A 54,794-nucleotide genomic window follows, 5' to 3' on the forward strand; every position below is an offset into this window, starting at 1 on the left:
CCACCACTTTGATGGCCAGAAACAGGTATTCACTGGTATGCAGCACCACCGCCAGGCCCATGGCCGCCAGCGCGATCATGCCACTGAACGCCAGAATGCGCCCGGCACCGGCGACACAGGCGGTGCGCAGCCCGTAGCGGCTGGCGTTGTGCAGCGACAGCAGGTTGTTCGGCCCCGGGGCCATGTTCAGGGCGAAGCAGGCGGGGATGAAGAGCAGCAGGCTCGATAAGTCCATTCTTGTTTTCCTTTGGCAGCAGGCGCCTATTTCGGCGGGCCCGGGGCCATTCGGTCAAGTGACAGCCAGCGATAAAAACTGTACAGGTGCCTTGCAGCTGTTACCCTGCCGACAACCCCGAGGAGCGCATAATGCCCCGTACCCACGCCGCACTGTGGCGCGACCCGAACCTGCCACATGTGGAAAGCCGGCGCGCCTGCCATAGCCGCGCCTGCTACAAAGCCCACAGCCACCCGACATTCTCCATCGGCGCAGTGGATGCTGGCCTCAGCCTGTTCAGCGGCGCTGGCGGCGGGCAGGCGCGGTTGACACCTGGAACCCTGGTGCTGGTCCCGCCCCGGCGCGTACATGCCTGCAACCCCGCACCCGGCTATGCCTGGAGCTACCAGATGCTGCATGTGGATGCCCACTGGCTGTCGCAACTGCGCCTGGAGTCGGAACTGGGTGACGGCGGGGCTGGCGCCCCTGCGCGTATCTGCCGGGAGGCACTGCTGTACCAACAATTCTGCGAGCTGAACGGCCTGCTGTTCTCCACCGCCAGCAATGCAGAGAAAGACGCGGCGCTGGTCGCCTTTCTCGGGGACCTGGACTTTGCCGCGCAGCTGCCGCTGGCACCGGCACCGGCATTGGCGGCTACGGCCCTGAGCGGCTTGATCGCAAGGATCGAAGCCCAGGATCCGGCACAGTTGAGCCTGGCGGTACTGGCGCGGGAGGCCGGGCTTGGGCGCTATCAGTTGATTCGTGCGTTTCGTGCAGCCACCGGTTTCACCCCCCATGCTTACCTGCTCAACGCCAGGGTCAACCTTGGGCGGCAGCTGCTGGGCAAAGGGCAGGCACTGGCAGAGGTGGCCTACCGGTTGGGGTTTGCCGACCAGAGCCATTTCCAGCGGGTGTTCAAGGCTCATGTGGGGGTGACACCGGGGCAGTATCGCGGCGCTTGAAGGTGCACAGCCGCGAGGCTGACCCATGAGGCCCCTGCAATATTCTTCAATACGCCATGCCAGCCCGGCAGCAGACTGCGGCCTTTAACGCAGAGCAGCCCGGTCCATGCAAATATTCCTGATCGTCGCCCTCGTCCATTTCCTTGCACTGCTATCGCCAGGCCCAGACTTCTTCCTGGTCGCACGCACGTCGGTCAGCAGCGGCTGGCGTAGCGCCAGCGGCGTGTGCCTGGGTATCGCCCTGGCCAATGGTGCGTTCATCACCGTGGCCTTCACCGGCTTGTCGATGCTCCAGGAAGGCAGCCCATTGTTTGCCAGCCTGCAATTGGTCGGTGCCGTCTACCTGGTGTACATCGGTATGCTGTTCCTGCGCCATGCAGGGCATACCCGCCTGACTGCGGCCGTTGGCAAGCACACTGGGCCAGGGTGGTGGCAGGGGCTGGGCATGGGTTTGCTGTCTGCCCTTCTCAACCCCAAGAACGCACTGTTCTACGCGAGCCTGGCCAGTATGGTGGGCAGCGCCAGTGCCGGCTGGAAAGCCGCTTGCGCGCTGTGGATGTTCGGTGTGGTGCTGCTGTGGGACCTGCTGATCGCCGTGGCCATCGGCAACCAGCGGGTACTGCGGCGCTTCGCGCGCTGGCTGCCGTGGCTGGAACGCAGCTCCGGGATCATGCTGGTGCTCTTGGGCGCGGCTGTGCTGTTACACCTGGCCTGGGGCTGACCAGCTTCAGGCTGCGCATGTCCACCAAGGTGAAGTGGCCGCTGGCCCAGCCGCCGGTGTCCAGGTGCCAGACATTGCCCAGCAGCGTGGCCTGCGGCACCGGCGTGTGGCCCACCAGCAAGGCACGCAGCCCTTGCACCGGCTCGGTATCGCCAGCCCTGAGTCGCCGCCGCGACCACTGGCATACTTGCCTGACTTTGGGGTCATCCAGCAGCTCCAGCCACGTTCTCAATTGCAGCCAATCGGCAGTCGGGCTGTCGGCATGCAGCAGGCCGACCAGGCCTGCCGCACTTTCAACCTCGATCGCAATCGGCAGTTGCTCGAAACGTTCGACGAAGCGCAGTTGCTCGGCCCGCGGCAGGTCGATGAACCAACCGCCGCCAGCTTCGCGGTACATGGCCAGGTCCAGTTTCCCACCCCGCACGCGGGTAATGGCCAAGGCCTCATGATTGCCTTGCACGGCATGAAACCAAGGCTTGGCCAGCCACTCCAGGGCCGCCTCGTTGTCTGGCCCGCGGTCGACCAGGTCGCCCACGCTGAACAGGCGGTCCACGGCGGGGTCGAAACCCACCGCATCCAGGCATTGCTGCAGGCGCTGGAAATGGCCGTGAATATCGCCCACTGCCAGGTCGCGGCCCCGCAGGTTGGCGATCATGCGCCGTAACCGTCCCATCTCACTGTTCCTCTGCTGGCGCTGCCCAGGCAGGGATGAAAGGCTGACGGACCCGGCCTCCCCCCGCACGCATCGCACCCTTGATGAACAGCATGGCACAACCTGCTCCAAGCGCGCAGGTCGCGGGCCACTTTCGCCCCTTGTGCTCGCTGAACGCCCCTTCACTGGTACAGGCGTCGTGGCCGATAGTATGCTGGCGGCTTCAACCTCTACCAGGGAAGGGTTTACATGAAGCTGTGCGCCGTACAACTGGCATCGCTCAAAGGCGAGGTCTCAGCCAACCTGCAGCGCCATCTGGCCTGCATCGAACAGGCTGCAGCGCTTGGCGCCGAACTGGTGGTGTTTCCCGAGTTGTCGCTGACCGGCTATGAGCCCAGTGTGGCACGCCAGGCGGCCATGCCGGTCAGCGCCAGGCAGCTGGACCCGCTGCAGGCCGCCAGTGACCGCCTGGGCATCACCGTTGCCGTCGGCCTGCCGCTGCCAGCCCCTGACGGCATACGCATCGGCATGCCTGTGTTCAGCCCCAATGCACCGCGCCAGGTCTATGCCAAACGGCGCTTGCATGCCGATGAGTTGGCCTGGTTCAGCGCCGGTGACCAAGCCTTGTTGCTGACATTGGGTGAACACTGCATCGCCCCGGCGATCTGCTACGAGTCGATGTTCATGGGGCATGCCGCTGCGGCCCGTGAACATGGCGCCGACCTGTACATGGTCAGCGTGGCGAAAACCGCCAAAGGGATCAGCGAGGGTCACCCGCACTACATGCGGGTCGCCCGCGAGCTGGCCATGCCGGTGCTGCTGGCAAACTGCGTCGGGCCAGCCGACACCTTCATTGGCGCCGGCGGCTCGGCTGCGTGGGACAGCAAGGGCCACATGCTGGCCAGCCTGGACGACCGCAGCGAAGGCCTCATCGTCCTGGATACCCGCCAGGCCAATGCCATTGCGCTGCCACTGGACCCGGTATGACCTATTTCGTACTGGCCCTGCTCAGCTATGCCTGTGCCTACTACCTGACCGGCCTGATCATCCGGGGGCAAATGGCCGACGTGGCCGAGCATTTGCGTCACCGGCCCGACGCGCCGACACCCGGCGCCTACCTGCGTGAAGTGCAACAGGCTGCGCGGCGGGCCCACCGGCACTACACCTTGATGGCAGGTTCGGTACTGGCGGTGCTGGCCTGCCTGATCGCCAGCTGGTTCGGCTGAACAGCTAAAGGTCCAGCACCAGGCTCTGCCGCCCTTCCAGCGCCAGCAGGTATTGCTTGGCCGCCAGCCCGCCGGCAAACCCGGTCAAGTTGCCCGATGCACCGATGACCCGGTGGCAAGGCGCGATGATCGAGATGGGGTTGCGGCCATTGGCCGCGCCCACTGCACGCACCGCACCGGGGTTGCCGAGCTGCCGGGCAATCTCGGCGTAGCTGCGGGTTTCACCGAAGGGTATGGCCAGCAACGCGGCCCACACCTGGCGCTGGAACCCGGTACCGGCAAAATCCAGCGGCAGCTCGAACTGTCGGCGCTTGCCGCTGAAGTACTCACCCAGTTGGCGAGCGGTTTCCAGCAGCACCGGGCACTGATCGTCACGGTGCAGTGCGCCCAGGCGCACGCGGTTTTCGCGCTCGTTCTCCCACAGCACGGCTGCCAGACGATCGCCGCGCGCTACCAGGGTAAGCGTGCCCACAGGCGATTGCATCATGGTGAATGCGCTGGACATCAGCGGGCTCCAGCAGATTGCGATGTCGCCACTGTAAAGATCCACCGTCTGTGGCGCATCCGCTTTCTTGCTCGGGTAACTGCACAGCAGGCACTGATCCGCACCGGACGGGCGGACTGAGGCGTCCACTCTATCACTTTGTGATTAACCCTAATCGAACTGAGTCACGGGTTCTTCTGATGGGTCGAGAATTATGAATGCAGTCAATTCATGAGGTGAACCATGACCATCGTGGCAGAAACGCTCGCCCAGCTCGCCCAGGCACTCAAGGCTCAGGGGGCGCGGCGCATCGCGGACCTTACCTTCATCCGTGCGCCCTATCGCTGCGGCAAGCGCTGGATATGCAGTGTGGTACGCCGAGGGGCCGGGCGCAAACTGATCAAGCAGTCGTAAGCCCGGTTGAAACCTGGCGCGGTCTGAAAGGACCCAGCCGCGCTCGGCGCTGTCTCAGTCCAGGCAATCCTTGGCCGCCTGGCGCAACTTGTCCCCGGACAAGAAACTGCCTTTGTAGAACGTAGCACGGCTGCCTTCGCCTGAATCGATCACCTCCAGTACATCGTCACTGGCCACGGCACTGGATGCCGTCAGCCGATAGCCATGGGCAATCGATTTCTGCGTGGCTTGCGGGGCCACAGCCTGCCATTTCGGCAACACGCAGGCCGCATATTCCTGGGGCGTTTTCGAACTGAGCTTGCTGGCCGTCGGCTTGCCAGGCGTCGCACAACCGGCGAGGCCGGCGATTAACAATGAACTGATAAAAATACGAAAAGTATGCATTTGCAATTGACTCGTATGGATATGCTGCATTCTAACGAGACCGATACCGACTGACCAATCAACCAAAGTCTGGCCATGAGAGGCCTGTGGTTCAACGGCAGCGCGTTACAGCGACTATTTGCTTATAACGACGGAACGAATTGAATCCGCTCCGCTTCTGATGAGCAACAGGCAGCGCAGATTCGGGCTGGCCCTGTTCACTTACCTTGACTCAGTGCTCGCTTCGTTCAGGAGATTGCCATGCTCTGGTGGCTGGAACTACTCACCCAATATGCAACCGCCACTGGCTTGGCTGTCCTCTGCATCCTGGTGTTCTGGGCTTTTGGGCTGGCGTTTGGACGCGCCTATCTGAAGTTGCTTTCTGCCTTGTTAGCCACCATGCTGCTGATGATCGCCGCGTTCCCGCACGGCGTGGACTTCGCCCTCAGGACCCACCTCACCCCGGGCGACGCCAGCGCCCTGCTATTGTTCATTGCCGACGCATCGGGCGTAATCACCGCGGTGCTGCTGGCCTCGTTCTTCTTCGATCCGGAACTGTTGCTGGATGAGGCCTGATCACTCAGGCCTGCCTTTGCTGACCCCTGGCGCAACAGCATCAGACAATCAGGCCCCGCATTATGGAAACGCTTCGCACCATCAAGTCAGATCTGGTCAGAACAGCAGATCATCTGGACCAGCTTAGCCAGACCATGAGTGGCCATGTGCGCTTCATGCTGGCTCGCGGCAGTTCGCCAGGCGACATCGATGTCACCGCGCACGTGCGCGCTATTGATGGGGTTGCGGAGCAACTGCGCGCCGTTGCTGCGAGAATGGACGGCGGCGAGGGCGCAGGTGAAAGCTGGCCGCAGCGCCGGCCTAGCGAAACTTGAGCTTCACGACTTTACTGAGTGCCCAGCCGCTGAAAACGTAGAATGCGTCCAGATAAAAACGGCCTGCATAATTGGGCAACGGCGCGTTGTTGAGCAGCACATCAGGATCAGGCGTTGGCGGAAACAGCGCATAAATACCATTGGGCAGCACTGCCAGTGCCAGCAACAACAGGTAAGTCGATACTTGCAACAGGGTGGCCCGGCTGCCGAACCTGACCGACCATTTCAAACCGTAATAGGCTACCAGGCCGGCCACCGGCAATACCCAGAAATGCGTCGGGATTCCAATGAACATTTCGGCGACAACGCTTCTTGCTTCCACCCGCTGCTCTCCATTCAAACTGCTTTAATAGTGCGTAATGCTGTATCACCCGTTAAGGGGCTGCTGGGCAGCCCATCGCAGGTAAGCCAGCTCCCGCAGGTACCGCAGGCGCTGGTTCGTTGTTTCAAAGCGCGTGGGCAATCAAGCTTTCGAGCACAGCAGAGCGGCATCAAGCAGCCTTCCGTGGTCGTACCAGGCGTCACGCTGGTAGGCCGCGTATTGGCGCTTGGGCCCTGCCCCCTTCAACTCGACAAGGCCATCGGCCTTGTCAGGATCGGTGCTTTCAACGAACAGCCTGACCGAGTCGCTACTCTGGATCTCATAGGTTTTCACCTGGGCTGGAAGTTCGCTTCTGACGCAACCCAGGTACGTGGGTGGGCTTTTCGCGGTGGTCCCGTAAGTGTTGTCATGACTGTCGCGCACATCACCATCATGGGCACAGCCAGCCAACAACAGGGTACTCACCCCAACCATCAACACAGCGCCTGCCAGCGATTGGAATTTCATCATGCGACACGCTCCTGTTACCCCCACGAGAAACCGAGAACGTACTACCAGGTAAGCCGCCTTTTTAATTGTCCTTGCGCCATCATACTACCGAGTCTCACTCGGAAAAACTGACAGGTCAGAAGTGACTACGCCTCGGTGGCCGGGCGCTCCTTGTACAACTGAACCATGAAGGTAGTGCCGTACACGGCATTGGAGGTCATGGAGATGTGCCCGCCGTGGGCGTGGGCAACTTCCTTGACAATGAACAGACCAAGGCCGATGGACCGCAGCCCTTCCTGGCGGTCGCTGCCGCGCGTCATTGGCTCGTACAAGGTGGGTATCACTGCTTCGGCGATGGCGGGGCCGTGGTTGTGCACGCTGATCAGCACGCTGTCCGCGAAACAGTCAGTGGTCACCGTAATCGGCTGGCGCAAGTCACCGTAGGCAACGCTATTGGCGACCAGGTTGCCGATCATTTGCTGCAGCCTGTCCTGATCCACTTCGAACATGGCCTGCCCGCGGGAAAGATGACGAATGCTGGCGTGGCAGAAGGTGATCTTCAGCTCGCTGACACATTGATCCACCACCCGCAACAGGTCGACTCGCTGACGCTTGATGCTGATGCCCTGGCCTAGCCTGACCGAGGCGAAATCCAGCAGGTCGACGATCATGCGCTGCGCGCGCTCGGCCGATGTGTTGATGCTGCCCAACAGGCGCCGGGCCCGCTCGCCCTGGGCATCACGCCCCAGCAGTTCGGTGGCCATCCGGATAGCGGTCATGGGGTTTTTCAAATCATGGCTGGCAACCGCTACCATCTGCTCGGCCAGTAGCGCACGCCGCTGGGCCTCGGCGTAGGCCAGGGCCAGGTCGTCCTGTGCGCGCTGCAGGGCATGCTCGGCGCTGATTTTTTGCGCCAGCAGTTCCTCGGCCCGTTGCATGGCCTGAAACACCGTGTGCTCGTTACGATCACGCTCGCTGGTACTGAACAAGGCTAGCTGAAAGCGAATCCCTTCAGCGGTTTCACGGCGCACGGCATTGAGCAGCATGGCCACCACGTGACCATCGCGGTGACGCAGGCCGACCTTCACCTCGGAAATCGAGCCCTGCAAGTTCAGCAAAGGCCCCCAGTGGGTAAGCTGGAAGGTACGGCCCACGGTGGTCAGCAACTGATCGAAACTGCGCTGTTTCAACTGCGCTACGTCATACCCCAGCCAGTTGCCAAAGGTGGCGTTGCAGCGCAGCAGTGTGCCGTCCGCCTCCATGACGACCAGGCCGCAAGGCGCATGCTCGAAGTAAGACGCGTCGAACATCACGGTCGGATCATTCACGGCCCAGCCCCAGGCGGGCGAAAAACCCGTCCATGGCCGCGGCGCAGGCGCTGGAGGCGCTGAGCTGCGGGTAATGGCCCATGTTGTCCACCAGTACAAGCTGGCTGCTGGGCATCACCCTTTCCAGGTACTCGCCCACGGCCACCGGAACTACCGGGTCCACTCTGCTCTGCAGGATCAGCGTCGGCACATTCAAGCCTTTCACATCCTCGCGGTGGTCGGACAAGAAGATCACGCGGGCGAAATGCCGGGCGATCTCTGCGTTGGTGCGACGGAAGCTGCTGGCCAACTCTTCCTGCATCGCGGGCTCACCCGACGCACCCATCAGCACAGGCGCCATGGTGCTGGACCAGCCAAGGTAATTCTCATCGATCATCGACAGCAGCTCCAGCACTTCCTTCTGACTGAAGCCGCCGTTGTAACCGTTCGAGTCGATGTAACAAGGCGACCCCCCGATCAACACCAGCCCCGCGATTCTGCCTGGCTGCCGTAGCTCGGCCAGCACACCGATCATGGCACTGACCGAATGCCCCGCAATAATGACCGGGCCCTGGCCGAAATCATCGATGATTGCGTTCAGGTCATCGGCATAGCCCAACAGGGTCGAGTATTTCGCTCTGTCGTAGGCAGCGAGATCGGACTGCCCCGCACCGACCAGATCGTAGGTGATGACACGCATGTGTGGAATGAAATGCGGCGACAACGCCTTCCACATCGACTGGTCGCAGCCAAAACCGTGAGACAGAATCAGGGTAGCCGGGCCGTCACCCTCGATATGTACATTGTTACGCTGCTGTACAGTCATACATATCCCGATTTCGGTCGACATTGCGCTGATAAAACCAACCAGTCCATGCTGCCTGAGAGCATAGTGGACTGCATATCAAGCTGCCTGTAGTGCTTGCTGAATGACATTGAGCGCGAAGCCAACCCACTTTCGAAGCCTTAAACCGGCACCATACAGGATGCAGATGGATAGTTCCGAAAAAACCATCGATCACGGAGCTTTTGTATGCCCTAGCGCTCGGTCAGGTGAACGCCGATAGCAAAAGCCGCCACGACCAGCACCACCTCGACCACGACATAAGCAACCAGGAATTCATCGGAAAACATGACAGGGTCTCTGAGACGCCGCAGCGCACAATGCGCTGTGGGAATGGCTCAGAGCCATCAACGCCGGCAAAAGTTCAGCCACGGTGCGGCGCTGCCCAGCAGCGGGCTGGGGCGGCCGAATCCGTGCACCGTTTCCGGGAAAAGGCTCGGCTGCGACAGGCAGGTTTTCGAACCGCATTTGCCCGGTTTGCGCAATAATCTGTGCGCTGTAATCGCCTATTTCCGCGCATACCAATCGAATAGTCTGGCGCCATCACATTCAAGGAGCCTGATGATGGCCGCTATGAAATTGCACTTTCTGTTCGACCCGCTCTGTGGATGGTGCTATGCCAGCGCCGACACGCTGAGGCACCTGGCAGAGCGCTTCGCCGATGAGCTGGAGATGCACCCGACAGGGCTTTTCGCAGGGCCAGGTGCACGGCAGATAAACGCTGAGTTTGCCCACTTCGCCCGGGCCAATGACTTGCGAATCGCTTCACTCACCGGCCAGCCCTTCAGCGAGTTGTATTTCAAGCAGATTCTCGGTGACCCCTCTCTGCGGTTCGACTCACTGCCGGTCAGCCGTGCGCTTACCCTGGCCCGAGGGTACGGCAAGGCGCTGGAGCCAAAGCTGTACGCGGCCCTGCAAACAGCGCGCTACGTGGATGGCCTTGATACCTCGTCGCCCGAGGTAGTGGCGGCCTGCACTGCCGACTTCCTGGGCCAGGAGGGTTTCACGGCCGATGCGCAGGCACTGCTCACGGCGCTTACCCGGCAACAGCAACTGGCCAGCCAAACCTCGGCCCGCTTCACCGAAGCGCAGGCACTGATGCGCAAAGCGGGCGCAAATGGTGTGCCGCTGTTGCTGGTCGAGCTCGACCAGCGCATGCATGCCTTCAGCGGGCCAGACCTCTACAACCAGCCAGAACGCCTGATCGCTACGATCGAGCAGTTCACGCAGGCTGCAGTCTGAAGCCGCCAAGCACGGTGTTTGCCGCCAGGCTGCACTAGAAGTTGGCGCCCACGCTGACCGGCAAAGTGCGCATCAGGTGATCAGCGCGACAGTCCAGGAGTCTTCCAGTACCCGCACCACTTCATCCACCGACAGCCGCGCATTGATCGGCACCTTGACCATCGCCGCCTTGTACAGCGCCACTTCCGCTTCGACCAGTTCCACGCGGTTGGCGGCAAGAATCGCCACATGCTTGCCAACGCCCACGCCAAGCGTACCCAGCGCGGACGCCAGGCGGTTGCTGCGCCGTTCCAACTGCGCGTAGGTCAGGCGCGTCTGGCTGTCCGCCACGGCGATGTGGTCCGCCCAGTAACGGGCACTCCGGGTAATGATCAATCCAAGGTTCACGTTATTGTTCTCGTCGACAGAAAGACATCGACGATGCTAATCAGCTGTGCGCGCGCAGATGAAATACCAGATTCAGATGTGGGCCATGCCTTTATTGGCTGGCGTACCGCGAGTGGCCGCCGGCAGCTCGGTGATCGTCCGGGGGATTGCGGGCGCTCAGCTGTAATACTTCAAAGGAGGTGTCAGCGCTGATGAAGCGCTTTTGTCAGTAAAAAACAACGCCCCGCACAAGTCGGGGCGTGTAAGGCCGATCAGTGGGCTTTCACACAGTCTGACTAGCTCTGCTCCAGACGGGCTGATTTCTCCATAACGTCGTACGATCAAAGGTAAACCTGTATCGACGTGCAGAGCCGAGCACTGAATCACATCAGCGGTCAGAAATCGTCCGGTGGGCTCTTCTCGAACTTCCACTCTGTGTGTTTTCGAGCTTGGTTAAAACTCTTGCAGTTGAAAACGAATTCATTGCGATCAGAGTCTTTCGAAAGACTGGCGAGGATCTGATCATACGTGCTACCCGAACAATTCTTCTCGTTTGGGGCAGGTACTTTCTCATCCGCCTGTGCTGACAGGCTACACGCCATAACGATGGCTGCGGAAATTCCCACTATGTGTTTCATAACGTCCTCATTCATGACTCAGGGTAATCCGGTACCCTGACCTACCTAGGCACGAGTGACAGGAGGTCCTGAATCGCCCGCGCATTGCACAGTTTGCATGGGTTGCTGACCCCGGCAGCATCATAGCGGGTGGGGCGCCGACACTCCACCCCACTTCTCTGAGTGTCTTGGCAGGGGCAGCTTCAGGTCGGGAGCAGCCGATCACCATTGCCTTTCTCGGCCCAATGCGCACGCTTATGCCCGATGGCGGCATTACCGTTGGCTAGGTTGCCCATCATCACGATCAATGGCCTGAGATACGGGAGGCTGTTCGCAGCCCGCTACTCAGCCGCCTGCATCAGCTCCAGCGTAATGTTATCTGGCCCGGTCACATACACCACCAGCGTACCCTTGCGTGGGCCTGCGGGAATCGGTTGAGGCGTACCCCTGGCCTGCCAGCCCGCTTGCTCGATGCGACCGAGTACGGCGTGCATGTCTTGCACGCTCAATGCCAGATGCGCTGAGCCAATCGCAGATGCCGTAGGCGGAGTGACACCGTGGCGGGCACCCTGCGAATATTCCAGCAACTCCACTCGGCTGCCATCCGGCCCTTTCACTATCGCCGTTCGCACCTTCGGGTCGGCGGTGCCGGTTACATCGAGAATGAATGGTCCTCCCATTTCCGACTGGCGTTCGAGCGTGAAACCAAGCCCGATTGTCCAGAAGCGAATGGCTTCTTCCAGTGAGCTGACGGCGAAGCCAATATGATCGACGGCATAGACACTGTGATTGGAATTCATCAAGTCATCCTTCAAGGGGGACGGTCACGTCTGACCGGCATCAACCATGGCGGCCGATCCTCGCAGGTTTGGGGATCAGGTACCGCCCCCGTATAACTGCCGCCATACCTATGCGACAATACGCTCAATGTCTGGTCTCAACCCCACATTTATCGCCCAACAGCTCGGGCATGGCGTGCAGATGCTCTTATCGACTTATGCGCGCTGGATTGACTCGTCCAACCACTGGTCAGAACTGGAAAAGCGCCAGACTGGCCCCAAATTGGTCCGCAGCTGCGAAGAAGCCACGTAAGTTATTGATAGGTAAGCTCCTTGATCTCCACCGCCAACATCACCATGCAGTTCGGCTCCAAGCCGCTGTTCGAAAACGTTTCTGTCAAATTCAACAACGGCAACCGCTACGGCCTGATCGGCGCCAACGGCTGCGGCAAGTCGACTTTCATGAAGATCCTCGGCGGTGACCTGGAGCCTTCGGGTGGCCAGGTCATGCTCGAACCCAACACCCGCCTGGGCAAGCTGCGCCAGGACCAGTTCGCCTACGAGGAATTCACCGTCATCGACACGGTGATCATGGGCCACGGCCAGCTGTGGAAGGTCAAGGCTGAGCGCGACCGTATCTACTCGCTGCCGGAAATGTCCGAGGAAGACGGCATGGCCGTCGCCGAACTGGAAACCGAATTCGCCGAAATGGACGGCTACACCGCCGAGTCGCGCGCCGGCGAACTGCTGCTGGGCCTGGGTATTCCGCTTGAGCAGCACTTCGGCCCGATGAGCGAAGTGGCCCCTGGCTGGAAGCTGCGTGTGCTGCTGGCCCAGGCGCTGTTCTCGGACCCGGACGTGCTGCTGCTCGACGAACCGACCAACCACCTGGACATCAACACCATCCGCTGGCTCGAAACGATCCTCACGGCGCGTAACAGCACCATGATCATCATTTCCCACGACCGCCACTTCCTCAACAGCGTGTGCACCCACATGGCTGACCTGGACTACGGCGAGCTGCGCCTGTTCCCGGGCAACTACGACGAGTACATGACGGCCGCCACCCAGTCGCGCGAGCAATTGTTGGCGGACAACGCCAAGAAGAAAGCCCAGATCGCCGAACTGCAGACCTTCGTCAGCCGCTTCTCGGCCAACGCTTCGAAAGCCAAGCAGGCCACTTCGCGCGCCAAGCAGATCGACAAGATCCAGCTGGCCGAGGTGAAACCGTCCAGCCGCGTCAGCCCGTTCATTCGCTTCGAACAAACCAAGAAGCTGCACCGCCAGGCCGTGGTCGTCGAGAAAATGGCCAAAGCTTTCGATGACAAGGTGCTGTTCAAGAACTTCGACCTTACCGTGGAAGCGGGTGAGCGCGTGGCGATCATCGGCCCCAACGGTATCGGCAAGACCACCCTGCTGCGCACCTTGGTCGGCGAAATGACCCCGGATGCCGGTTCGGTGAAGTGGACCGACAGCGCCGAAGTCGGCTACTACGCGCAAGACCACGCCCACGACTTCGAAGACGACATGACCCTGTTCGACTGGATGGGCCAGTGGACATCCGGCGAGCAGGTGATCCGCGGCACCCTGGGGCGCATGCTGTTCTCCAACGACGAGATCCTCAAGTCGGTGAAGGTGATTTCCGGTGGTGAACAAGGCCGCATGCTGTTCGGCAAGCTGATCCTGCAAAAACCCAACGTGCTGGTGATGGACGAACCGACCAACCACCTGGACATGGAGTCGATCGAAGCACTCAACCTGGCGCTGGAAAACTACCCAGGCACCCTGCTGTTCGTCAGCCACGACCGCGAATTCGTTTCGTCGCTGGCTACCCGCATCATCGAGCTCTCGGCCGATGGTGTGGTGGACTTCAGCGGTACCTACGACGACTACCTGCGTAGCCAGGGTGTGTTGGTCTGATTGAGCCTTGAGGCCTGGCCGCCTTGGGCGGCTGGGCCTTGCGCCACAGCGCGAGGCCTCTCGACGAAAAATTCGTTAGCCTGCTTTCATTTCCTTCGCGCAACGGCCATGATGGGTTCACGCCCAACCGCCCGCCCGCGAACGAGCCCATGACCGCGCAACAACCTGCTCCCCCCAGCGATAGCTTGCACATAACCCTGCAAATCCTGTCGATCGTTTTCTACACCTTCATTGCCTTCCTCTGCATCGGCCTGCCGATTGCTGTACTGCCCAGCCATGTGCACGATCAGCTGGGCTTCGGCGCCGTGATCGCGGGCGTGACCATCGCCTTGCAATACCTGGCCACCCTGCTCAGCCGGCCATTAGCCGGCAGGGTGGCCGATACCCTGGGCGGCAAGCGGGCAATACGCTATGGCCTGCTGGGTATCGCCGGCTGCGGTGTGCTGACCCTGCTGTCCGCCTGGGCGCTGAACCTGCCAACCCTCAGCCTGGGCCTACTGCTTGCCGGGCGCCTGCTGCTGGGCATAGCCCAAGGGTTGATCGGCGTGGCGACCCTGAGCTGGGGAATCAGCCAGGTCGGCCCTGAACACACCGCCCGGGTCATTTCATGGAACGGCATCGCCTCTTACGGTGCCATCGCCATCGGCGCGCCGGTGGGTGTGCTGGCCGTCGACGGGCTGGGCTTCAGCGTGCTGGGCCCGGCGCTGCTGGGGTTGGCAGCCATTGCCCTGCTGGTGCTGCGCAAACGCCCCGACGTGGCGGTGACGCGCGGCGAGCGCCTGCCCTTCTGGTCGGCGTTCGGCCGGGTCGCGCCGTGTGGTGTTGGCCTGACCCTGGCTTCCATCGGGTACGGCACCCTGACCACCTTTGTCACCCTGTATTACCTTGAGCGTGGCTGGGCCGGAGCAGCCTGGTGCCTGAGCGCGTTTGGCGTGTGCTTCATCATCTCCCGGCTGCTGTTCGTCAACGCGGTCAACCGCTTTGGTGGCTACAACGTCGCGGTCGCCTGCATGGCCACCGAAGTGCTCGGCCTTGGCCTGCTGTGGCTGGCGCCCTCACCACCGTGGGCGTTGCTGGGCGCAGGGCTGACCGGCTTTGGGCTGTCGCTGGTGTACCCGGCACTGGGCGTTGAAGCCATCAGGCAGGTACCCAGCAGCAGCCGGGGTGCCGGGCTGAGCGCCTACGCGGTGTTCTTCGACATGGCCCTGGCCCTCGCCGGGCCGGTAATGGGGGCGGTTGCCGCGCACCTGGGCTATGCCTCGATCTTCTGCGTGGCCGCCCTGCTGGCACTGGCCGGCGTTGGGCTGACGCTGCTACTGGCGCGGCGTGGCCGTGGCCGCTGAGCGCTCGGCCACTTGCGGCGCCCCCAGCGCCTCGCTGAAGAACGCTGCGGTTTCACGTTGCAGTGAGTGGTGGATATGCCGACGGTCAACGCCTTCGGCATCCTTGCACAGCACCGGCATGCGCTGGTATTGCTCGGCATCGCAACGGGCCATGAACACGAAATGCCCGGCACCGGCCAACAGCCGGTAATCCGGTGTGACTGGCAGCTTGCGGGCCAGCGCTGCGGCGTTGCGGTCCACCGCCACCAACTGGTCACTGTCGCCGCTGTAGATCAGTGCAGGCACCTGCACCCCGGCCAGGGCATGCCGCCCGAACAGCAGGCTGAGCGGCGCCATCAACATCACCGCGCCGACACGCGGGTCGGCCTTGGGGCCAAGCTCACTGCGGTCGGCTATCAATATGCCGTGGGTCTTGCAGGCGTCGGCGTCGTTCGGGCGTTCCAGGCAGTACTGGCGCAAACGCTCCAGGTCCGGGTGCGCGCCAGACAAGATCAACGCCGTTTCACCACCCGCCGAGTAGCCGATCACACCCACCTTGCCGTCCGTCAGGTACGGGCCCACCACGCTGTCTGCGCGGGCCGCAGTGATCGCAGCGCTGAGCTGCAACGGCCGGCCATACAGATTGCTCAGGGTGCCCAGGCGGCTGTGGTCGCGGGTGTTGTCCCCGGGGTGGACCACCGCCACCACCACGAACCCTGCGCGCGCCAACGCCGTAGCCAGGTAATGCAACGCCAGCGGGCTGCCGGTATTGCCGTGCGACAGCACCAACAGCGGGAAGCGCCCCATGGCGATGGGGGCCTCTTCAGCCACGTCGAGCGGGTAGCCATCGATACGGCTAGTGCGGGCCGGGCCCAGCGCTGGGTAGAACGCCAGCGCCTGCATGGGCCGGTTATCGACCGGGTCGGTCAGGGTCATGTGATGCAGGCCTGCTGCCCATTGCGCAGCCTCGGCATGGGCCAGCAGGCAGGCGCACAGCGCCAGCGTCAACACGCAACGGGGGAGAGTCATCGGCCAGCGGCTCCTTGCGTGGCAATGCGATAACCCAGCATAGGCCTGGCCCCGCAGGCGCCGCATGAAAACTGGATGAAACTGGCGTTATGCCAGGCCTGCACGCGCACCCTGCATTTGCGCCTGGCGGCGAACCCGTGGCATAGATGACGGTCAACGGTTTTATCTGACCGCTTCAGCGCCCTTGAAGGAGTTTCATGCATGAGCAAACCCGCCTACGTGCCACCCAAGGTCTGGCGCCCTGACGCTGCATCCGGGGGCCAGTTCGCCAGCATCAACCGCCCCGTCGCCGGCCCTACCCATGACAAGGACCTGCCCAAGGGCAAGCAACCGCTGCAGCTGTATTCCCTGGCCACACCCAACGGCGTGAAGGTCACCATTGCCCTGGAAGAGCTGCTTGAACTCGGCCACGCTGGCGCGGAATACGATGCCTGGCTGATCCGCATCGGCGAAGGCGACCAGTTTTCCAGCGGCTTCGTTCACGTCAACCCCAACTCCAAGATCCCCGCGCTGCTCGACTGCAGCCAGGAACCACCGGTGCGAGTCTTCGAGTCCGGCTCGATCCTGTTGTACCTGGCAGAAAAGTTCGGCGCCCTGCTGCCGACAGCGCCTGCTGCGCGCACCGAGTGCCTGAACTGGCTGTTCTGGCAGATGGGAGCGGCGCCCTACCTGGGTGGCGGCTTCGGTCATTTCTATGTGTACGCGCCGGAGAAGTTCGAGTACGCCATCAACCGCTTCACCATGGAGGCCAAGCGTCAGCTCGATGTGCTTGACCGGCGCCTGGCCGAAAGCCGATACCTGGGCGGTGAGGCATACAGCATCGCCGATATTGCCGTATGGCCCTGGTACGGCCAGTTGGTACTGGGCAACCTGTATGGCGCAGCTGAGTTCCTGGCGGTGGACGAGTATCCGAATGTGCAGCGCTGGGCGCAAGAGATTGCCCAGCGCAACGCAGTGCAACGCGGCACCCGGGTGAACCGCACCTGGGGCGACGAGGCCAGCCAGGTGCCTGAACGGCATTCGCCTGCGGATCTGGACAACTGATACAACGCGCGCCGAAGGTGGCCCTGTGGTGATACAGGGCCGCCCCTGCCAATGCCTGCCGCGTGCTCGGGCATGACAATGCCCACCTGCACAAAACCGTTTGCCCCTGCGCAAACCTGCGTCCGCGTAGCCCTTCTTGTACACTCCCCGCAATAGCCCCCACCTGTACATTGTTTGGTGAACGCATGATCGAGGTAACCGAGGTTTCCATTGCCGAGCTGCGCGACGCGCTCGAATCGGGCCGCACGACGGCGGTCGAGCTGGTCAAGGCCTACCTGGCCCGCATTGATGCCTACGACGGCGCCGACACGGCCACCGCCCTGAACGCCGTAGTGGTGCGCAACCCGCAGGCGCTGCAAGAAGCCGAGGCCTCCGATGCCCGCCGCGCCAAAGGCCAACTGCTGAGCCCGCTGGACGGCATTCCCTACACCGCCAAGGACAGCTACCTGGTCAAAGGCCTGACTGCGGCATCGGGCAGCCCGGCCTTCAAAGACCTGGTGGCCCAGCGCGACGCTTTCACCATCGAGCGCCTGCGCGCCGCCGGGGCCATATGCCTGGGCAAGACCAACATGCCGCCCATGGCCAACGGGGGCATGCAGCGCGGTGTGTATGGCCGCGCCGAAAGCCCGTACAACGCCCATTACCTGACCGCGCCGTTCGCCTCGGGCTCGTCCAACGGCGCCGGCACGGCTACCGCCGCCAGTTTCAGCGCCTTCGGCCTGGCCGAAGAAACCTGGTCCAGTGGCCGCGGCCCCGCCTCGAACAATGGCCTGTGCGCCTACACGCCTTCGCGTGGGGTGATTTCGGTGCGCGGCAACTGGCCGCTGACCCCGACCATGGATGTGGTGGTGCCCTATGCGCGCACCATGGCCGACCTGCTGGAGGTACTCGACGTCGTGGTCGCCGATGACCCCGACAAGCGTGGCGACCTGTGGCGCCTGCAGCCCTGGGTGCCCATCCCTGCGGCCTCGGCGGTGCGCCCGGCGTCGTACCTGGACCTGGCCGCCGATGCCGGCGCCCTCAAGGGCAAACGCTTCGGCGTGCCGCGCATGTACATCAATGCCGACGACGCAGCCGGCACTTCGCAAAAGCCCGGTATCGGGGGCCCTACCGGCCAGCGCATCCACACCCGCGCCAGCGTTATCGCCTTGTGGCAACAGGCACGTCAGGCCCTGGAAGCGGCCGGCGCGCAAGTGGTGGACGTCGATTTCCCGCTGGTGTCCAACTGCGAAGGGGACCGCCCCGGCGCACCCACGGTGTACAACCGCGGCATCGTCAGCAAGGAATTCCTGCACGACGAGCTGTGGGAGCTGTCGGGCTGGGGCTTCGATGATTTCCTGCGCGCCAATGGCGACCCCAAGCTCAACCGCCTGGCGGATGTCGATGGGCCTCAGATTTTCCCGCACGACCCGGGCACCCTGCCCAACCGCGAAGACGACCTTGCAGCCGGCATGGACGAATACGTCAACATGGCCAAGCGTGGCCTGAAAACCTGGGACCAGATCGAGACCCTGCCCGATGGGCTGCGCGGCCTGGAGCGGACCCGCAAGCTGGACCTGGAAGACTGGATGGACGCCCAAGGCCTGGACGCCGTGCTGTTCCCCACCGTGGCCGATGTCGGCCCGGCCGATGCCGACGTCAACCCGGTATCGGCGGACATCGCCTGGAGCAACGGCGTATGGGTGGCCAATGGCAACCTGGCGATCCGCCACCTTGGCGTACCGACCGTGACCGTACCGATGGGCGTCATGGCCGACATCGGTATGCCGGTGGGCCTGACCTTCGCCGGGCGGGCCTACAGCGACAATGCCCTGCTGACCTTTGCGGCCGCCTTTGAAGCGACCGGTTCGCGCCGCATTGTGCCGCCGCGCACCCCCGCGCTGGGTTGACCCCCCCACGGCAACGCCCTTCAGGTAACCGTCGCTAAAATCAACGATTCGTGTAAATATACACAAATCGTTGATTTTAGCGGCTCGTTGCTCATGACACCCACTGCCGAGCGCCAGCTCACCCTCACCGTGCTCAAGGCCGCCATCCAGGCCTTGGGCAGCGTTGCCGCGCGCAACATGGAAATCCTCCTGCACGACCTCGACCACCCCGAGCACTCGGTGGTGGCTATCGTCAATGGCCACCTTTCCGGTCGCAGCATCGGCAGCCCGATCCTTGCCGCCCCGGAACAGGACCAGGGTTTCAAGGCCCTGATGCAGGCCTCGGCCGACCAGCAGGGTTGTGAGCCGGTGGTGCTGCCCGACTACCCCACTACCCTCAAGGGCCGCACGCTGCGCAGCGCCACCGCGATATTCCGCGACAGCAGCGGGCACCCGTTTGCCAGCCTGTGTGTGAACACCGATGTTACCGGCCTGGACGCGGCCATGCAGTTCCTCCAGCACTTCCAGCCCCTGGGCGCTACGCCGACCGCCACCGAGCCTGCCGACATGGCGCTGCTGATGAGCGAAATCATCCAGGGCGCACTGCAGCGCAACGGCCAAGGGCGAATGAACAAGCAGGCCAAGCTCGAAGCTGTGCGCGTGATGCAGGAGCGTGGCCTGTTCATGGTCAAAGGCGGCGTCGAGAAGGCCGCCAGCGCACTCGGCGTGACCCGCTACACCATCTACAACTACCTCGAACAATTGCGCGGAGCCAGCCTATGACCTTGCACATCCCTACGCCCCTGATCGAATCACGCCCGCTGTCGCTGGCTGCCGGGCGCAACATCTGGCTCAAGCTTGACGCCCTGCAGCCTTGTGGCTCGTTCAAGCTGCGCGGGGTGGGCCACGCCTGCGAGGTTCACTACGCGCGGGGTGCCAGGCACCTGGTGTCGTCCTCGGGGGGCAATGCCGGCCTGGCGGTGGCCTACGCCGGGCGCAAACTGGGGGTGCCGGTGACCGTGGTGGTGCCCGAGACCACCACCGAACGGGCCAAGGAACTGCTGCGCCTGGAAAATGCCAAGGTACTGGTACACGGCAGCTCGTGGCAGGAAGCCAACGAACTGGCACTGACCCTGGTAGGCGCTGGCGATGCCTTCATTCACCCCTTCGACGACCCGCTGCTATGGGCCGGGCATGCCAGCCTGGTCGACGAAGTGGTTGCGACCGGCTTCAAGCCCGATGCGGTCGTGCTGTCGGTGGGGGGTGGCGGGCTGCTCAGCGGCGTGGTCGAGGGGCTGCAACGCAATGGCTGGGCGGACGTGCCGGTGCTGGCCGTGGAGACGACCGGCGCTGCCTCGCTGCACGCGGCCATGCAAGCCGGGCACACCGTGGCGTTGCCGCGCATTGCCTCGATCGCCGGCTCGCTGGGTGCCAAGCGGGTGGCCGAACAGGCGCTGGCCTGTACGCGTCGGCAACCGGTACACAGCCACCTGGTCAGCGACCGTGCCGCGCTGCAGGCTTGCGAACGCTTTCTGCAAGACCATCGGCTACTGGTGGAGCCCGCCTGTGGCGCCGCGTTGGCGCTGGCCTACGACGCCAGCGCCATGGCGCGTTACTCGAACGTGCTGGTGGTGGTATGCGGGGGTGCTACCGCCACTTTGGAACAGATACAGGCGTGGTTGCGACAGGTCGACTGATACGGGCTGTCATCTGTCTGTTTCCTTTGCCGTGTATCACTGAACCCGACACTGCCGGCGACTCTGCCCGGCAGTGGCAGCCACGCAAAGGAAAAATGCCCTGCGCCCTTTCGATCTGCGGCAAGGGAAGGCACAATGCGTGTCCTTTTTTTGGCCGGCCTGGCCGGGGGCCTTTAAATGATCAAGACGCCGTACTACCTCATCGATAAAACCAAGCTGCTCAGCAACATGGAGAAGATCGCCTACGTGCGCGAACACTCCGGTGCCAAGGCACTGCTCGCCCTCAAGTGCTTTGCCACCTGGTCGGTATTCGACCTGATGCAGCAGTACATGGACGGCACCACCTCGTCTTCCCTGTTCGAGCTCAAGCTCGGCCGCCAGAAGTTTGCCGGCGAGACCCACGCCTACAGCGTGGCCTGGGCCGACGACGAGGTCGAGGAAATGCTCGAGAACTGCGACAAGATCATCTTCAACTCGATCGGCCAGCTGCAACGCTTTGCCGACCAGTCCGAAGGCAAGGTGCGCGGCCTGCGCGTCAACCCGCAGGTCAGCAGCTCCGACTACTTGCTGGCCGACCCGGCCCGGCCGTTCAGCCGCCTGGGCGAATGGGACCCAGCCAAGATCGAGCAGGTGATCGGCCAGATCTCTGGCTTCATGTTCCACAACAACTGCGAGAACGGTGACTTCGGCCTGTTCGACAAGATGCTCACGCACATCGAAGAGCGCTTCGGCCACCTGCTGCACCAGGTCGAGTGGGTCAGCCTGGGCGGCGGCATCCACTTCACCGGTGAAGACTACGCAGTAGACGCCTTCTGCGCGCGCCTCAAGGCCTTCGCGCAAACCTACGGGGTGCAGGTGTACCTGGAGCCTGGCGAAGCCGCCATCACCAACAGCGCCTCGCTGGAAGTGACCGTGCTCGACACCTTGTACAACGGCAAGCACCTGGCCGTGGTCGACAGCTCGATCGAAGCGCACCTGCTCGACCTGCTGATCTACCGCCTGAACGCCAAGATGGCCCCCAACGACGGCGAGCACACCTACATGGTCTGCGGCAAATCGTGCCTGGCCGGTGACATCTTCGGTGAGTACCAGTTCGACCGCCCATTGGCCATTGGCGATCGCCTGTCGTTCGTAGACACGGCCGGTTACACCATGGTCAAGAAAAACTGGTTCAACGGTTTGAAAATGCCGTCCATCGCGGTCAAGCAACTCGACGGCAGCGTCGAGGTCGTCCGTGAGTTCGGTTTTGAAGACTACGTTTCCAGCCTGTCGTAAGGCCGGCTTCCCAAGTAAGGAGCAACAGGTAAATTGAAGAAGAACGTTCTTATCATTGGTGCAGGAGGTGTCGCCAAGGTGGTGGCCCACAAGTGCGCGCAGCATAACGACGAACTGGGTCGTATCGCTATCGCGTCACGGAACATCTCCAAATGCCAGGCCATCATCGACAGCGTCAAGGCCAAGGGTAGCCTCAAGGTTCCCGCCGACATCCAGGCCTTCTCGCTCAATGCCCTCGATGTCGAGGCGACCAAGGCGCTGATCCAAGAGACCGAGTCGCAGATCGTGATCAACGTCGGTTCCGCCTTCCTCAACATGTCGGTGCTGCGTGCCTGCATCGATACCGGTGTCGCCTACCTGGACACCGCCATCCACGAAGAGCCGGGCAAGATCTGCGAGACCCCGCCGTGGTACGGCAACTACGAGTGGAAACACCTCGAAGAGTGCCAACAAAAGAACATCCCCGCCATTCTCGGGGTCGGCTTTGACCCGGGTGTGGTCAACAGCTACGCAAAACTTGCGCAGCAACAGTATTTCGACAGCATTGATTCGATCGACATTCTCGACGTCAATGCCGGTTCGCATGGCAAGTACTTCGCCACCAACTTCGACCCGGAAATCAACTTCCGCGAGTTCACCGGGCAAGTGTGGAGCTGGCAGAACAGCCAGTGGACCAGCAACACCATGTTCGAAGTCAAGCGTACCGACGACCTGCCGGTGGTCGGCTCGCAAAACCTCTACCTCACCGGCCATGACGAAGTTCACTCGATTTCGAAGAACCTCAACGTGCCGAACGTGCGCTTCTGGATGAGCTTTGGCGAACACTACATCAATGTGTTCACGGTGCTGAAAAACCTTGGCCTGCTCAGCGAGCAGCCGGTGAAAACGGCCGAAGGCCTGGAAGTGGTGCCGCTGAAAGTGGTCAAGGCCGTGCTGCCAGACCCGGCCTCGCTGGCCCCGGGCTACACCGGCAAGACCTGCATCGGCGACCTGGTCAAAGGTACCAAGAACGGTCAACCGCGCGAAGTGTTCATCTACAACGTGGCCGACCACGAAGAGGCCTACGCCGAAACCGACAGCCAGGGCATCTCCTACACCGCAGGCGTACCGCCAGTGGCTGCGGCCCTGCTGGTTGCCCGTGGCGAGTGGGATGCCAAACGCATGGTCAACGTCGAGGAGCTGCCAGCCGAGCCGTTCCTCAAGGCGCTGGACGTGATGGGCCTGCCGACCCGCGTCAAGGATGAAAAAGGTGATCGTCCTTGGGACGCTGAAGCCTAAGCGGTAAACATGAAGGGGCGCCACTGTGGCGCCCCTTCTGCTTTAGCTGGCCGCTTGCGCTTCAGTTGGCCTCGGCCGTGAGCTTCGCGCGCTCACCGAGTTTTTCCAGCAGCGCCTTGGCCAGGGCCTTGTCCGAGAACGGGTTTTGCCCGGTAATCAACTCGCGATCCACCACCACATTCGGTTGCCAGGCCTTGGCATAACCCATGTCGCCTCCGGCCATCGCCATCGCGTTCGCCGGGTAGAACAACAAGCGCTGGTCCTTGAGCGAACGCTCGAACACCTGCTCCTCCGGGTCAGAGAAGATGGTCATCTTGTAGCCCTGGTACACCCAGTCTGTGGCTGCAGCCGGCTCCCCACGCGCCAGCGCGGCCTGGTAGCCGACCGGGTCCTGCTGCGCCGACAGCAAAGCGATCGGGCCGTGGCAGATAGCCGCTGTGGGTTTGCCTGCCTGGTGGAAATGCCGCAACAAGGTGCCGACATCCGGGTTATTGGCCAAGTCGATCAAAGGCGCGTGGCCGCCGGGGATGAACAGCCCGGCATAGCGGTCGAGGTCGCCAGCCAGCACTTCTTTCACCGACAGGGTATCGCCGATGTCTGGCAGGCCCTGCACCACCTTTTCAATCCGGCGCATCTCTGTGGCATCACCGGCGAAATACTGTGGGTCGACCGAGCGCGGATCCACGCGCGGGGCATTACCCTTGGGTGTCACCAGCACCAGGCGGTAGCCAGCCTTGAGCAATTGGTCGGCGGGCACACCGAACTCATTGAGATAATAGCCGGTGGCGTAGTGTTCGCCGTTCTGCAACGGCAGCTGGTGTTCGCTGGACAGCAGCACCAGTACCTCGCCTTTGGGCGCCGATTGGGCACCGCCGGCAAGCAACGCGCCGGTGACTGCCAGCGCCAGTGTGGTCAGCTTCTTCATGCGTCAACTCCTGATCAGGCAAGCGCCTGCAATACCTAAGTGGCGGAGCGCAAGGTGTAATTGGCAGCTCCGGGTCAGTCATCACTGGGGGAATCCTACCGCTACGGCTATGATTCGATAATTCTAAAGTTATCATGGCTGCCATTCGGAATATGAATATCGCCAACAAGGACTTGAACCTGCTCTATCTGTTCCATGTGCTTTACCAGGAGCGCAGCGCCACGCTCGCCGCCCAACGGATGGCGCTCAGCCAGCCCGCACTCAGCCACAAGCTCGGCAAATTGCGAGACCAGCTTGGCGACCCCCTGTTCGTGCGTGCGCCCAGAGGGCTTACCCCCACACCGCGGGCGCATGAGCTGGCGCCTGAGGTAGAACGCCTGGTAGCGGGCCTGGAAGGCTTCTATGAACGCTGCGAGGGGCAAGACTTTCTCGCCCGCCCTGCCCGCGTACACCTGTACAGCACCGATTATGTGGAGCAGACACTGCTGCCCAGGCTGTTACCAATACTGCGCAGCCAAGCGCCCAACCTGACGCTGGTTACACACAACACCCGGGGCGCGTTACCCCGAGAAGCGCTGGAAAAAGGCACCTGTGACCTGGCTGTCGCCGGCTTCTACACCGACCTGCCCGACACCTTCCATCAGCAGCGGCTGCTCAGGGAGCAGTTCGTAGTGCTTGCCTCGCGCAACCATCCAGGCCTGGGTTGCGGCCTGGACCTGGACACATTTCTGGCCAGCGACCATCTGCTCACCACCCTGACCGGTGACCTTGATGGGCTGGTTGATCGCGCCCTGCACAGCCAGGGCAAGCAACGCCGGGTGGTGGCAGGCCTGTCCAGCTTCATCGCACCCATGCGCTTGCTGCGGGGTACCGACCTGCTTCTGACCTGCCTGCGCTCGCTGGCCCTCGAAGCTATCGACCGTGACGAGGACCTGCGCATGTTCCCGCTACCGCTGGAGCTGCCGCCCGTGGAGGTGATGCAGATCTGGCATGCGCGTACCCATGCCGATCCCTTGCGGCGCTGGCTTCGCCAGCAGCTGTGGACCGTGGCCCAGCAATAGGGATGTTTCTGACGAAAGTAGTCGGGTATGGCGAACAACCTCTTGCAATCCGTAAGATCTCAAAATACTGTATGAATATTCAGTACAGCGAGACGCCCCCATGCAACTCATCGCCAAACTCGGTATTTTGGCCGACGCTGCCAAGTACGACGCTTCCTGCGCCAGCAGCGGCGCGCCCAAGCGCAATTCGCGCGGTGGCGATGGCCTGGGTGCTACCAATGGCATGGGTATTTGTCACAGCTATACGCCCGACGGCCGCTGCGTGTCGCTGCTGAAAGTGCTGCTGACCAATTTTTGCCTATACGACTGCCAGTACTGTGTCAACCGCCGCTCCAGCAACGTGCCTCGGGCACGTTTCAGCCCGGAAGAGGTAGTGCGCCTGACCTTGGATTTCTATCGACGCAACTGCATCAGCGGCCTGTTCCTCAGCTCTGGCATCATCCGTTCGGCGGACTACACCATGGAGCAGCTGATTCGCGTGGCCCGGCTGTTGCGCGAAGAACACAACTTCCGCGGCTACATCCACCTGAAGACCATCCCCGACGCCGACCCGCTGCTGATCGAAGAAGCCGGGCGCCTGGCCGACCGGCTCAGCGTCAACATCGAACTGCCGACCGACGACAGCCTCAAGCGCCTGGCGCCTGAAAAGCAGGCACACACCATTCGCCAGGCCATGGGCGTCATTCACCAGGGGCAGCAAGCCGTAGCCAATGAACCCAGGGCACCGCGCTTTACCCCGGCGGGGCAAAGTACCCAGGTCATCGTCGGTGCCGACAGCACCGATGACAGCACCTTGTTGCGCAATGCCGAATCGCTTTACCAGGGTTACGGCCTCAAGCGGGTGTACTATTCCGCGTTCAGCCCGATCCCCGACAGTCCAGGCAGCGTGCCATTGGCCGCCCCCCCACTGTTGCGCGAGCACCGCTTGTACCAGGCTGACTTCCTGCTCCGGGGCTACGGCTACAAGGCGGGTGAGCTGCTGGGTCAGCACGGTAACCTGGCACTGGACATCGACCCCAAGCTGGCCTGGGCGCTGGCCAACCGCGAGGTATTCCCATTGGACGTGAACCGCGCAGAGCCGGCACTGCTGGCACGCATCCCCGGCATTGGCCTGCGCAGCGTGCAGCGCCTGGTGGCCTTGCGCCGGGAACGGCGTATCCGCTATGACGACCTGATTCAGCTGCGCTGCGTACTGGACAAGGCGCGCCCGTTCATCGTCACCAGCGATTACCGCCCGGCACAGGCCGAACTGCGCAGCGGGTTGCTGCGTGCACGCCTGCGCGAACCGCAGGCGCCGGTGCAAATGGGGTTGTGGGGGTGATTGCGCTCGACTGCGACGACCTGTTCGCCACATGGCGTGAACAGGCGCGGGTGTTGCTGGGGCATGGCATCGACCCTTCGGAAATCACCTGGAACCAGGGCCCCATGGCGGATTTGCTGGCTGTACCCGCAGCGCTGCCTACCGGCCCTGGCCCCTTCCGGGCCAAAGTCCCGGCCCAATTGTTGGGTCAGTTGGAACTGGCCTCTCGCTACCGTGGCGAGCAACGCTGGAACCTGCTGTACGAAGTGCTGTGGCGTGTCGCCCACGGCGACCGCACCGCAATGCTGGCGGGGGACCGCCTGGGCAGTGAGTTGCAACGGCGCATCAAGCAGGTAACGCGCGAAGCCCATCATTTGCATGCCTTTGTACGCTTCGTGCCGCTGCCCGAAGCGGTGGCTGGGCAGTTGCAACTGGACCTGGTGGCTTACCACGAGCCGGCACATGATGTTATGCAGAGCGCCAGTGCACACTTCGCCGACCGCCTGGGCAAGTTGCGCTGGCTGATCGCTACGCCTCAGGATGGCATTCGCTTCGACGGTGCCGGGTTCGACTATCAACGGCACTGCCCGGCGCAATGGCGGCAGTGGGCGCGCAGTGCCGAAGACCCAGGGGCCGAGCTATGGCGTACCTATTACCGCCATACGTTCAACCCTGCCCGCCTCAACCCTGATGCCCTGCGCCTGCACATGCCGGGGCGGTTCTGGCGGCACTTGCCGGAAGGCATGCTGATACCCCAGCTCGAGGGCCTGGCACGCCAAGGCAAGCAGCGGGACGGCCAGGCGCTGGAAGTGGCCGCGCAGGCCGGCAAAAAGATCAGCAAGACTGGGCGGTGATGCACGCCAGCCATGCAGTGCGCGCAAGTCGCCTCACTCCAGCAACCAGCCTGCATCCCCTTCGTCCAGCACGCCGCCATGATCAGTCCTATCCCCCTTGCGCGCGACAGCAGCCCCCTCGATCAGGAAGTGCTCGGCCCCGCTTTCGATTACCGCACCGCAGGTAGTTCGGTCCCCCACCCTGGCCACTGCGCTGCCGTTGAATGTATACCCAGCACTCCCGCTCTCGACCTGGTTAGCGCCATGCAATGGGCAGAGATGTCGATGACCGACAAGCACAACAGGTTTCATCGCGCTTCGCCTGCGTGCGGTGCGGTACGTGATTCGCGATCGATCGCCACTGGCCAGTAAACCTTCGGCGCCAGGCAGTGCATGTGGCTCAGACCATCATCATCATTCCAGTCGCGCGCGGGGTGTACGAACTTCGGGAGGGCCTCGGGGCCTTGCTGCATGAACAGTTTGGCGATGGCCCAGTAGGCCTCGCCGTGGTAGAGGTCGTGGCTGAAAAACACGCGGTCAATGACTTCGTTGGTTTCCGGGTTACGGACCGACAGCATGACGTTTTCGATCAGACCGCCGTGGCCGGGGGCGTAGATTCGGTAAACCTCGGCGGTAACGTCATCCCAGTTGTAGGCAACGGGTTTCACGCCCCAATGCTTTCGGCTGCAAACAAAGAATCGATTGAACCTGTATTGGTAAAGATAAATTTTTCGACGCAGCCTATTGAAACGAATGGGCTCGTCTCTTGGAAGCACAAAATCAAGCTTGATGTAGGGCGATAGCACCCACGCCACGAGTAGCGGCGCAAGCAAGATAACAATATTCGTTATCCAGTCCCCCTGCCAATTGTCGAAAACCAGCCAATACGTGAACAACGTCATTCCACCACCCGCAATAAGAGCCGCAGAGCCTATCAGCGCACCTAGCCCCCGCGGACGAATAGTAGCCCTTGGCAACTCCAAATAGACATCATCGTAATAATTGGGCGGGGGGTTAATTTTTTGTGGTTCATGCTTGAACGTTGGCCTTTCTTCGATACCGGGTAAATCATGACTCCAACCCAATTGCCGATATGCTAATGGTCTGTGCTTGACGCTCATGCATTCTCCGCCTGCACCCGACTTTCGAGGCGTGCGCTTGAAATATTTTTATCTGGCCAATACGCAACCGTCAGTGTGGCCGATTTAATGGTGTGCGCACCAGCGGTCGGCATTAGCGCTATCACACCAGTCAATTCTAATGACGGCGCGCTTTCTGGATGCGCATGCACACTTTCCATCAATGAAACATCGGGGCGATAGTCCGGAAAACGTGGAGCGGCGAAATTTGAAAACTTGTTTGTTTGGGTGAGAAACTCCGGGCAGTCAGAATTACGGCTGCCGGATGCTACCAACTCTCCACTATGGCAGTCAGGAAACTCGCCATCACCTGCGCGATGTACTAGTAACGCCCAATCGTACCCTGAATTGACCTCGTCATACCGGGGCAAGCTAATTTGAAATTTTATTTTTTGCTCAACAGCCAAGCCGGCCACCCCACCGAATTTGCGCATTGCGATATCGCTGACCAGAACCGAGTCGAAATGCAGTCCAATTTGAAGTCCAAGAGTTGCAGCATTAAGCTCCGCAATGGCTATATCTGCCCACGCCACCGAATCCCAACGAACGTTAGGAATTTCGCCACCCTTGCCAAACAAACTACGACTGAGCCATAACTCAAGAGGGTTGAGCTCGTTGTTTTCCGCCATCCTTCTATAAGTGTAAGCGGAGAGTGTCAGTACTATGGCAACGCCCAAAGGCCCTGCAATCAAAGGTGACGCGACCGCCAGTGCAAACGCTGCAGAACCACCCAGATAAAGCACGCCTGATAGAGCGTATTGTTTGCTCGACAAAATGCTACCCAACTTGACGGCGCGTTTTGATGCGGCAAACGCTTGGGCAACGTCAAACACCCCAGCCACTGAACTTATCAATGCGCCTAAACTTATGAGGAAACCTCCTACAACGGCGGCTCCCTTCGCCCAGGGCGCTTGCGGATGACGAATGCTCGTTCGCAGAACAAGCCCCACCAATTCGATTTGCCCCCCAAGCACACCCAGTTGCGAACCCTGCAGCGCCAATTTGGCCTCGTACGCCTTGGGCCCAATCTCTGCCTCGGCCTTTTCCTGATTCCTGGTCAGGCTGTCATACTGCAAATACAGCCCACCGATCCCGAGTAGCACCTCCCAACTGCCTGCAGCCCCGCGCAGGCCTGAGAAACCGTTACGCACCAGCTGGCTGGCCTGGTGCGCAGTTATCTTCATCCCGTCAAGCAACTTGCGGGCATTGCTGTCGAGGGTACCTGCCGCGACCGAGATATCCACCATGGCCGCGTGCGCCGCACTGCTCGCCTGAGTCAGCTTGATGCTGGCCGCTTCGACTAACCGGCCATGCACTTGCGCAGCCGTGCCCTCGACCCAGACCGTGACACTGATCACGGTGTTGGTCAGCCGAGGGTCGAGCAGCGCAAGGCTCATCAACCCGTGCTGCAGGATCGGCCGAACCTTGCGCATCGCCTTGAGCGAACCGACTTCAAAGTCATCGACACTGCGATACATACGGTCTCTCGCCTCAGCGAGGGAGGCATTTGCGCGGTGCTGCAACTGGCGTAAGTGCGCACTCTGCAAGGCGTAGTACTCGCCCAGCTTCATCTTCACTTCAAGCTCGATCAGTTGCACCCCGTTGTAAAGAAACTGGGTTGCGCTGTTCAGGTGCCGAACAGCGTTGTGAATGCCTGGCCCGAGGCTAGGCGCCAGGCGTTGACTGGCGGCATTCACCGCGCTCTGCGTTTCGGCGATGGCCTGCTTCAAGCTATTTCGCATGCGTAAACCGGCATCGTCGCTGGCGATGACCTTGCTCAACATTCCGAAGAGCTTGTCGCTGTCGTTCCAGTTGATTGCCTGGTCACCTGAAAAACTGGGGAACAGCGCGGCCAGCAAAGCGTTGTCACGCATCAGCAGCGCGCGGTAGGGAGGGCTGTCGGGGTTTTGTAGCCATACCTGCCACAGCCGTTCGCTGGTACCGGCTGGGGGCTGGCGGGGTTCAAGGCTGGCCACCACGGCCTCTGTGACACCACCGCCCAAGCACAGCCCCATGGTCTTGGTATAGGCCACACCGGACTCGCGATCACGGCCGTCATAGTCGTGGCGCTCGGCCACCTTGAACATCGGGGTATCGAATAATGCAACATAGGCCTGCGCGTCCTGGTCGATGTAGCGCTGGAACTCGGCATCCTGCGCCTCGTACTCAGCTTGGAAAGCAGCCCGCTGCGGCTCGTGGTAGCGCTCTTCTAGACGGGCATCACTTTCCAGCTGCGCACGCTCGACCAAACGCTGTCGCTCGACTGCCGGGTCCACGAAAATTGGTGGCCCGTCGCCGGTCACCGGCTGCAGCGACGGCACCCCTTGTGCCGCCCACTCCCGGTGCGTGGCGCGGATCACCTGTACTATCTGCGACGTCTGCAACTGGTACGCGCGTAGTGGGTCCTCACGCCAGACCTGGCGCTTCACTACCCAGCTCAGCCGCTGGTGGTTATATTCCTGGATGAGACCTACGGTGTCGTCCAGCACCAGCGCCAACACACCGTTTGCCAACTGGTGGCGGTCCGATGCATTGACCACGTAACCACGCAGGGCAAACCTGCGCAGCCAACGACTGTGGAAACCATGCACGCTGTCGAACGGTGCGCACGCCTGCTGGCTGTACTCGAACACCTGGGTGTCAACTTGCAACTGGTCGGCCGTCATCGCCAGGCCCAGCAATTGCGGATGGGTACGCGCCTGGGTCAGATCAATCCCTACGAAGCGGTGCCTTGGTGCCACGCCTTGCTTGTAGGCGTTCAGCACGCTCACCGGCCAGGCATCACTGGAAAAGGCCAGCCAGGCACTGTTGTATTTGTCGGTGTCGATCGTGACGAAGGCCGCGGGAATATCGTGGTTTTCCTGCGCACATTTTTCCGGCAGTGGCCCAGGTGGGCCAGCTGGGGGCGCATAGGGGTCAAAGCGTCGCAGATGGCCCTGTGCGCTGACGGCGTAGGCTTGCCAGACCTGCTGGTCAAGCAAGACATACAGGTAGCCCGTGCGTAACGTGCGCAGGCCAGGCTTGGCGCAGATGTGCAAATGCCCCGCCACGGTAGTGACGCACTCCGGTCGGGTATCCGGGACCAGCGCACGGCGCAGGGGCAGAATGGGCAGCCCCTGGCGCTGACAAGCCATGCAGTGGTCATGCGGCAGCCCGGCTTCAGCGACAGCCAGGGCGATTCGTTGACTGATGGTCATGCAAGGCGCTCCGCTTCCGGCAGGAGTTGGATCAGGTGCCGCCAATGCGCCTCGGAGTAGCGGGCAAGCAACGGCGCTAGCGCGCGCTGCTCTTGGCAGGCTACATCTATCAGGCCGCGCACGGCGGCAAGGGAGGTTAGCTGGGGATGAATGCACAGCTGGTGCAGGGCCAGCACCACGATATCTTCCGAGTCGGTCAAGCCCAAGGCGCGTGCTTCCTGGATATGGTTGCCGGCTCGTACAGCCGCAAACGACGGTATCTGACACTGAAAGCTATTGTTCACGCCTGCTCGCAGAGCGCTCAAGCTCCGCAATACGCGCTCGACCAATGCTCCATCCGCTTGCATGCGCCAGGCAGACGCGGGCAGCAGACAGCGCCGCCCGCTCTGCCCCTTGAGGTTCAGCAACTGCCCACTGCTGTTGAGGAACAACCAGCGGCTGATGGGCCACCACGGCGCACGCTCCCCTTGCTTGAACGTTGCTGCAAGCAGCTCCAGGCGTATCGGCTCGTTGACCGGATAGAAGCTCAGTGCCTGGGCCCTGTCGGGTAACCGGCACAAGCAACTGAGGTGAGCTGCGATGTCGGCCGCTGGCTGTTCACTGAACACCCAGCCGCATACGTAGCGCCTTGGCTGAAACAACCCACGCACGGCTGCCCGGGCGGTCAATTCCAATATTGCGCGGCTGGGCAGGGCACCGGGCACAGCCAGGCATACCAGTACAGGATGCAGGTGCGGCACATGCGCCAGGTCGGGTCTGGGTACATGCATCAAAGCGCTCGCCCCCAATGCCTCGCGAAGCTGGGCGAGCAAGGCTGGATCGCCTTTGTCCTCGGGCGCGAGGGGGTCGACCAACACATAGCTGTACAGGGTGGGCGCATGCTGCTGTTCGATCACGTGGGCCAGTTCATCAGCCGTCATCAGAGCTTTCCCTCACAGGTGCTGGCAGCGTTCGGCGTCAATGTCAGCGACGTAGCGCTGCCTGCCCCCTGCGCAGTCGCCTGGGTTTGCCCCATCAGGTTCAGTGTCTGGCCATTGAGGGTAATACCGCGCCGGTCCAGCACGATGCAGCCACCTGGGGTTTTCAACTCTATGCGCTCACTGGCATGCAGCTGATACACCGTAGTGCGCTGCTGCATGCCATTGCCGACTTCGACCCGTTGAGCACCTTTGACCACCAAGGCGCTGTCCTTGCCGATGAGAACCTGCTGACAGCCCAGGGTCGCTTCATTGCGGTTGTTACCGACCTGGTGCGTCAGGTCATGCTTGATCTCGACCTGGCAGTTCTGCCCGATGAACTGGTTGTGGTTGCCCCCGGTTTCCTGGCGATAGTGGTTACCGATGCTAAGTTGCTGATCATTGCCCACCTGCTCCAGCCGATTGCGCCCGACACGCGTGGTTTCGTCGTTGCCGACCACCGTGTTGTAGTCGCGCTGGGCATGAATGAACACCTCCTCCCTGCCCAGTTCATCCTCGAAGCGCAGCTCATTGAAGCCATTGCCCTTGTGGGTCTGGCTCTTGATGGTCATGCGGGTTTTGTGCTCCGGCAGGTCATACGGCGGAAGCTGATCACCGCAGTAGGTACGCCCGATGATCAGCGGCTGGTCGGGGTCGGCATTGACGTACTGGATGATCACGTCCTGGCCAATGCGCGGGATGGCCATCGAGCCCCAACTGCCGCCTGCCCAGCTTTGCGAAACCCGGACCCAGCAAGAGCTGAACTCATTGCCCTTGCTCTCCCGATCCCAGGGAAAACTGACCTTGACCCGGCCCCACTCGTCACAGTAGATCTCTTCGCCGGGCGGGCCGACCACGGTGGCCATGTGCGGGCCATCGATATGGGGTTTGGCCAGGGGTGCCGGGCGCCATTCGCGAGTGCCCGGCACCAGTATGGCACGCTGCACGTAGCGGGTGCCCTGGTCGGCGCTGCCTGCCTCTTCCTGCAGGCTGGTGAACTGCACGCCTTCATGGTGCACGCGGATCGGCCGCCAATGCACGTTCAGGTCTGCGCGCGGGTGCCCGACAAGCGTGAAACTCAGCCCTGGTTGCAGGCGCACATCATCGCCCTGCACCTCGGCAACATGCGCGTCGTGGCGCAGCGCCGCGAGGCGCGTGGCCGTGAACGGTACGCCGACCGCGTCCCGCTTGTAGCGCCCAGGGTAGTCGAAACGCTCGTAGGCCAGCGTTTGATGGGGAATGCTGCTGTCAGCGGCCCGATGCTCCTTGCGGTAGCGCGGGTGGGTGAAGGTGTAGTCCCGCTGCACCTGCCGGGTGCTGCGGACCTGCTCGCTGTAACGCAGGCGCCGCAGGCACGGCACGGCCTGATCACCACCGCTGTTGGCGTGATACAGCACGTGGTCGGGACCGATATCACCCTCATCTACCGCTTGTGGATTATCGGCCCGGACCGCGCCCCGGCTGATAGTGCCAAACGCCAGCAGCCGATCGGTAATGACCAGGCGGTGCTGTTGTGGCGTGTGCTCGAAGCGGTAGACAAAGCCCTCTTCGGCTGCCAGCCGGGCGATAAAGTCGAGGTCGGTTTCACCGGCCTGGACGCAGAATTCGCGGACCTGATGATCGCCGAGGCTCTTGATTTCGAAGCGGTTGATGCCCTGGCGCTGCAACATCAGTTCAATAATCTGCGGCACAGTCTTGTGCTGGAAGATGCGCCAGTTCGAACGCAGCCTGGCGCGGGCCAGTTGCGGCTCTACCAACGCGTGGTAGTGAGTACGAAACCTGCCGGTCTCGCCTTGGCTGAAACTGCTGACCAGGCCGTGCACATGGCGCAGCGGCTGCTCGCCACGCCAGACCGTGAACAGCACGGGCTTGTCGAGCAGCAGGCCGAAGTCGACATCTGCGTCGAAACTGATCAGTTCCAGATGCAGTTGGAACGGCGCGCTGATGGCCTCGTCGAGTTCGAACGAAACCACTTCGAACTCAACCCGGCCGGCCAGGGCCTCGAAGCTGAACCGCAGATCGGACTGGCTAGGCACGCGGACTCCCGGCTACCACCTTGAGACAAGGCTGTCGAGCGACTGCAGCACTCCGGCGCTGCCCAGCGCTCAGGCGAAATCGGTAGCAACAGAAGGCCCCGCGGCCTTGAGGTGGGCGATGCATGAAGAGGTCCTTGTCTTCCGGCAAACTGAAGACATGAACGCTAGCGGGGAACCGATTCTGCGAGAAGTCCAGCACTTCCCGGCGTAACGTAGGAAATGTCGCCTGAGTTTTGGATGACAGGCGCGTGCCGAGAGACCGAGCGCTGCGCGAGGGCCGCTCGATCTCTGCGAGGCTCGTAAATGTTCTGGGCCGAAGGCGTTCAAAGCTTGAACTGCCCGACCAAGGCCGTCATCTCCCCCACCAGGCCCGACAGCGCCTTGCTCGCAGCGCTGGTCTGCTGCGCCCCGGCCGCCGAATGGTTGGACAGTTCACGGATGTTCAGCAGGTTGCGGTCCACTTCGCGCGCAACTTGCGCCTGCTCTTCGGCGGCGCTGGCGATGACCAGGTTGCGTTCGTTGATTTCGCCAATCGCACTGTAGATACCCTCCAGCACCTGCCCCGAGGCCAGGGTGACGTCCAGGGTCGACTGCGCACGGTGGGTGCTGGCCTGCATCGACGCCACTGCCGCTTCGGTGCCGGCCTGTACGCGGCCGATCATCTGCTCGATTTCCTGGGTCGACTGTTGCGTGCGGTAGGCCAGCGTACGCACTTCATCGGCCACCACGGCAAAGCCGCGGCCCGCCTCCCCGGCACGCGCCGCTTCGATGGCGGCGTTCAGCGCCAGCAGGTTGGTTTGCTCGGAGACCGAGCGGATCACTTCCAGCACCTTGCCGATATCGCGCACCTGCCCCACCAACTGCTCCAGGTGGGTACTGCTGGTCTGGATCTCGCGGGTCATGGCCTCGGTGCCGTCGATATTGTCGCTGACCTGGCGGCGGCTTTGCGTGGCTAGCTGATTGGACTCGCTGGTGGTCTGCGAGGTGCTGATCGCATTGCGTGCAACCTCCTCCACGGCGGTGGTCATTTCGGTCACGGCAGTGGCTGCCTGTTCCAGCTCCAGCCCCTGTTGGCGCAGGTTGTTGGCGCTTTGCTCGGTTACCGCGTCCAGCGCAGTGGCGGCTTCGTCCAGTTGCCTGGCACAGCGCCCGATCTGGCCCAGGGTGTCGCGCTGGCTTTGCTGCATGCGCTGCAACTCGTGGAACAGCTGGCCGATCTCGTTACTGCCTTGTGTCTGCACTGGCACGCTCAGGTCGCCCCCGGCAATACGCTGGAAGTGCTGGCCGGCCTCACGCAGGGGGTGCAGCACTCGCTGGGCGATGAAGCCCCAGCACAGGGCTGCCAGGGCCAAGGTCAGCGCCAGCAGGCCGAGGCTGAGCAACTGCGCACGGGCCAGGCGGCGATCGGATTCGAGCATGATCTGCTGGCCACGCTGGCCCAATTCGCCAACCAGTTGCTGACGTAGCGCCTGCAACCGGCCCATGGCGTTACCGGCGTCGACGTTGACCTTGAAATATTGCTCCAGCGAGCGCTGGCGGGTGGCCTCACGCTGCCCGGCCACCGCGGCGGCGTATTCGGCGAAGGTCGCCTGCAACTCGGTCGCCAAAGTGCGCAGGGCCGGCTCGCGGCTGTTTTCGACGAATTCGTCGACCAGCTTCTGGCTTTTTTCGTTCAACTCGAGCGACAGTGCCATGCGCTTGGCAGCACTGTCGTCGTGGCCGCCGAGTTGCTCGATGAAGCCCGACGACACGTTGGCGCTGGAACGAATGGCCATCAGCAAGGCATTGTTCAAGCGGTCCGACTGGTGCGCAGTCTGGTCCAGTTCGGTGATCTGCTGGTCACTGCCAACCGCCGCTCGCCAGGCACTGAGGGTGGAAAACAGCAGGGTCAGGCTGAACAGCGACAATACCCAGAACATTCCGGTGCGGATCTTCAAGTTGGCAAGCATGCGGGCAGTACTCCTGGTTGGCACCACTTCTGATCGATGATTCGACGGTGGGTGTGCTGCTATCGGAGCGGCGCGGCGCCGGCTTGAGGTGCTCAGGCATGCTTGTGGGCGGTAACCGAACAGATGTTGCCTGCAAGCGGGTCCTCGCCAAGCAACCCGCGCGGTGCCTGGCAGCGCATGCGTTGGCGGGCTCGGCCGGGAAAGCCTGGGTTTGCCAGCCAAGCCGCGATGCGGGTAAAGTCTGGCCTTGGCGCTGGCTGCGCCTGCGGTCCGCGCAAAGGGGTTACCCGAGCCATGCGATAACCTGTTTCCATACCAGCTCCAGGCTTGTCGGCGGACCGAGCCTCAAAGGAGTTGGCATGCCCACCATCCATGCATCCCGCCACCATGGCCTGCTCGATCTTGCCGCTTTGCGCAAACGCGCCAAGCGTTTGCTCAACGCCCTGAAGCACCACCAGGCCGACGACGCCCGAGAACAGTTGCGCACCCTTGGCCTGCCTGGCCCCCATTATCGCCTTGCCGATACCCAATGGCTGGTGGCCCGCGAAGCCGGCTTCGCCAGCTGGCCCAAGCTCAAGGCGCATGCCGATGCCGTAGCGTTCGCCGCACGCCAGCCTGGCTTCGCTGCCGATGACGAAGCCGCCGTGCAGCATTGGCGCTGCGGTAACGATATTGCCCACAGCTTGCGGGTTGCGGGGGGGTTGGCGGGAACCCTTATTCCGCCAGCACCTCCTCCAGCGCCTGCTCCAGCGTGCTGACGGTGCGCTCGATATGCTGCAGTTTTTCCAGCCCGAACAGGCCAATGCGGAAAGTCTGGAAATCTGCCGGCTCATCGCACTGCAGCGGCACCCCAGCGGCGATCTGCAGCCCGTGGTCGGCAAATTTGCTGCCGTTCTTGATGGCATCATCATCGGTGTAGCTCACCACTACACCCGGGGCCTGGAAACCGCTGGCGGCCACGCTCTTGATGCCTTTGCCGGTCAACAGGGCGCGCACCCGCTTGCCAAGGGCCTGTTGCTCGGCGCGCAGTGTGTCGAAGCCGTAGGCGCGCATCTCGTTCATCACGCCGTTGAACCGCGCCAGCGCATCGCTGGGCATGGTCGCGTGGTAGGCATGCCCGCCCTGCTCATAAGCCTGCATGATCTGCAGCCACTTTTTCAGGTCGCAGGCAAAACTGCTGCTCTGTGTCTGCTCGATGCGTTGCAGGGCCAGGGCACTGAACATCACCAGGGCGCAGCATGGGGAAGCACTCCAGCCCTTCTGCGGCGCGCTGAGCAGCAGGTCGACGGCGCACGTGTGCATATCGACCCACACCGCGCCGGAGGCGATGCAGTCCAGCACGAACAAGCCGCCCACTGCGTGCACGGCCTCACCCACCGCGCGCAGGTAATCGTCGGGCAGCATGATCCCGGATGACGTTTCGACATGCGGGGCAAAGACCACCTGCGGTTTGTGCGCCGCAATCGCCGCCAGCACTTCATCCAGCGGCGGTGGCGCATAGGCCGCCTGGCGCCCGGTTTCCACCGGCCTGGCTTTCAGCACCGTGGTAGCCGCCGGAATGTTGCCCATCTCGAGAATCTGGCTCCAGCGATAACTGAACCAGCCGTTGCGGATCACCAGGCACTGCTGGCCAGTGGCGAACTGCCGCGCCACCGCTTCCATGCCAAACGTGCCACTGCCCGGCACCACGGCCACGCCCTGGGCGTTGTACACCTGTTTCAAGGTGCCGGAGATGTTCTTCATCACGCCCTGAAATGCCTGTGACATATGGTTGAGGGAGCGGTCGGTGTACACCACCGAGTACTCGATCAAACCCTCGGGGTCGACACTGGGATAAAGCTTTGACATGGGCTGGCTCCTTTGGCAGGGACGTCATTGCCCTCGACCCTGCCTCAAGCCCCGGCAAATGACAAGGTGCGGCCGCGGCGGCAGATCACAAATCCGCTTGGACACTACATATGGAAATACGTATATTCGGATTTCCATATGTAAAGACCCTGCCATGATTACCCCACCTGAAGTGTTCAAATGCCTGGCCGACGAAACCCGTGCCCGCGCCACCCTGCTGATCGCCAACCTGGGTGAACTTTGCGTCTGCGAGTTGATGTGCGCGCTGAACGACAGCCAGCCGAAGATAAGCCGCCACCTGGCCCAGCTACGCAGCAGTGGCCTGTTGCTGGACCGACGCCAGGGGCAATGGGTGTATTACCGCCTCAACCCGGACCTGCCCACTTGGGTCAACGCGGTTCTGCAGGCGACGCTACAGGCCAACGAGCAATGGTTGGCACACAACACCCAACGCCTGCAGAACATGGATGGCCGCCCTGTCCGGGGCTCTGCCTGCTGCTGATCAACAACGAGAAAGAACCCTATGCTGGTCGCCATTGCAGTCTTCGTTTTCACCCTTACCCTGGTCATCTGGCAGCCCAAAGGGCTTGGCGTTGGCTGGAGCGCCGCGCTCGGCGCGGTCATCGCCCTTGCCACAGGTGCCGTTTCGCTGCACGACATCCCGGCGGTCTGGGGCATCGTCTGGAACGCCACGTTCACGTTCATCGCCGTCATCATCATCAGCCTGCTGCTCGACGAAGCCGGGTTTTTCGAATGGGCAGCCCTGCATGTGGCGCGCTGGGCCAATGGCAGCGGCTACCGCCTGTTCGCCTTCTGCATACTCCTCGGTGCTGCCGTGTCGGCATTGTTCGCCAACGATGGTGCGGCGCTTATCCTCACCCCCATCGTCATGTCGATGCTGCTGGCACTGCGTTTCTCGCCGGCTGCGACGCTGGCTTTCGTCATGGCCGCCGGCTTTATCGCCGATACCGCCAGCCTGCCGCTGGTTGTCTCCAACCTGGTGAACATCGTTTCGGCCGATTACTTCGGGTTGGGCTTCGCCGAGTACGCTTCGGTGATGGTGCCGGTGAACCTGGCCAGCGTCGCCGCGACGCTGGTGGTACTGTCGTTGTACTTTCGCCGTGACATACCGCAGCACTACACCGTTGCAGCCCTCAAAACGCCCGGCGAAGCGATCCACGACCGTGCCACCTTCACGGTCGGGGGTTGGGTGTTGCTGGCATTGCTGGTGGGCCTGTTCGCCCTTGAGCCACTGGGTATCCCGATCAGTGCAGTGGCAGCCGTGTGTGCCGCCCTACTGTTCGCGGTCGCCGCGCGCGGGCAGCGCATTGCGACCCGCCGCGTGCTGCGCGAGGCCCCCTGGCAGGTGGTGATTTTCTCGCTCGGCATGTACTTGGTGGTCTACGGGCTGAAAAATGCCGGCCTGACCGACATGCTCACCCAACTGCTCGACCGCCTGGCGCAACAAGGGCTGTGGAGTGCCACCCTGGGCACCGGCGTGATCGCAGCGTTGCTGTCTTCGGTCATGAACAACATGCCCAGCGTGCTGGTCGGCGCGTTGTCGATCCAGGCCAGCGAAGCGCAAGGCCTGGTGCGCGAGGCGATGATCTACGCCAATGTGATTGGCTGCGACCTGGGCCCGAAAATCACCCCTATCGGCAGCCTGGCAACACTGCTCTGGCTGCATGTGCTGGCGCGCAAAGGCGTGCGTATAACCTGGGGTTACTACTTCAAGGTCGGCATTTTGCTGACCCTGCCCGTGCTGTTGATCACCCTTTCGGCTTTGGCACTGCGCCTTAGCCTCTGATAGTCCGCCAGCAAGCGGAGGAGCCCCCATGCGAGTTCTGTTCATGTGCACGGCCAACAGCTGCCGCAGCATCCTTTCCGAGGCCGTGTTCAATCACCTGGCGCCTGACGGCTTTGAAGCCGTCAGTGCCGGCAGTTTTCCCAAGGGCCAGGTGTTGCCTCGCAGCCTGGCCACCCTGCAGCAGGCCGGGATTTCGACCCAGGGCCTGAGCAGCAAGGGTAACGAGGCATTCGAGGGGTGCCCGCCCGACATCGTGGTCACCGTGTGCGACAAGGCCGCCGGCGAAGCCTGCCCGGTGTACTTCGGCACGGCACTGAAGGCGCACTGGGGCCTGGAGGACCCGTCCGATATAGAGGGCGATGCAGCGACCGTCGACGCGGCTTTCCACGCCACGTTGGCGCGGATAACAGCCCGTTGCGAAGCATTCTTCGCCCTGCCCTTCGACACGCTGCAAAGCGATCAGCTCCAGCAAGCGCTGGCTCGCATCGGTACGCTTTAAGCATCACGGGCAGGAGGTCGCCGCTACAGGCCTGAACTCCTGCCACCAACCCTCATGCTTTCGCGGCCGGTTGCAAGCGGAAGCTGACACCCATGCGGTTGAACGCGTTCATCGCGGCAATGGCCGCGGTGAGCTCGACCAAATCTTTTTCTGTGAACGCGGCCGACGCGGCGGCGTAGGCCTCATCCGATACATGCGTCTCACTGACCCGGGTCACTTCCTCTGCCCAGGCCAGGGCCGAGCGCTCCTGCGCCGAGAACAGGTAGTGCGCTTCATGCCAGACCGGCACCAACAGCAGTTTATCCACCGACATGCCGGTCTTGAGCAAATCACGCGAATGCAGGTCAATACAGTGCGCACAACCGTTGAGTTGAGACACCCGCAGAAAAACCAGATGAATCAAGGGTGCCGGTAGATCGGTCTGCGTTGCCACGAACTGATGCAACCCAGTGAGGGCTTTGGCGGCCCCAGGCGATGCGGTAAACCAGTTCAGGCGACTCATGCGTGTTGCCCCTGCGGTAGCGGCTTGGAAGACGCGGCGAAGAACCCTTGCACTTCAGCCTGTGCAGCAGCCCTGGCCGCTTGTAGAAACTCCGCCCCTCTGGCGGTGCCCTCGAGGGTGAAGTAATTGACCTGCTTTAGGCCAATCGTGGCAAGTACGGCGGACAGGTATGGCCGGAGAAAGTCGGGTTGGCGGGCATTCGGCCCGCTGATGTAGCCCCCGGAGGCTACGGCCACATAAACCGGCCGATCCACCACCGTGCCCACCTTGCCTGCCGCGGTGCTCAGGAACGTGATGCCGACCCGTACCACGTGATCGATCCAGGCCTTGAGCGGTGCTGGCACGCTGTAGTTATGCATTGGCGTGGCAATCAGCAGCAGGTCGCAGGCCTGCAACTGGCCAATCAGTTCGTCGGAACGGTTCAATGTGCCGTCTTGCGCTACGGCTTCAGGCCCTTCCGGGTTGGCCAGGGCCTGGGCATATCCGGCGTCGACGGGCGCCAGGTCATTGAGGTCGAAATCGGTGACCTGGATACCGCGTCTGCCAGCCTGCACGGCCAAGCCGAGCAGAATGTGCTGGGACAGTTTGAAGCTTTCTGATGCCTGACCGTTCGGGCTGGCGATCAGGCGAAGAATGCGCAAAGGCGCCCTGGGCTGCTCTGACGACGTCATGAAGTTACCTCGATGAGAGACGTGCTGCCGCTCAAGGCGCAGCGAACTGTTTTTGGAAGCGCGTGGCACTGTTGTGCAGGCCTTCACGGGAATAGAAGTGTTGGGCGCGGGTATTGGCCAACCCGGTATCGAGCACGAGGCGCGCACACCCCGTGGCCTGGGCCAACCGCTGCAAGGCAGCCAGCAATCGTGCACCCCACTGCTGGCCACGCTGCGTTTCGGCGGTGACCAGGTCGTCCACATACAGGAACCGCCGGTAGACCAGGTTTTCCTGAAGGCGGTAACCTGCCAGCGCCACGAGTTGGCCTGAGTCGAAGCCCCCGAGCAGCCGATAGCCTTCAGCGCGCATACGCTGGACGCGGCCGATGAAGTCGGCCTCGCCAGCCAGGTGCGGGCGCAGTTGCTGCATGACCGGGAACGCGAGATGCAGGTCATTCTCGCCGTCCAGATGGCGCAAGTCCGAATCAGCCAGATCAAGCTCGCGCGGTACTGAGGGGGTCGGGGTGAACGTCATGGTGGCAAAGCTCGCTCGATGGGTGACGGGGCTATGATGAACCACGTTCAACCCATTTGAATGAGCCAAGAAAGGGTATATGAACTAGGCCATGATGACGTTTTCTTCTCCATCCTTCGCACCGCTCGATGAGCGCTCCGCCGCGCCGCTCTACCGGCAACTCTACAACCGTGTGCTCGCCGCGATAGCAGCAGACACCTTGGCGCCGGGTGACCGCTTGCCGTCTGCGCGGGCCATGGCCAAGGAGCTGGGGGTGGCACGTGGCACCGTCGAGCTTGCCTATTCGTTGCTCACCAGTGAGGGCTACCTGCTGGCCCTTAAGCAGAAAGGCACCGTGGTCAACCCTGAGCTGCGCCCGCCAGCAGCCGCGGCGACAGTACAGCCCCCGGCCAGTGATGGTCCCGAGGACCCGGACGCCCTGCGGCGCCCGCCACAGCTTTTGCCATTTCAACTGGGCTTGCCGGCGATGGATGCCTTCCCGCGCAAGATCTGGGCGCGCCTGGGTGCTCGCTACCTGCGCGGGATGCAGCCGGGTGACCTGGACTACCCGCCGCCCCTCGGGCTGCCAGCACTGCGCAGCGCGATTGCCTCGTACCTGCAGATGTCGCGCGGCATCGCTTGCACGGCCCAGCAGGTGTTCATCACCAGCGGTTGGCGCAGCAGCCTGTCGCTGGTGGCGCAGACGTTGTTGCGCAACGGCGAGCGCGCCTGGGTTGAAGATCCGGGTTATCCCGTCACGCGCCAGGTACTGCGCCAATTCGGGCTTGAACTGGAGGGGGTGGCAGTGGATGCCGAGGGCATGAACGTCGAACAGGCTATCGCCAACGCCAGGGCGGCGCAGGTCGCCATGGTCACACCGGGCCATCAGAGCCCCCTGTCCATGGCCTTGTCGCTGCCGCGACGGCAACTACTGCTGGACTGGGCCGCCAGCACCGGGGCCTGGATCGTGGAGGACGACTACGACAGCGAGTACCGCTATGTCGGCCGCCCGCTCCCGCCGCTTGCCAGCCTGGATCGCAATGGGCGGGTGGTGTATGCGGGCACCTTCAGCAAAATGCTGTTCCCCGGTATCCGCCTGGCCTACCTGGTGGTGCCCCTGGCTCAGGTTGCAGCCTTCGAGCGGGTCGCCCACACACTGTTTTCCGGCGGTTCACCCTCGATGACCCAGGCCTTGGTGGCGCAGTTCATTGCCGAGGGCCATTTCACTCGTCATATCCAACGCATGCGCCGGCTCTACAACGAACGCCGGGCCTTGACCCTCGGCGCACTGGAGCGGAGCTTGCCCAAAGGTTGGCATGTCGAGCGGTCCCCAGGCGGCATGCATTTGCTGCTGCGCCTGCCGCAGGGGGTAGGTGACACCCTCCTGGCGGAACAATTGCTGGGCGAGGGGATCGCGGTACAGGCCTTGTCGCGCTGGCATCTGGCGCTTCCCCGCCGTTCAGGGCTGCTGCTGAGCTTCACCAATTGCGCCAGCGCTGCCCAGGCTGAGCAGCTCGGCGATTGATCAGCGAGAAGCTCAGCCACTCGCCGCGGCCCCTCGATCCGGCTGCAAATCTTCTGGCAAACAACCGTGAGCGCTGATGCGTTCTGTAGGCAGGGCTAGCTCGCCAACGAAGACGCTCAGGCGGAAGATCACTTACAGCCCGAGCTCGCTCAGCCCAGGGTGGTCATCCGGGCGGCGGCCCAATGGCCAGTGGAACTTGCGCTCGCTTTCCTTGATAGGCATATCGTTAACGCAGGCGAAACGACGGTGCATCAGGCCATCCGCTTCGAATTCCCAGTTCTCGTTACCGTAGGAGCGGAACCAGTTACCGGAATCATCATGCCACTCGTAGGCGTAACGCACGGCGATGCGGTTATCGGTAAACGCCCAGAGCTCTTTGATCAGACGATAATCCAGCTCTTTTTTCCACTTGCGGGCCAGGAAACCTTTCGCTTCTTCGCGGTTGGTGGCGAACTCAACGCGGTTACGCCATTGGGTATCCAGCGTATAGGCGTGCGAGACTTTCTCCGCGTCGCGGCTGTTCCAGCCATCTTCAGCGAGTCGAACTTTCTCGATGGCTGTTTCACGGGTAAAAGGTGGAAGTGACGGCCGAGTTTGGGCATTGGACATGATCATGACTCCAGTCGAGTTGGGCAGCAAAGTGTGATTACAACTTCAGGCATTCAAACGTCAGGGCGCAAACTCTTTGAGCAAAAGTTGCGCAACTTCCATGGCATCATCAGCAGCGTGATAATCTCCCATGACACGCGCCGTGGTGATCGCGCCCTCGATCAGGACAAACAACTGCCTGGCCACGACCAACGGTTGCCGAACATTCAATTGCTCAGCCAGTTCAAGCGTGTAGTCCAGGAGTTTCTGCTTGTGCAACTTGGCGATCTGGCGGATGGGGTCTTCAGGGTCCCCGACCTCGCCTGCCGTGTTGATGAATGCACAACCGCGAAAACCATCCGACTCGAACCAGCCTTTCAACACAGTGAACATGTTCAGTATGCGAGCGTATGGCGTGGCTGCTTTATCGCATTCAGTCCTGAACCACTGCATCCAGCGTACGTCGCGGGCACCCAAGGCCGCAGCGGCAATATCATCTTTGGTAGCGAAGTGGTTATAGATGCCCTTTCTCGACACGCCTGAAGTTTTCACCAGTAAATCCATGCCCGTGGCATGAATCCCGTTTTCGTAGATGAGTTTCTCGGCGGTGGCCAAGATCTGGTCTTTGTGATCTATCGTTGGTCTGCTCATGGGGCCAATGTAGAACGATCGTTCTCTCCGATCAAGCACCTTTCGGTGATTTATGTTTTCAGGGCAGCGGGGCAGTGACGCAACGCTCCGGGCAATCCCCCCGCGATTGCAGACATCAGCAATCAGCCTGTCAGGGCGATATCCAACAGCCAGCCCAAGCCACCGCTGCCGAGTACAACCAGCCACGGCGGCAATTTCCAGAACATCAAGGCAACCAGCGCCACAAGGGCCAGGCCAACGTCATGTGGGGCGCGAATCGCGCTCATCCATACGGGCTGATACAAGGCGGCAAGCAATAGCCCTACCACTGCCGCATTGATGCCCAGCAGTGCCGCTTGGGTGCCGCTGTTGCGCAACAGCCGCTGCCAGAACGGCAAGACACCCACAACGAGCAGGAACGCAGGCGCGAAAATCGCCACCAGGCAGATCAGGCCGCCCACCCAGCCGCTGGGCGCCTGGTTCATCGAGGCGCCAAGGTAGGCTGCGAAGGTGAAAAGCGGCCCTGGGACGGCTTGAGCCACGCCATAGCCAGCCAGGAATGCGTCTTTGTCGACCCACCCAGATGGCACGACTTGCGCCTCCAATAGCGGTAGCACCACATGCCCGCCACCGAAGACCAGCGAGCCGGAACGGTAGAAAGCGTCCAGCATCGACAGCATCTGACCGGGGAACAACGTTGCCAGGAGCGGCAGGCCCAGCAGCAAGGTCAAGAACAAGGCGAGCCAGCATAAGCCTGCGCGACGGCGAATGCTGATGGGCAGTGAATCATGGCATGCCCCTGGCTGGGGCTTGAACAGCAATAGACCGATGAGTGCGGCAACGCCAATGACGCCCACTTGCCCTAAAGCGGACGGCAGCAGCAGCACGAAACAAGTGGCTGCCGCCATGATGGCCATACGCGGTGCATCGGTGCACGCATTACGCGCCATACCCCATACCGCCTGTGCGACTACCGCCACCGCCACCACCTTCAAACCATGCAACACGCCGGTGGGCACCGCATCGCCATAGCTGGCCAGGCCCTGAGCGAAGAGGATCAAGGCAATCGCCGACGGTAGGGTGAAGCCCATCCAGGCAACCAGTGCACCGCCATAGCCCAAGCGGCTCAGCCCAAGCGCGATGCCGACCTGACTGCTTGCAGGCCCGGGCAGAAACTGGCAAAGGGCGACCAAATCCGCATAACTGCGCTCGCTTAGCCATTGTCGACGCACAACGAATTCATCCCGGAAATAAGCCAAGTGTGCGACGGGGCCGCCAAACGAAGTCAGGCCCAATCGCAAAAAAATCAGGAAAACAGCCCAGTGGCTACGGTCGGCCTGGAGGGTATCGCTCATATTCGTTTGATCCATGACTGGCGATTGCGCCAAACGATAATCCAAAAACCGAACGCCACAGCATGAACCTGGCATTGCCACCTGCTGAAGCAGATGCCACTGAACCTTACGGGTCACCGCCCGGCCGGGCAACGGGGATGGCGCCGGGCCCTAGACCTCTCAACCGCGCAACGCCCGCGCCAACACTTCCCAGATTCTGTCATCTGCACATTGGGCCACGTTGAAACGCAGGAAATCACCGGCAGTACCGGCTTGGCTGAATGCATTGCCAGGGGCCAGCACCACGCCTTCGCTCAAGCAGGCCTTGGCCAGCGTGGCGGCATCTTTACCGTGGGGTAACTGGCACCACACGTACATGCCTGCCTGGGGCGTTATCCAAGGCTCGATGCCCAGGGCGCGCAGCCTGGCGACCGTTGTGGTCATTGCCTGGGCCAGGCGCTGGCGAACACCCTCCATGTGTTTGCGGTAGCCACTGTGGGTAATGGCCTGGTAAATGATGTCTGCACCAAGGCGGCCACCGCCGAAGGTGGTGGCAATCTTAAGATCGACCAGGCTCTCGATCCATTCACCACGCGCAGCAATGTAGCCGCAGCGAATGGAGGCGGAGATGGTCTTGGAAAAGCTGCCGATCTGGATGACCCGCGAAAGCCCGTCGAAGGCCGCCAGGCGAGGCGCCGGTGTGGCCTCGAAATCCGCGAAAATCTCGTCCTCCACGATCACCAGGCTGGAGCTGTCGGCCAACTTCAGCAGCCGGTGTGCCGTGACCGGCGACAGGCTGGCGCCGGTCGGGTTGTGAATGCCGGCATTGGTGATGTACAACCGTGGCGCATGCTCACGCAAGGCAGCACCGAACGCCTCGATGTCCGGGCCTGCCGGCGTGTAGGGCACACTGACGATGTTCACCCTGTGCGCCTTGAGCAGGGCGTGGAAATTGAAATAGCACGGGTCGTCGACCAGCACCGTGTCACCCGGCTGCAGCAGAAAGCGGCAAATCAGGTCAATGGCATGGGTGCCGGACTCGGTGAGCATGATGTGGTCTGCCGGGGCTTCGATCCCGGTCCCCGCCAAACGCCGCGACAAGAACTGCCTGAGCGGCGGATGCCCAAGCGGTGAGGCGTAGTCGGTCAGCTTCACGGTGTCGGAACGCGCCAGGGTGCGCAACGCTTTGCGCATGCCCGCCTCGTACATCCAGGCGGCAGGCAGCCAGCCACACCCCGGTTTCATCGCGTCGCTGGCAGTTTCCAAGGACTGGCGCGAGATCCACAACGGGTCCACTTCCCGGTCGAGCCTGGGCGCCAGTTCGGTCAGCACCAATGGCGCGACCGGCCCGGCGACGTAAAAGCCGGAGCCCGGGCGGGAATTGAGCAGCCCCTCGGCCATCAACCGTTCATAGGCTTCCAGCACGGTAGACACCGACACCTGCAGGGCCCGCGCCATGGCCCGCACCGAGGGGATTCTGGCACCAGGGGTATAGGTTCGCGAGGCTATCCGCGATTTTATTTCGCCCATCACCGCATCAATCCGCGTTCCGTTCCGGCTCATCCCACCCTCGACTGTACTGGTTTCATAGGCATAACAGTTCGGTTCAACTGTACTGGATTGTACATGGCCTTCCTCGTGCCGTCGGTGCTGTACTGGGGCCTGAATGAACGAAGGGTATGGCCATGGAAAAAGCAACAAGCGGGTGGATCAACGGGTTTATCGGCGTCGCCATCTTTGCCGGCTCTTTACCGGCAACACGGGTGGCTGTGGCGGCTTTCGACCCCACCTTCCTGACCTGTGCCAGGGCGTCCATCGCCGGCCTGCTGGGTGCGCTTGTACTGATCTTGCTGAGGCAGCCTCGCCCGCAACGCGCTGACTTGCTGCCGTTGGCCGTGACCGCACTGGGCGTGGTGATCGGGTTTCCGCTACTGACGGCATTGGCCCTGCAGCACATCAGTTCTGCCCATTCCATCGTATTCGTGGGGCTTTTACCCCTGTGCACCGCCGGGTTTGCCGTACTGCGTGGCGGGGAGCGGCCGCGGCCGTTGTTCTGGCTGTTCTCGTTTGCAGGTGCCGGGCTGGTCGCAGGCTACGCATTGCTCAATGGCGCCGAAGCGTCGGCAAGCGGTGACCTGCTGATGTTGGCGGCGGTGCTGGTTTGCGGGTTGGGTTATGCCGAGGGCGCGCGCCTCTCCAGAAGGCTGGGGGGCTGGCAGGTGATCAGTTGGGCCTTGATCGTGGCGCTGCCGCTGATGCTGCTGCTGACCATCGCCAACCTGCCAACCGCGGATGTGTTGGCCAGGGCAGGCGCCCCTGCATGGTTCAGCTTTGGCTACGTGTCCCTGTTCAGCATGCTGATCGGCTTCGTGTTCTGGTACCGGGGGCTGGTGCAGGGTGGCATTGCGGCCGTGGGCCAACTGCAACTGCTGCAACCCTTCATGGGGCTTGGCCTGGCAGCCTTGTTGCTGCACGAACACGTCAGCTGGATGATGCTGGTGGTCACGCTGGGGGCGGTGATGTGTGTGGCCGGGGCAAGGAAGTACGCCCACTAGCCGAACCGGCTCAGCGAGGGCCGGCCTGGTCCTTGAGCCATTGCAGCACGGTACCAAGCGCCTTGGGTTGCTGCAGCTTGCGTGGCCATACCAGGTAGAACGACTTGTCGAGCCGCAATTCATGGTCGAACACCTGGCTCAGCCTGCCAGCGGCGATGTCCTCGTTGACAAAGGCCAGGCTGGCCAAGGCAATGCCCTGCCCGCTGAGGGCGGCGTCGATAGCCAGCGAGGTCTGGTTGAAGCGCAGATTCCGGGCGCTGGGTTGACCGTGCTGGGGGAACAATTCGGCCAGGAACCTGGGCCAGAAATCGTGGGCGTCGTGCAGCATGACGAACGCTTGCAATTGCGCGAAGCTAGTGGGCGCGTGGGCACCCTTGAACAGGGCCGGGCTGGCTACAGCGACAATACGCTGCTCCATCAACCGTTCACTGTTCAGCCCCGCGCCGACGTCCGGGTTGCCATAGCGCACGGCAACATCCACGCTGTCAGTGCCGAAGTGCGACAACCGATCGGTCGCCAACACCCGCAAATCGATGTCTGGGTGGCGCTCGGCAAACGCGCCGAGCCGGGGTATCAGCCATTTCGAGGCAAAGGTCGGGGTCACGCTGACCGTCAAGTGGGCAGCCTGTGGCCGGAGCAGGCGCGTGGCCTCATCGATCATGGCCAGGGCGTTGCGGATGCTGGCGCTGTAGCCCAGGCCCGCATCGGTCAGCGCCAGGCCGCGGGGCAGGCGCTCGAACAGGCGCAGGCCAAGGCTCGCTTCCAGCCCGCGTACCTGTTGCGCAACAGCGGCCTGGGTCACGCCCAGCTCCTCGGCCGCCAGCCGAAAGTTCAGGTGGCGGGCGACCACTTCAAAAACACGTAGCGCGTTAAGCGAGGGCAACGCTGGGAAACCGTCTGGCATGGCTGTGGCAAGGCTACCGGGTCGAGGGGGCGTGATGCCTTCTGGCACTGCCTCCAGGTCGAAAACCTGGACGCTGTGAAGGCGCATGGGGCCGATGCTACTCCCCGTGCCCCCGTGAAGATACCCTGGCTCAGGCGCCGAGTGCGGCCAGCACCTCTTGCAGCTTGCCCCGGGTCGCCGCCGTGCACGCCTGCATAGGGGCGCGCACCTCATCGCCAATCAGGTTCTGCAACATCAATGCCGCCTTGACCACAGCCGGGTTGGGCTCGGCAAAGGCCATTTTCAGCCATGGCAGCAGTTGGTAGAAAGTGCCGCGCGCGGCCGCCCAGTCACCTGCGTCCACCTGGCGCAGCATGCGCACGTAAAGATCCGCACGCACATGCGCCGAAGCCGAAATGGCCCCCGCGCCCCCCAGGCACAGGTTGTTGAAGATCTGCAGGTCTTCACCGGCCAGCACCTGGGCGTTACCGTCCTGGATCAGCGCCAGGGTGGTTTCCAGGTCGCCACTGCAGTCCTTGACCGCAGCAATGCGCGGGTGGCGCACGATACGCCGCAGGGTTTCCTGCTCGATGCGTACGCCGGTACGGTAAGGTATGTCGTAGACGATCACCGGCACGCGGGCTGCATCGGCGACGGTGTGGAAGAAGGCTTCGATACCCGCTTGCGAAGGGCGGATATAGCACGGTGCGGGAACCAGCAGCCCGCCCAGCGGCCGCTGCTGGACCTGCGCCTGGAAGGCCAGCAGTTCATCCAGGTTGTAACCCGACAACCCCATCACCACCCTGCCCGGCTCCACCCAGCCCAGCACGGCATCCAGCACCGCCAGTTGCTCGGCCTTGGACAGCGCCGCAGCCTCACCCGTAGTACCGCACACCACAAAACCGGCCACGCCCTCTTCGAGCAAATGCTTCACCAGCTTTTCCAGCCCGGCGAAGTCGATTTCATTCGCGCGCATGGGCGTGACGAGGGCGATCCAGATACCACGGAAATTCGACATGCAAAAACTCCTGATGTTGACCGAAAGTCAGCGTCAGCAGGGCGAAGAGTGGAGGGAGTCGGGGCGGGGTTGCCTGGCGCCTTCTGTCTCGTCAGCCCACCTGACGAGACAGCGCGCCTCGGTCAGATGAGCGGCTGTTTCTTGGATTTCTTGGCAACGGCAACGCACGCACCAGCCTGGGCATTGAAGCCCGAAGCGAAGATGGCGTGGTTGGTCATGGACATGCCGGCAAGCCCGTTGCGTGGAGATGGCTGGATAATGGTAGGGTAAGCAGACACCTGTCAAGCCCGCCGGCTTGATCGAATGTGCGCCGCAGGTGTCTATTGGCAGGCGGATTGCGCCCAGTGCTGTATGGTTAGCGGTTAGGCCAAAGCAGATGCCCGGAGACAAGCATGCTTCGTATTTTTGAGCGCAGGCTCGACCCCTTCCCGCCCGACGAGGTGCCGCCGCCGCCCATGGGGCTGTTGCGCTTCATGTGGGCCTGTACGCGCGGCGCCCGTGGTTACATCCTGATGCTGGCATTGCTCAGTGCCGGGGTATCGGTCTATGAGGCCTGGCTGTTCGCCTTCCTTGGTCAGGTAGTGGACCTGCTGGCCGCCTGGCAGGCGGGCAGCACCGTAAGCCCCGAGGAAAGCCGCGTGCTGTGGGGCATCGGTATCGTGCTGGTGGTCAGCGTCGGGCTGGTGGCCTTGCGCACCATGGTTCAGCACCAAGTGCTGGCAATCAATTTGCCGCTACGGTTGCGCTGGGACTTCCATCGGCTGATGCTGCGCCAGAGCTTGTCGTTCTTCTCCGACGAATTTTCTGGCCGGGTCACCACCAAGGTGATGCAGACAGCACTGGCAGTACGCGACGTGTTGTTCACCCTTATCGAGATCCTGCCCGGGATCGGCGTGTACTTCATCGCGATCATCGCCCTGGCCGGTGGTTTTGCCCTGAAACTGATGCTGCCCTTCATTGCCTGGGTGCTGTTGTTCGGCCTGGCCATGCTCTATTTCGTCCCCCGCCTGGGCAAGGTCGGGCAGGAACAGGCCAACGCCCGCTCGTCGATGACCGGGCGGGTTTCCGACGCCTACACCAACATCACCACGGTGAAACTGTTCTCACATTCAAACCGTGAAGCGCATTTCGCGCGTGCCGCCATGGAGGATTTCAAGCAGACCGGCTTTCGCCAGATGCGCCTGGTCAGCCTGTTCGAAATCGTCAACCAGGCGCTGGTCGTGGCCTTGATCATGGGCGCCGGCGGTTATGCACTGTGGCTGTGGCACCAGGGCCAGGTCGGCGCCGGTGCGGTAGCCGCGATCACTGCCATGGCCCTGCGGATCAACGGCATGTCGCACTGGATCATGTGGGAGATCACTTCGCTGTTCGAGAACATCGGTACCGTACAGGACGGCATGGGCACCCTGACCCGCGGCCCCAAGGTGCAGGATGCAGCGGATGCGACCACGCTGGTGAGCAAAGGTGGCGCGGTCAGTTTTGACCAGGTCAGTTTCAACTACAACGGCGAGCGCCAGGTGCTCAACGACTTGACCCTGCACATACGCCCCGGCGAGAAAGTCGGCCTGGTGGGGCGCTCGGGTGCCGGTAAGTCCACCTTGATCAACCTGTTGCTGCGCTTCTATGACGTGGACCAAGGTGAAATCCGCATCGACGGGCAGAACATTGCCAAGGTCACCCAGGACAGCCTGCGCAGTGCGATCGGCATGGTCACCCAGGACACCTCACTGCTGCACCGCTCGATTCGCGACAACATTGCCTATGGCCGCCCGGATGCGACCGACGCGCAGATCCGCGCCGCCGCCGCCAATGCCCAGGCCGATGGGTTCATCGACCAGCTCAGCGACCGCCAGGGCAACAGTGGTTACGACACGTTGGTGGGCGAGCGCGGCATCAAGCTGTCTGGGGGGCAGCGCCAGCGCATTGCCATTGCCCGGGTGATGTTGAAGAACGCGCCGATCCTGCTGCTGGACGAAGCCACCAGTGCGCTGGACTCGGAAGTGGAAGTGGCGATTCAGGAGAGCCTGGATGAAATGATGCAGGGCAAGACGGTCATCGCCATTGCCCACCGCTTGTCGACGATCGCGGCCATGGACCGGCTGATCGTGATGGATGAGGGCCGCATCATTGAGCAAGGCACCCATGCCGAACTGCTGGCCAAGCAAGGGACTTACGCCCGGCTGTGGCAGCACCAGAGTGGCGGCTTCCTGGGCGAAGACCAAGTCATGGCCGACGCCCTGTAGACCCGGCGGCCTGCGGTGCTGGGCTCAACCCAGCACCGGCCGCAACAATGCCTGGGCCTCGTACAATGCCGGTAGATAGCGCAAGCGGATTTCATCCATGCTCAAGCGTGAGGCATGGGTGGTAATGGTCAGCGTCGCCTGCAACTGGCCGGCGCGGTCCAGCAACGGCACACCCAGCACGCGCATGCCGATTTCATATTCCTGGTCGACAATGCAGAACCCTTGCGCCCTCACCCGCTGCAGCTCGGCCTGCAGCAGCACAGGGTCAGTCTGCGTATACGGCGTCAACGCCTGCAACGCGTTGCGCGCAAAGTATTCAGCCTGCGCGCCCTCCCCTAGCCAGGCCAGCCACACCCGCCCCCCGGCCGTGCAATACATCGGCACCCGCGAACCCGGCCGGATCGATAACGACGCCACATGGCTGTAGCGGCTGCGCACCAGGTGGATGATTTCGTCCCCATCGCGGGTGCCAACCGACACATGCTCCTGGGTCTGCCGCGCCACCTGCTCGATGATTGGCCGCAGCATGCGCGGCAATTGCGCCGAGTCCACATAGGCCTGCCCAAGGCGCAAGGCCTTGGGCGTAAGCCAGTACTCACGGCTGTCGGTCTGGGCGAAGCCCTCATGCACCAAGGTCAACAAAAAACGCCGCGCAGCGCTGGGGGTGAGGCCTGACAGGCGGGCGGCTTGCGGCACACTGAGGCGCGGCTGCTCGGCACTGAACACCTGCATCAGGGCCAGGCCCTTTTGCAGGCCGGCGATCAGGTCGCGGGGATGAATGACGGGGGTGGGCATGCCTTACCTCAGTGCTGGAAGCTAATCGGGCCGATCAATGCGATAACCGGAGCATGGCTGCGATTATCGCATCAACTCGCCGCCAAGCGCATTGTTGTCTGCGTTTGACTACCTCAACCTTGGCGCCACAACAACGCCAATAATGAGGTCAGCATGATTCGTGGTTCCACTGAACTGGTCGCCATCGTCGGTGCCCCCATCGCCCAGGTGAAGTCCCCGGAAAACTTCAACACCTGGTTCGCCAACCACCACCGCGATGTCGCCATGCTGCCCATCGACTTGCACGAGGCAGCGCTGGACAGCTTTGTCGGTGCCCTGCGCGGTTGGCAAAACCTGCGCGGTTGCGTGGTCACCGTGCCGTACAAGCAGGCCTTGGCCAAGCGCCTGGATTCCCTGAGCGAACGCGCTGCGGCCCTGGGCTCGGTCAATGTGGTGCGCCGCGAGCGTGACGGCCGTTTGCTGGGTGACAACGTTGACGGCGCCGGCTTTCTCGGGGCTGCGCGCAAGCACGGCTTCCTGCCTGCGGGCAAGCGTGCATTGGTGATTGGCTGTGGTGGTGTCGGCAGCGCCATCGCCTATGCCTTGGGCGAGGCCGGCATCGCCAGTATTACCCTCAGCGACCCCAGCAGCGAGCGCCTGGGCGCACTGTGCGAACTGCTTGGCACTGCCTTCCCCGGGCTCA

At 62.4% G+C, this 54,794-nt stretch carries 55 protein-coding genes and 3 pseudogenes (2 of these 58 only partly in view); 28 read left to right on the forward strand and 30 right to left on the reverse strand.

Going from position 1 to position 54,794, the window contains the following annotated elements; translation table 11 throughout:
• Positions 1-235 carry the start of a LysE family translocator gene (locus G1E_RS03630; protein WP_009686636.1) on the reverse strand. The gene continues 389 nt to the left of window position 1, outside the view, so only the first 235 of its 624 coding nucleotides appear in the window; it begins with the start codon at positions 233-235; its stop codon lies off the left edge, out of view.
• Between the two features lie 131 nt (positions 236-366).
• On the opposite strand from G1E_RS03630, the gene G1E_RS03635 reads away from it, so the two are divergent.
• Together G1E_RS03635 and G1E_RS03640 are read left to right on the forward strand one after the other, a co-directional pair.
• Entirely contained in the window at positions 367-1,176 is an 810-nt protein-coding gene (locus G1E_RS03635) for an AraC family transcriptional regulator (RefSeq protein ID WP_047149635.1), read from the forward strand.
• A 106-nt stretch (positions 1,177-1,282) separates the two neighbouring features.
• A complete protein-coding gene (locus G1E_RS03640; protein WP_009686632.1) occupies positions 1,283-1,897 on the forward strand; it encodes a LysE family translocator in 615 nt (204 codons plus the stop codon).
• Here the strand turns inward: G1E_RS03640 and G1E_RS03645 are convergent.
• Positions 1,845-2,570, reverse strand: a complete 726-nt coding sequence (locus G1E_RS03645) for a metallophosphoesterase (RefSeq protein WP_033691206.1) — start codon at positions 2,568-2,570, stop codon at positions 1,845-1,847. The two genes, G1E_RS03640 and G1E_RS03645, sit on opposite strands and share 53 nt — an antisense overlap.
• 228 nt (positions 2,571-2,798) lie before the next feature.
• Between G1E_RS03645 and G1E_RS03650 the strand changes: the two genes are divergently transcribed.
• Both G1E_RS03650 and G1E_RS03655 read left to right on the forward strand, forming a co-directional pair.
• Positions 2,799-3,536 (forward strand): carbon-nitrogen hydrolase family protein, encoded by a 738-nt coding sequence (locus G1E_RS03650; RefSeq protein WP_009686630.1) that lies wholly within the window; start codon positions 2,799-2,801, stop codon positions 3,534-3,536.
• Positions 3,533-3,775 (forward strand): hypothetical protein, encoded by a 243-nt coding sequence (locus tag G1E_RS03655; protein WP_009686629.1) that lies wholly within the window; start codon positions 3,533-3,535, stop codon positions 3,773-3,775. The genes G1E_RS03650 and G1E_RS03655 overlap by 4 nt, the downstream gene beginning before the upstream one ends.
• A 4-nt stretch (positions 3,776-3,779) precedes the next feature.
• Here the strand turns inward: G1E_RS03655 and G1E_RS03660 are convergent, their stop codons facing one another.
• Complete coding sequence (locus G1E_RS03660; RefSeq protein WP_009686628.1) at positions 3,780-4,280, reverse strand: methylated-DNA--[protein]-cysteine S-methyltransferase; 501 nt, start codon at positions 4,278-4,280, stop codon at positions 3,780-3,782.
• A 222-nt stretch (positions 4,281-4,502) separates the two neighbouring features.
• On the opposite strand from G1E_RS03660, the gene G1E_RS28595 reads away from it, so the two are divergent.
• Positions 4,503-4,673 carry a hypothetical protein gene (locus G1E_RS28595; RefSeq protein WP_009686627.1) on the forward strand — a complete coding sequence of 57 codons (171 nt, stop codon included), beginning with the start codon at positions 4,503-4,505 and terminating at the stop codon, positions 4,671-4,673.
• A gap of 54 nt (positions 4,674-4,727) precedes the next feature.
• Here G1E_RS28595 and G1E_RS03665 read toward each other — a convergent pair whose 3' ends face one another.
• Positions 4,728-5,087 carry a hypothetical protein gene (locus G1E_RS03665; RefSeq protein WP_033691203.1) on the reverse strand — a complete coding sequence of 120 codons (360 nt, stop codon included), beginning with the start codon at positions 5,085-5,087 and terminating at the stop codon, positions 4,728-4,730.
• 210 nt (positions 5,088-5,297) lie between these two features.
• On the opposite strand from G1E_RS03665, the gene G1E_RS03670 reads away from it, so the two are divergent.
• Both G1E_RS03670 and G1E_RS03675 read left to right on the forward strand, forming a co-directional pair.
• Positions 5,298-5,612, forward strand: coding sequence for a hypothetical protein (locus G1E_RS03670; protein ID WP_047149636.1), 315 nt, complete (start codon positions 5,298-5,300; stop codon positions 5,610-5,612).
• A gap of 62 nt (positions 5,613-5,674) precedes the next feature.
• On the forward strand, positions 5,675-5,926 hold the full coding sequence (locus tag G1E_RS03675; RefSeq protein WP_009686624.1) for a hypothetical protein: 252 nt from the start codon (positions 5,675-5,677) through the stop codon (positions 5,924-5,926).
• Here the strand turns inward: G1E_RS03675 and G1E_RS03680 are convergent.
• From G1E_RS03680 to G1E_RS03695, 4 genes are all read right to left on the reverse strand, one after another.
• Positions 5,913-6,221 carry a hypothetical protein gene (locus G1E_RS03680; protein ID WP_009686623.1) on the reverse strand — a complete coding sequence of 103 codons (309 nt, stop codon included), beginning with the start codon at positions 6,219-6,221 and terminating at the stop codon, positions 5,913-5,915. The genes G1E_RS03675 and G1E_RS03680 overlap by 14 nt on opposite strands.
• A gap of 168 nt (positions 6,222-6,389) precedes the next feature.
• Complete coding sequence (locus tag G1E_RS03685; protein ID WP_009686622.1) at positions 6,390-6,758, reverse strand: hypothetical protein; 369 nt, start codon at positions 6,756-6,758, stop codon at positions 6,390-6,392.
• 125 nt (positions 6,759-6,883) lie between these two features.
• A complete protein-coding gene (locus G1E_RS03690; RefSeq protein ID WP_009686621.1) occupies positions 6,884-8,047 on the reverse strand; it encodes a PAS domain-containing sensor histidine kinase in 1,164 nt (387 codons plus the stop codon).
• A 10-nt stretch (positions 8,048-8,057) separates the two neighbouring features.
• Positions 8,058-8,870, reverse strand: coding sequence for an alpha/beta fold hydrolase (locus tag G1E_RS03695; protein WP_033691192.1), 813 nt, complete (start codon positions 8,868-8,870; stop codon positions 8,058-8,060).
• Between the two features lie 582 nt (positions 8,871-9,452).
• On the opposite strand from G1E_RS03695, the gene G1E_RS28215 reads away from it, so the two are divergent.
• On the forward strand, positions 9,453-10,130 hold the full coding sequence (locus G1E_RS28215; protein ID WP_009686618.1) for a DsbA family protein: 678 nt from the start codon (positions 9,453-9,455) through the stop codon (positions 10,128-10,130).
• Between the two features lie 75 nt (positions 10,131-10,205).
• On the opposite strand, the pseudogene G1E_RS03705 reads toward G1E_RS28215, so the two are convergent.
• The 3 genes and pseudogenes from G1E_RS03705 to G1E_RS03715 all read right to left on the reverse strand — a co-directional run.
• Positions 10,206-10,517: pseudogene (locus tag G1E_RS03705) on the reverse strand (AMP-binding protein); the annotation flags it as partial.
• Positions 10,518-10,891: 374 nt separating this feature from the next.
• Entirely contained in the window at positions 10,892-11,149 is a 258-nt protein-coding gene (gene trbK, locus G1E_RS03710; RefSeq protein WP_305955439.1) for an entry exclusion lipoprotein TrbK, read from the reverse strand.
• 305 nt (positions 11,150-11,454) lie between these two features.
• Complete coding sequence (locus G1E_RS03715) at positions 11,455-11,913, reverse strand: VOC family protein (protein ID WP_009686615.1); 459 nt, start codon at positions 11,911-11,913, stop codon at positions 11,455-11,457.
• A 26-nt stretch (positions 11,914-11,939) separates the two neighbouring features.
• On the opposite strand from G1E_RS03715, the pseudogene G1E_RS29160 reads away from it, so the two are divergent.
• The 3 genes and pseudogenes from G1E_RS29160 to G1E_RS03725 form a co-directional block, all read left to right on the forward strand.
• Positions 11,940-12,205, forward strand: a pseudogene (locus G1E_RS29160) (site-specific integrase); the annotation flags it as partial.
• 20 nt (positions 12,206-12,225) lie between these two features.
• The gene (locus G1E_RS03720) at positions 12,226-13,812 is read left to right on the forward strand and encodes an ABC-F family ATPase (protein WP_009686613.1); all 1,587 of its coding nucleotides are present in this window, start codon (positions 12,226-12,228) and stop codon (positions 13,810-13,812) included.
• Between the two features lie 149 nt (positions 13,813-13,961).
• Positions 13,962-15,155, forward strand: coding sequence for an MFS transporter (locus G1E_RS03725; RefSeq protein ID WP_009686612.1), 1,194 nt, complete (start codon positions 13,962-13,964; stop codon positions 15,153-15,155).
• Here G1E_RS03725 and G1E_RS03730 read toward each other — a convergent pair.
• Positions 15,126-16,163 carry a dienelactone hydrolase gene (locus G1E_RS03730; RefSeq protein WP_009686611.1) on the reverse strand — a complete coding sequence of 346 codons (1,038 nt, stop codon included), beginning with the start codon at positions 16,161-16,163 and terminating at the stop codon, positions 15,126-15,128. The two genes, G1E_RS03725 and G1E_RS03730, sit on opposite strands and share 30 nt — an antisense overlap.
• A 201-nt stretch (positions 16,164-16,364) precedes the next feature.
• On the opposite strand from G1E_RS03730, the gene yghU reads away from it, so the two are divergent.
• From yghU to G1E_RS03760, 6 genes are all read left to right on the forward strand, one after another.
• A complete protein-coding gene (gene yghU / locus G1E_RS03735) occupies positions 16,365-17,207 on the forward strand; it encodes a glutathione-dependent disulfide-bond oxidoreductase (RefSeq protein ID WP_047149637.1) in 843 nt (280 codons plus the stop codon).
• A 185-nt stretch (positions 17,208-17,392) separates the two neighbouring features.
• A complete protein-coding gene (locus tag G1E_RS03740; protein WP_047149638.1) occupies positions 17,393-19,096 on the forward strand; it encodes an amidase in 1,704 nt (567 codons plus the stop codon).
• Positions 19,097-19,189: 93 nt separating this feature from the next.
• A complete protein-coding gene (locus tag G1E_RS03745; protein ID WP_165944115.1) occupies positions 19,190-19,858 on the forward strand; it encodes a PAS domain-containing protein in 669 nt (222 codons plus the stop codon).
• Complete coding sequence (locus G1E_RS03750) at positions 19,855-20,772, forward strand: pyridoxal-phosphate dependent enzyme (protein WP_009686604.1); 918 nt, start codon at positions 19,855-19,857, stop codon at positions 20,770-20,772. Before G1E_RS03745 ends, G1E_RS03750 begins: the two co-directional genes overlap by 4 nt.
• A 177-nt stretch (positions 20,773-20,949) precedes the next feature.
• Positions 20,950-22,047, forward strand: coding sequence for a carboxynorspermidine decarboxylase (locus G1E_RS03755; RefSeq protein WP_009686603.1), 1,098 nt, complete (start codon positions 20,950-20,952; stop codon positions 22,045-22,047).
• 33 nt (positions 22,048-22,080) lie between these two features.
• Positions 22,081-23,325 (forward strand): saccharopine dehydrogenase family protein, encoded by a 1,245-nt coding sequence (locus tag G1E_RS03760; RefSeq protein WP_047149640.1) that lies wholly within the window; start codon positions 22,081-22,083, stop codon positions 23,323-23,325.
• 61 nt (positions 23,326-23,386) lie between these two features.
• On the opposite strand, the gene G1E_RS03765 is transcribed toward G1E_RS03760, so the two are convergent.
• The gene (locus G1E_RS03765; RefSeq protein WP_009686601.1) at positions 23,387-24,250 is read right to left on the reverse strand and encodes a type 1 glutamine amidotransferase domain-containing protein; all 864 of its coding nucleotides are present in this window, start codon (positions 24,248-24,250) and stop codon (positions 23,387-23,389) included.
• Positions 24,251-24,402: 152 nt separating this feature from the next.
• Between G1E_RS03765 and G1E_RS03770 the strand changes: the two genes are divergently transcribed.
• From G1E_RS03770 to G1E_RS03780, 3 genes are all read left to right on the forward strand, one after another.
• A complete protein-coding gene (locus G1E_RS03770) occupies positions 24,403-25,311 on the forward strand; it encodes a LysR family transcriptional regulator (protein WP_009686600.1) in 909 nt (302 codons plus the stop codon).
• Between the two features lie 100 nt (positions 25,312-25,411).
• Positions 25,412-26,632, forward strand: coding sequence for a putative DNA modification/repair radical SAM protein (locus G1E_RS03775; protein ID WP_009686599.1), 1,221 nt, complete (start codon positions 25,412-25,414; stop codon positions 26,630-26,632).
• Positions 26,623-27,465, forward strand: coding sequence for a TIGR03915 family putative DNA repair protein (locus tag G1E_RS03780; RefSeq protein WP_033691180.1), 843 nt, complete (start codon positions 26,623-26,625; stop codon positions 27,463-27,465). The genes G1E_RS03775 and G1E_RS03780 overlap by 10 nt, the downstream gene beginning before the upstream one ends.
• A 33-nt stretch (positions 27,466-27,498) precedes the next feature.
• Here G1E_RS03780 and G1E_RS03785 read toward each other — a convergent pair whose 3' ends face one another.
• From G1E_RS03785 to G1E_RS03810, 6 genes are all read right to left on the reverse strand, one after another.
• The gene (locus G1E_RS03785) at positions 27,499-27,756 is read right to left on the reverse strand and encodes a PAAR domain-containing protein (protein ID WP_009686597.1); all 258 of its coding nucleotides are present in this window, start codon (positions 27,754-27,756) and stop codon (positions 27,499-27,501) included.
• Positions 27,753-28,565 (reverse strand): DUF6708 domain-containing protein, encoded by an 813-nt coding sequence (locus G1E_RS03790; RefSeq protein ID WP_312622574.1) that lies wholly within the window; start codon positions 28,563-28,565, stop codon positions 27,753-27,755. Before G1E_RS03790 ends, G1E_RS03785 begins: the two co-directional genes overlap by 4 nt.
• Complete coding sequence (locus tag G1E_RS03795; protein ID WP_047149641.1) at positions 28,562-31,780, reverse strand: T6SS effector BTH_I2691 family protein; 3,219 nt, start codon at positions 31,778-31,780, stop codon at positions 28,562-28,564. The genes G1E_RS03790 and G1E_RS03795 overlap by 4 nt, the downstream gene beginning before the upstream one ends.
• Entirely contained in the window at positions 31,777-32,700 is a 924-nt protein-coding gene (locus tag G1E_RS03800; RefSeq protein ID WP_047149642.1) for a hypothetical protein, read from the reverse strand. Before G1E_RS03800 ends, G1E_RS03795 begins: the two co-directional genes overlap by 4 nt.
• The gene (locus G1E_RS03805) at positions 32,700-34,772 is read right to left on the reverse strand and encodes a type VI secretion system Vgr family protein (RefSeq protein ID WP_009686592.1); all 2,073 of its coding nucleotides are present in this window, start codon (positions 34,770-34,772) and stop codon (positions 32,700-32,702) included. Before G1E_RS03805 ends, G1E_RS03800 begins: the two co-directional genes overlap by 1 nt.
• 323 nt (positions 34,773-35,095) lie before the next feature.
• The gene (locus G1E_RS03810) at positions 35,096-36,721 is read right to left on the reverse strand and encodes a methyl-accepting chemotaxis protein (RefSeq protein ID WP_009686590.1); all 1,626 of its coding nucleotides are present in this window, start codon (positions 36,719-36,721) and stop codon (positions 35,096-35,098) included.
• Between the two features lie 359 nt (positions 36,722-37,080).
• On the opposite strand from G1E_RS03810, the pseudogene G1E_RS27250 reads away from it, so the two are divergent.
• Positions 37,081-37,419 (forward strand): annotated as a pseudogene (locus tag G1E_RS27250) (hypothetical protein); the annotation flags it as partial.
• Between the two features lie 16 nt (positions 37,420-37,435).
• On the opposite strand, the gene G1E_RS03820 reads toward G1E_RS27250, so the two are convergent.
• Complete coding sequence (locus G1E_RS03820) at positions 37,436-38,569, reverse strand: aminotransferase class V-fold PLP-dependent enzyme (protein WP_009686588.1); 1,134 nt, start codon at positions 38,567-38,569, stop codon at positions 37,436-37,438.
• A gap of 154 nt (positions 38,570-38,723) precedes the next feature.
• Between G1E_RS03820 and G1E_RS03825 the strand changes: the two genes are divergently transcribed.
• From G1E_RS03825 to G1E_RS03835, 3 genes are read left to right on the forward strand one after another with little or no spacing between them, the layout of a single operon-like run.
• On the forward strand, positions 38,724-39,071 hold the full coding sequence (locus G1E_RS03825; protein WP_009686587.1) for a metalloregulator ArsR/SmtB family transcription factor: 348 nt from the start codon (positions 38,724-38,726) through the stop codon (positions 39,069-39,071).
• 21 nt (positions 39,072-39,092) lie between these two features.
• Positions 39,093-40,376: an arsenic transporter gene (locus G1E_RS03830; protein WP_009686586.1), complete on the forward strand. Its 1,284-nt coding sequence runs from the start codon at positions 39,093-39,095 to the stop codon at positions 40,374-40,376.
• A 28-nt stretch (positions 40,377-40,404) separates the two neighbouring features.
• Positions 40,405-40,875 (forward strand): arsenate reductase ArsC, encoded by a 471-nt coding sequence (locus G1E_RS03835; RefSeq protein ID WP_009686585.1) that lies wholly within the window; start codon positions 40,405-40,407, stop codon positions 40,873-40,875.
• Positions 40,876-40,927: 52 nt separating this feature from the next.
• Here G1E_RS03835 and G1E_RS03840 read toward each other — a convergent pair whose 3' ends face one another.
• The 3 genes from G1E_RS03840 to G1E_RS03850 are packed head-to-tail and all read right to left on the reverse strand — an operon-like array spanning position 40,928 to position 42,562.
• Positions 40,928-41,377, reverse strand: a complete 450-nt coding sequence (locus tag G1E_RS03840) for a carboxymuconolactone decarboxylase family protein (RefSeq protein ID WP_009686584.1) — start codon at positions 41,375-41,377, stop codon at positions 40,928-40,930.
• Complete coding sequence (locus G1E_RS03845) at positions 41,374-42,048, reverse strand: FMN-dependent NADH-azoreductase (RefSeq protein ID WP_132475297.1); 675 nt, start codon at positions 42,046-42,048, stop codon at positions 41,374-41,376. Before G1E_RS03845 ends, G1E_RS03840 begins: the two co-directional genes overlap by 4 nt.
• 31 nt (positions 42,049-42,079) lie before the next feature.
• Complete coding sequence (locus tag G1E_RS03850) at positions 42,080-42,562, reverse strand: GNAT family N-acetyltransferase (RefSeq protein ID WP_009686582.1); 483 nt, start codon at positions 42,560-42,562, stop codon at positions 42,080-42,082.
• Positions 42,563-42,653: 91 nt separating this feature from the next.
• Here G1E_RS03850 and G1E_RS03855 point away from each other — a divergent pair, with 91 nt between their 5' ends.
• Positions 42,654-44,066 carry a PLP-dependent aminotransferase family protein gene (locus G1E_RS03855; RefSeq protein ID WP_047149643.1) on the forward strand — a complete coding sequence of 471 codons (1,413 nt, stop codon included), beginning with the start codon at positions 42,654-42,656 and terminating at the stop codon, positions 44,064-44,066.
• Positions 44,067-44,198: 132 nt separating this feature from the next.
• Here the strand turns inward: G1E_RS03855 and G1E_RS03860 are convergent, their stop codons facing one another.
• From G1E_RS03860 to G1E_RS03875, 4 genes are all read right to left on the reverse strand, one after another.
• The gene (locus G1E_RS03860) at positions 44,199-44,675 is read right to left on the reverse strand and encodes a nuclear transport factor 2 family protein (RefSeq protein WP_009686579.1); all 477 of its coding nucleotides are present in this window, start codon (positions 44,673-44,675) and stop codon (positions 44,199-44,201) included.
• A 60-nt stretch (positions 44,676-44,735) separates the two neighbouring features.
• Complete coding sequence (locus tag G1E_RS03865; RefSeq protein ID WP_009686578.1) at positions 44,736-45,305, reverse strand: TetR/AcrR family transcriptional regulator; 570 nt, start codon at positions 45,303-45,305, stop codon at positions 44,736-44,738.
• 122 nt (positions 45,306-45,427) lie between these two features.
• Positions 45,428-46,639: a chromate efflux transporter gene (chrA, locus tag G1E_RS03870; RefSeq protein WP_009686577.1), complete on the reverse strand. Its 1,212-nt coding sequence runs from the start codon at positions 46,637-46,639 to the stop codon at positions 45,428-45,430.
• Between the two features lie 159 nt (positions 46,640-46,798).
• On the reverse strand, positions 46,799-48,181 hold the full coding sequence (locus G1E_RS03875) for a PLP-dependent aminotransferase family protein (RefSeq protein ID WP_033691166.1): 1,383 nt from the start codon (positions 48,179-48,181) through the stop codon (positions 46,799-46,801).
• 122 nt (positions 48,182-48,303) lie between these two features.
• On the opposite strand from G1E_RS03875, the gene G1E_RS03880 reads away from it, so the two are divergent.
• Positions 48,304-49,173 carry a DMT family transporter gene (locus G1E_RS03880; RefSeq protein ID WP_033691171.1) on the forward strand — a complete coding sequence of 290 codons (870 nt, stop codon included), beginning with the start codon at positions 48,304-48,306 and terminating at the stop codon, positions 49,171-49,173.
• 10 nt (positions 49,174-49,183) lie between these two features.
• Here G1E_RS03880 and G1E_RS03885 read toward each other — a convergent pair whose 3' ends face one another.
• A complete protein-coding gene (locus G1E_RS03885) occupies positions 49,184-50,077 on the reverse strand; it encodes a LysR substrate-binding domain-containing protein (protein ID WP_047149667.1) in 894 nt (297 codons plus the stop codon).
• A gap of 130 nt (positions 50,078-50,207) precedes the next feature.
• Positions 50,208-51,074, reverse strand: a complete 867-nt coding sequence (gene dapA, locus G1E_RS03890) for a 4-hydroxy-tetrahydrodipicolinate synthase (RefSeq protein WP_009686573.1) — start codon at positions 51,072-51,074, stop codon at positions 50,208-50,210.
• Positions 51,075-51,466: 392 nt separating this feature from the next.
• Between dapA and G1E_RS03895 the strand changes: the two genes are divergently transcribed.
• Positions 51,467-53,317, forward strand: a complete 1,851-nt coding sequence (locus tag G1E_RS03895; protein ID WP_009686571.1) for an ABC transporter ATP-binding protein — start codon at positions 51,467-51,469, stop codon at positions 53,315-53,317.
• A 24-nt stretch (positions 53,318-53,341) separates the two neighbouring features.
• Here the strand turns inward: G1E_RS03895 and G1E_RS03900 are convergent, their stop codons facing one another.
• Entirely contained in the window at positions 53,342-54,112 is a 771-nt protein-coding gene (locus tag G1E_RS03900; protein ID WP_009686570.1) for an IclR family transcriptional regulator C-terminal domain-containing protein, read from the reverse strand.
• Between the two features lie 153 nt (positions 54,113-54,265).
• Between G1E_RS03900 and G1E_RS03905 the strand changes: the two genes are divergently transcribed.
• On the forward strand, positions 54,266-54,794 hold the 5' portion of the coding sequence (locus G1E_RS03905) for a shikimate dehydrogenase (RefSeq protein ID WP_009686569.1). 281 nt of this gene lie beyond the right edge of the window; only the first 529 of its 810 coding nucleotides appear in the window; its start codon is at positions 54,266-54,268; the stop codon falls past the right edge of the window.

This window comes from Pseudomonas sp. TJI-51, from assembly GCF_000190455.2.
GTDB classification, from domain to species: domain Bacteria; phylum Pseudomonadota; class Gammaproteobacteria; order Pseudomonadales; family Pseudomonadaceae; genus Aquipseudomonas; species Aquipseudomonas juntendi.

What these genes read in the sequence shown, in the direction of transcription:
- G1E_RS03775 (WP_009686599.1), top strand. Translation starts at nt 25,412, where the DNA reads ATGCAACTCATCGCCAAACTCGGTATTTTGGCCGACGCTGCCAAGTAC.
- G1E_RS03715 (WP_009686615.1), bottom strand. Translation starts at nt 11,913, where the DNA reads ATGAATTCCAATCACAGTGTCTATGCCGTCGATCATATTGGCTTCGCC.
- G1E_RS03680 (WP_009686623.1), bottom strand. Translation starts at nt 6,221, where the DNA reads ATGTTCATTGGAATCCCGACGCATTTCTGGGTATTGCCGGTGGCCGGC.
- G1E_RS03665 (WP_033691203.1), bottom strand. Translation starts at nt 5,087, where the DNA reads ATGCAGCATATCCATACGAGTCAATTGCAAATGCATACTTTTCGTATT.
- G1E_RS03640 (WP_009686632.1), top strand. Translation starts at nt 1,283, where the DNA reads ATGCAAATATTCCTGATCGTCGCCCTCGTCCATTTCCTTGCACTGCTA.
- G1E_RS03650 (WP_009686630.1), top strand. Translation starts at nt 2,799, where the DNA reads ATGAAGCTGTGCGCCGTACAACTGGCATCGCTCAAAGGCGAGGTCTCA.
- dapA (WP_009686573.1), bottom strand. Translation starts at nt 51,074, where the DNA reads ATGTCGAATTTCCGTGGTATCTGGATCGCCCTCGTCACGCCCATGCGC.
- yghU (WP_047149637.1), top strand. Translation starts at nt 16,365, where the DNA reads ATGAGCAAACCCGCCTACGTGCCACCCAAGGTCTGGCGCCCTGACGCT.
- G1E_RS03660 (WP_009686628.1), bottom strand. Translation starts at nt 4,280, where the DNA reads ATGTCCAGCGCATTCACCATGATGCAATCGCCTGTGGGCACGCTTACC.
- G1E_RS03795 (WP_047149641.1), bottom strand. Translation starts at nt 31,780, where the DNA reads ATGACCATCAGTCAACGAATCGCCCTGGCTGTCGCTGAAGCCGGGCTG.
- G1E_RS03730 (WP_009686611.1), bottom strand. Translation starts at nt 16,163, where the DNA reads ATGACTCTCCCCCGTTGCGTGTTGACGCTGGCGCTGTGCGCCTGCCTG.
- trbK (WP_305955439.1), bottom strand. Translation starts at nt 11,149, where the DNA reads ATGAATGAGGACGTTATGAAACACATAGTGGGAATTTCCGCAGCCATC.
- G1E_RS03900 (WP_009686570.1), bottom strand. Translation starts at nt 54,112, where the DNA reads ATGCCCACCCCCGTCATTCATCCCCGCGACCTGATCGCCGGCCTGCAA.
- G1E_RS03685 (WP_009686622.1), bottom strand. Translation starts at nt 6,758, where the DNA reads ATGATGAAATTCCAATCGCTGGCAGGCGCTGTGTTGATGGTTGGGGTG.
- G1E_RS03875 (WP_033691166.1), bottom strand. Translation starts at nt 48,181, where the DNA reads ATGAGCCGGAACGGAACGCGGATTGATGCGGTGATGGGCGAAATAAAA.
- G1E_RS03790 (WP_312622574.1), bottom strand. Translation starts at nt 28,565, where the DNA reads ATGAGCGTCAAGCACAGACCATTAGCATATCGGCAATTGGGTTGGAGT.
- G1E_RS03830 (WP_009686586.1), top strand. Translation starts at nt 39,093, where the DNA reads ATGCTGGTCGCCATTGCAGTCTTCGTTTTCACCCTTACCCTGGTCATC.
- G1E_RS03800 (WP_047149642.1), bottom strand. Translation starts at nt 32,700, where the DNA reads ATGACGGCTGATGAACTGGCCCACGTGATCGAACAGCAGCATGCGCCC.
- G1E_RS03765 (WP_009686601.1), bottom strand. Translation starts at nt 24,250, where the DNA reads ATGAAGAAGCTGACCACACTGGCGCTGGCAGTCACCGGCGCGTTGCTT.
- G1E_RS03855 (WP_047149643.1), top strand. Translation starts at nt 42,654, where the DNA reads ATGATGACGTTTTCTTCTCCATCCTTCGCACCGCTCGATGAGCGCTCC.
- G1E_RS03675 (WP_009686624.1), top strand. Translation starts at nt 5,675, where the DNA reads ATGGAAACGCTTCGCACCATCAAGTCAGATCTGGTCAGAACAGCAGAT.
- G1E_RS03865 (WP_009686578.1), bottom strand. Translation starts at nt 45,305, where the DNA reads ATGAGCAGACCAACGATAGATCACAAAGACCAGATCTTGGCCACCGCC.
- G1E_RS03690 (WP_009686621.1), bottom strand. Translation starts at nt 8,047, where the DNA reads ATGTTCGACGCGTCTTACTTCGAGCATGCGCCTTGCGGCCTGGTCGTC.
- G1E_RS03885 (WP_047149667.1), bottom strand. Translation starts at nt 50,077, where the DNA reads ATGCCAGACGGTTTCCCAGCGTTGCCCTCGCTTAACGCGCTACGTGTT.
- G1E_RS03880 (WP_033691171.1), top strand. Translation starts at nt 48,304, where the DNA reads ATGGAAAAAGCAACAAGCGGGTGGATCAACGGGTTTATCGGCGTCGCC.
- G1E_RS03670 (WP_047149636.1), top strand. Translation starts at nt 5,298, where the DNA reads ATGCTCTGGTGGCTGGAACTACTCACCCAATATGCAACCGCCACTGGC.
- G1E_RS03845 (WP_132475297.1), bottom strand. Translation starts at nt 42,048, where the DNA reads ATGACGTCGTCAGAGCAGCCCAGGGCGCCTTTGCGCATTCTTCGCCTG.
- G1E_RS03840 (WP_009686584.1), bottom strand. Translation starts at nt 41,377, where the DNA reads ATGAGTCGCCTGAACTGGTTTACCGCATCGCCTGGGGCCGCCAAAGCC.
- G1E_RS03745 (WP_165944115.1), top strand. Translation starts at nt 19,190, where the DNA reads ATGACACCCACTGCCGAGCGCCAGCTCACCCTCACCGTGCTCAAGGCC.
- G1E_RS28595 (WP_009686627.1), top strand. Translation starts at nt 4,503, where the DNA reads ATGACCATCGTGGCAGAAACGCTCGCCCAGCTCGCCCAGGCACTCAAG.
- G1E_RS03635 (WP_047149635.1), top strand. Translation starts at nt 367, where the DNA reads ATGCCCCGTACCCACGCCGCACTGTGGCGCGACCCGAACCTGCCACAT.
- G1E_RS03825 (WP_009686587.1), top strand. Translation starts at nt 38,724, where the DNA reads ATGATTACCCCACCTGAAGTGTTCAAATGCCTGGCCGACGAAACCCGT.
- G1E_RS03655 (WP_009686629.1), top strand. Translation starts at nt 3,533, where the DNA reads ATGACCTATTTCGTACTGGCCCTGCTCAGCTATGCCTGTGCCTACTAC.
- G1E_RS03850 (WP_009686582.1), bottom strand. Translation starts at nt 42,562, where the DNA reads ATGACGTTCACCCCGACCCCCTCAGTACCGCGCGAGCTTGATCTGGCT.
- G1E_RS03645 (WP_033691206.1), bottom strand. Translation starts at nt 2,570, where the DNA reads ATGGGACGGTTACGGCGCATGATCGCCAACCTGCGGGGCCGCGACCTG.
- G1E_RS03895 (WP_009686571.1), top strand. Translation starts at nt 51,467, where the DNA reads ATGCTTCGTATTTTTGAGCGCAGGCTCGACCCCTTCCCGCCCGACGAG.
- G1E_RS03835 (WP_009686585.1), top strand. Translation starts at nt 40,405, where the DNA reads ATGCGAGTTCTGTTCATGTGCACGGCCAACAGCTGCCGCAGCATCCTT.
- G1E_RS03755 (WP_009686603.1), top strand. Translation starts at nt 20,950, where the DNA reads ATGATCAAGACGCCGTACTACCTCATCGATAAAACCAAGCTGCTCAGC.
- G1E_RS03695 (WP_033691192.1), bottom strand. Translation starts at nt 8,870, where the DNA reads ATGACTGTACAGCAGCGTAACAATGTACATATCGAGGGTGACGGCCCG.
- G1E_RS03785 (WP_009686597.1), bottom strand. Translation starts at nt 27,756, where the DNA reads ATGAAACCTGTTGTGCTTGTCGGTCATCGACATCTCTGCCCATTGCAT.
- G1E_RS03810 (WP_009686590.1), bottom strand. Translation starts at nt 36,721, where the DNA reads ATGCTTGCCAACTTGAAGATCCGCACCGGAATGTTCTGGGTATTGTCG.
- G1E_RS03740 (WP_047149638.1), top strand. Translation starts at nt 17,393, where the DNA reads ATGATCGAGGTAACCGAGGTTTCCATTGCCGAGCTGCGCGACGCGCTC.
- G1E_RS03770 (WP_009686600.1), top strand. Translation starts at nt 24,403, where the DNA reads ATGAATATCGCCAACAAGGACTTGAACCTGCTCTATCTGTTCCATGTG.
- chrA (WP_009686577.1), bottom strand. Translation starts at nt 46,639, where the DNA reads ATGAGCGATACCCTCCAGGCCGACCGTAGCCACTGGGCTGTTTTCCTG.
- G1E_RS28215 (WP_009686618.1), top strand. Translation starts at nt 9,453, where the DNA reads ATGGCCGCTATGAAATTGCACTTTCTGTTCGACCCGCTCTGTGGATGG.
- G1E_RS03860 (WP_009686579.1), bottom strand. Translation starts at nt 44,675, where the DNA reads ATGTCCAATGCCCAAACTCGGCCGTCACTTCCACCTTTTACCCGTGAA.
- G1E_RS03725 (WP_009686612.1), top strand. Translation starts at nt 13,962, where the DNA reads ATGACCGCGCAACAACCTGCTCCCCCCAGCGATAGCTTGCACATAACC.
- G1E_RS03750 (WP_009686604.1), top strand. Translation starts at nt 19,855, where the DNA reads ATGACCTTGCACATCCCTACGCCCCTGATCGAATCACGCCCGCTGTCG.
- G1E_RS03820 (WP_009686588.1), bottom strand. Translation starts at nt 38,569, where the DNA reads ATGTCAAAGCTTTATCCCAGTGTCGACCCCGAGGGTTTGATCGAGTAC.